Origin of the sequence: Brachybacterium sp. FME24 (assembly GCF_014897705.1) — a bacterium.
Classification (GTDB): domain Bacteria; phylum Actinomycetota; class Actinomycetes; order Actinomycetales; family Dermabacteraceae; genus Brachybacterium.
Window position 1 is genome coordinate 1 of the sequence record NZ_JABUXV010000014.1, and the last position, 56,751, is coordinate 56,751.

General features: G+C 69.0%; 55 protein-coding genes, 2 tRNA genes and 1 riboswitch (1 of these 58 only partly in view). Of the genes, 27 read left to right on the forward strand and 30 right to left on the reverse strand.

The features are described 5' to 3' along the window. Positions 1–125 precede the first annotated feature (125 nt). A complete protein-coding gene (gene soxR / locus INT51_RS15625) occupies positions 126–626 on the reverse strand; it encodes a redox-sensitive transcriptional activator SoxR (RefSeq protein WP_193106269.1) in 501 nt (166 codons plus the stop codon). Between the two features lie 79 nt (positions 627–705). Between soxR and fdxA the strand changes: the two genes are divergently transcribed. After that, complete coding sequence (fdxA, locus tag INT51_RS15630) at positions 706–1,035, forward strand: ferredoxin (RefSeq protein ID WP_193106270.1); 330 nt, start codon at positions 706–708, stop codon at positions 1,033–1,035. A 10-nt stretch (positions 1,036–1,045) separates the two neighbouring features. Here fdxA and INT51_RS15635 read toward each other — a convergent pair whose 3' ends face one another. Further along, positions 1,046–2,551, reverse strand: coding sequence for an FAD-binding oxidoreductase (locus INT51_RS15635; protein WP_226985789.1), 1,506 nt, complete (start codon positions 2,549–2,551; stop codon positions 1,046–1,048). Positions 2,552–2,763: 212 nt separating this feature from the next. On the opposite strand from INT51_RS15635, the gene INT51_RS15640 reads away from it, so the two are divergent. The 3 genes from INT51_RS15640 to INT51_RS15650 all read left to right on the forward strand — a co-directional run bounded on the left by INT51_RS15640 (position 2,764) and on the right by INT51_RS15650 (position 4,468). Beyond that, positions 2,764–3,174: a MerR family transcriptional regulator gene (locus INT51_RS15640; protein ID WP_193106271.1), complete on the forward strand. Its 411-nt coding sequence runs from the start codon at positions 2,764–2,766 to the stop codon at positions 3,172–3,174. A gap of 7 nt (positions 3,175–3,181) precedes the next feature. Then, positions 3,182–3,463, forward strand: coding sequence for a hypothetical protein (locus INT51_RS15645; RefSeq protein ID WP_193106272.1), 282 nt, complete (start codon positions 3,182–3,184; stop codon positions 3,461–3,463). Positions 3,464–3,577: 114 nt separating this feature from the next. Then, positions 3,578–4,468 (forward strand): TolB family protein, encoded by an 891-nt coding sequence (locus INT51_RS15650; RefSeq protein WP_193106273.1) that lies wholly within the window; start codon positions 3,578–3,580, stop codon positions 4,466–4,468. A gap of 1 nt (position 4,469) precedes the next feature. Here the strand turns inward: INT51_RS15650 and INT51_RS15655 are convergent, their stop codons facing one another. Continuing rightward, positions 4,470–5,168, reverse strand: coding sequence for an SDR family oxidoreductase (locus INT51_RS15655; protein WP_193106274.1), 699 nt, complete (start codon positions 5,166–5,168; stop codon positions 4,470–4,472). 62 nt (positions 5,169–5,230) lie between these two features. Between INT51_RS15655 and INT51_RS15660 the strand changes: the two genes are divergently transcribed. The 8 genes from INT51_RS15660 to INT51_RS15695 all read left to right on the forward strand — a co-directional run bounded on the left by INT51_RS15660 (position 5,231) and on the right by INT51_RS15695 (position 10,790). Continuing rightward, complete coding sequence (locus INT51_RS15660) at positions 5,231–5,578, forward strand: MerR family transcriptional regulator (protein ID WP_193106275.1); 348 nt, start codon at positions 5,231–5,233, stop codon at positions 5,576–5,578. 158 nt (positions 5,579–5,736) lie between these two features. After that, complete coding sequence (locus tag INT51_RS15665; RefSeq protein WP_193106276.1) at positions 5,737–6,075, forward strand: nuclear transport factor 2 family protein; 339 nt, start codon at positions 5,737–5,739, stop codon at positions 6,073–6,075. Between the two features lie 135 nt (positions 6,076–6,210). Continuing rightward, a complete protein-coding gene (locus tag INT51_RS15670) occupies positions 6,211–6,618 on the forward strand; it encodes a YciI family protein (RefSeq protein WP_193106277.1) in 408 nt (135 codons plus the stop codon). Further along, positions 6,615–7,757, forward strand: coding sequence for an RNA polymerase sigma factor (locus INT51_RS15675; protein WP_193106278.1), 1,143 nt, complete (start codon positions 6,615–6,617; stop codon positions 7,755–7,757). The genes INT51_RS15670 and INT51_RS15675 overlap by 4 nt, the downstream gene beginning before the upstream one ends. Before the next feature lie 88 nt (positions 7,758–7,845). Then, on the forward strand, positions 7,846–8,349 hold the full coding sequence (locus tag INT51_RS15680) for a histidine kinase (protein ID WP_193106279.1): 504 nt from the start codon (positions 7,846–7,848) through the stop codon (positions 8,347–8,349). 71 nt (positions 8,350–8,420) lie between these two features. Further along, the gene (locus INT51_RS15685) at positions 8,421–9,200 is read left to right on the forward strand and encodes a DUF4097 family beta strand repeat-containing protein (protein ID WP_193106280.1); all 780 of its coding nucleotides are present in this window, start codon (positions 8,421–8,423) and stop codon (positions 9,198–9,200) included. A 28-nt stretch (positions 9,201–9,228) separates the two neighbouring features. After that, complete coding sequence (locus tag INT51_RS15690) at positions 9,229–10,026, forward strand: ABC transporter ATP-binding protein (protein WP_193106281.1); 798 nt, start codon at positions 9,229–9,231, stop codon at positions 10,024–10,026. Continuing rightward, positions 10,023–10,790 carry an ABC transporter permease gene (locus tag INT51_RS15695; protein WP_193106282.1) on the forward strand — a complete coding sequence of 256 codons (768 nt, stop codon included), beginning with the start codon at positions 10,023–10,025 and terminating at the stop codon, positions 10,788–10,790. Before INT51_RS15690 ends, INT51_RS15695 begins: the two co-directional genes overlap by 4 nt. A 53-nt stretch (positions 10,791–10,843) precedes the next feature. On the opposite strand, the gene INT51_RS15700 is transcribed toward INT51_RS15695, so the two are convergent. The 6 genes from INT51_RS15700 to INT51_RS15725 all read right to left on the reverse strand — a co-directional run bounded on the left by INT51_RS15700 (position 10,844) and on the right by INT51_RS15725 (position 15,491). Further along, positions 10,844–12,292 carry a PepSY domain-containing protein gene (locus tag INT51_RS15700; protein WP_193106283.1) on the reverse strand — a complete coding sequence of 483 codons (1,449 nt, stop codon included), beginning with the start codon at positions 12,290–12,292 and terminating at the stop codon, positions 10,844–10,846. Between the two features lie 76 nt (positions 12,293–12,368). Beyond that, on the reverse strand, positions 12,369–13,100 hold the full coding sequence (locus tag INT51_RS15705; RefSeq protein WP_226985790.1) for a class F sortase: 732 nt from the start codon (positions 13,098–13,100) through the stop codon (positions 12,369–12,371). A 1-nt stretch (position 13,101) separates the two neighbouring features. Beyond that, a complete protein-coding gene (locus tag INT51_RS15710) occupies positions 13,102–13,881 on the reverse strand; it encodes a CHRD domain-containing protein (protein ID WP_193106284.1) in 780 nt (259 codons plus the stop codon). Between the two features lie 120 nt (positions 13,882–14,001). Beyond that, positions 14,002–14,679, reverse strand: coding sequence for a cation diffusion facilitator family transporter (locus tag INT51_RS15715; RefSeq protein WP_193106285.1), 678 nt, complete (start codon positions 14,677–14,679; stop codon positions 14,002–14,004). Then, positions 14,676–15,011 (reverse strand): helix-turn-helix transcriptional regulator, encoded by a 336-nt coding sequence (locus INT51_RS15720; RefSeq protein WP_193106286.1) that lies wholly within the window; start codon positions 15,009–15,011, stop codon positions 14,676–14,678. The genes INT51_RS15715 and INT51_RS15720 overlap by 4 nt, the downstream gene beginning before the upstream one ends. Positions 15,012–15,101: 90 nt before the next feature. Then, complete coding sequence (locus tag INT51_RS15725; RefSeq protein WP_193106287.1) at positions 15,102–15,491, reverse strand: barstar family protein; 390 nt, start codon at positions 15,489–15,491, stop codon at positions 15,102–15,104. 290 nt (positions 15,492–15,781) lie between these two features. Here INT51_RS15725 and INT51_RS15730 point away from each other — a divergent pair, with 290 nt between their 5' ends. Then, positions 15,782–16,738 (forward strand): NmrA family NAD(P)-binding protein, encoded by a 957-nt coding sequence (locus INT51_RS15730; protein WP_193106288.1) that lies wholly within the window; start codon positions 15,782–15,784, stop codon positions 16,736–16,738. A 65-nt stretch (positions 16,739–16,803) separates the two neighbouring features. Further along, the gene (locus INT51_RS15735; RefSeq protein ID WP_193106289.1) at positions 16,804–17,796 is read left to right on the forward strand and encodes an NADPH:quinone oxidoreductase family protein; all 993 of its coding nucleotides are present in this window, start codon (positions 16,804–16,806) and stop codon (positions 17,794–17,796) included. A gap of 73 nt (positions 17,797–17,869) precedes the next feature. On the opposite strand, the gene INT51_RS15740 is transcribed toward INT51_RS15735, so the two are convergent. The 3 genes from INT51_RS15740 to INT51_RS15750 form a co-directional block, all read right to left on the reverse strand. Next, positions 17,870–17,942: transfer RNA gene (locus INT51_RS15740), tRNA-Ala, on the reverse strand. A 32-nt stretch (positions 17,943–17,974) separates the two neighbouring features. After that, on the reverse strand, positions 17,975–18,160 hold the full coding sequence (locus tag INT51_RS15745; RefSeq protein WP_193106290.1) for a DLW-39 family protein: 186 nt from the start codon (positions 18,158–18,160) through the stop codon (positions 17,975–17,977). 20 nt (positions 18,161–18,180) lie between these two features. Continuing rightward, positions 18,181–18,254 (reverse strand) — tRNA-Ile (locus INT51_RS15750). 239 nt (positions 18,255–18,493) lie between these two features. Between INT51_RS15750 and INT51_RS15755 the strand changes: the two genes are divergently transcribed. The 4 genes from INT51_RS15755 to INT51_RS15770 all read left to right on the forward strand — a co-directional run bounded on the left by INT51_RS15755 (position 18,494) and on the right by INT51_RS15770 (position 22,470). After that, positions 18,494–19,201: a fasciclin domain-containing protein gene (locus INT51_RS15755; protein WP_226985791.1), complete on the forward strand. Its 708-nt coding sequence runs from the start codon at positions 18,494–18,496 to the stop codon at positions 19,199–19,201. A gap of 91 nt (positions 19,202–19,292) precedes the next feature. Then, entirely contained in the window at positions 19,293–19,925 is a 633-nt protein-coding gene (locus INT51_RS15760; RefSeq protein ID WP_193106291.1) for a sigma-70 family RNA polymerase sigma factor, read from the forward strand. Next, positions 19,922–20,848 carry an anti-sigma factor domain-containing protein gene (locus INT51_RS15765; protein ID WP_193106292.1) on the forward strand — a complete coding sequence of 309 codons (927 nt, stop codon included), beginning with the start codon at positions 19,922–19,924 and terminating at the stop codon, positions 20,846–20,848. Before INT51_RS15760 ends, INT51_RS15765 begins: the two co-directional genes overlap by 4 nt. Then, a complete protein-coding gene (locus INT51_RS15770) occupies positions 20,845–22,470 on the forward strand; it encodes a molybdopterin-dependent oxidoreductase (RefSeq protein ID WP_193106293.1) in 1,626 nt (541 codons plus the stop codon). Before INT51_RS15765 ends, INT51_RS15770 begins: the two co-directional genes overlap by 4 nt. On the opposite strand, the gene INT51_RS15775 is transcribed toward INT51_RS15770, so the two are convergent. Next, the gene (locus INT51_RS15775) at positions 22,457–23,272 is read right to left on the reverse strand and encodes a hypothetical protein (RefSeq protein WP_193106294.1); all 816 of its coding nucleotides are present in this window, start codon (positions 23,270–23,272) and stop codon (positions 22,457–22,459) included. The genes INT51_RS15770 and INT51_RS15775 overlap by 14 nt on opposite strands. A 215-nt stretch (positions 23,273–23,487) precedes the next feature. Here INT51_RS15775 and INT51_RS15780 point away from each other — a divergent pair, with 215 nt between their 5' ends. Next, positions 23,488–23,967: an aminoacyl-tRNA deacylase gene (locus tag INT51_RS15780; protein ID WP_193106295.1), complete on the forward strand. Its 480-nt coding sequence runs from the start codon at positions 23,488–23,490 to the stop codon at positions 23,965–23,967. A 132-nt stretch (positions 23,968–24,099) separates the two neighbouring features. On the opposite strand, the gene INT51_RS15785 is transcribed toward INT51_RS15780, so the two are convergent. The 11 genes from INT51_RS15785 to dnaA all read right to left on the reverse strand — a co-directional run bounded on the left by INT51_RS15785 (position 24,100) and on the right by dnaA (position 39,511). Continuing rightward, entirely contained in the window at positions 24,100–24,657 is a 558-nt protein-coding gene (locus tag INT51_RS15785) for a DUF3566 domain-containing protein (RefSeq protein WP_193106296.1), read from the reverse strand. A gap of 3 nt (positions 24,658–24,660) precedes the next feature. Then, complete coding sequence (gene gyrA, locus INT51_RS15790; protein ID WP_193106297.1) at positions 24,661–27,498, reverse strand: DNA gyrase subunit A; 2,838 nt, start codon at positions 27,496–27,498, stop codon at positions 24,661–24,663. 90 nt (positions 27,499–27,588) lie between these two features. Then, on the reverse strand, positions 27,589–29,742 hold the full coding sequence (gene gyrB / locus INT51_RS15795) for a DNA topoisomerase (ATP-hydrolyzing) subunit B (protein ID WP_193106298.1): 2,154 nt from the start codon (positions 29,740–29,742) through the stop codon (positions 27,589–27,591). 404 nt (positions 29,743–30,146) lie between these two features. Beyond that, entirely contained in the window at positions 30,147–30,647 is a 501-nt protein-coding gene (gene ribH / locus INT51_RS15800; RefSeq protein WP_193106299.1) for a 6,7-dimethyl-8-ribityllumazine synthase, read from the reverse strand. Next, positions 30,644–31,930, reverse strand: coding sequence for a 3,4-dihydroxy-2-butanone-4-phosphate synthase (gene ribB, locus INT51_RS15805; RefSeq protein ID WP_193106300.1), 1,287 nt, complete (start codon positions 31,928–31,930; stop codon positions 30,644–30,646). Before ribB ends, ribH begins: the two co-directional genes overlap by 4 nt. Next, positions 31,927–32,559, reverse strand: coding sequence for a riboflavin synthase (locus INT51_RS15810; RefSeq protein ID WP_193106301.1), 633 nt, complete (start codon positions 32,557–32,559; stop codon positions 31,927–31,929). The genes ribB and INT51_RS15810 overlap by 4 nt, the downstream gene beginning before the upstream one ends. Before the next feature lie 15 nt (positions 32,560–32,574). Then, positions 32,575–33,609: a bifunctional diaminohydroxyphosphoribosylaminopyrimidine deaminase/5-amino-6-(5-phosphoribosylamino)uracil reductase RibD gene (gene ribD / locus INT51_RS15815; protein ID WP_193106302.1), complete on the reverse strand. Its 1,035-nt coding sequence runs from the start codon at positions 33,607–33,609 to the stop codon at positions 32,575–32,577. Between the two features lie 123 nt (positions 33,610–33,732). Further along, positions 33,733–33,862, reverse strand: a riboswitch (FMN riboswitch). A gap of 151 nt (positions 33,863–34,013) precedes the next feature. Continuing rightward, entirely contained in the window at positions 34,014–34,808 is a 795-nt protein-coding gene (locus INT51_RS22740; protein WP_193106303.1) for a DUF721 domain-containing protein, read from the reverse strand. Then, positions 34,805–36,061: a DNA replication/repair protein RecF gene (gene recF, locus INT51_RS15825; protein WP_193106304.1), complete on the reverse strand. Its 1,257-nt coding sequence runs from the start codon at positions 36,059–36,061 to the stop codon at positions 34,805–34,807. The genes INT51_RS22740 and recF overlap by 4 nt, the downstream gene beginning before the upstream one ends. Positions 36,062–36,080: 19 nt before the next feature. Further along, on the reverse strand, positions 36,081–37,205 hold the full coding sequence (gene dnaN, locus INT51_RS15830) for a DNA polymerase III subunit beta (protein WP_193106305.1): 1,125 nt from the start codon (positions 37,203–37,205) through the stop codon (positions 36,081–36,083). 608 nt (positions 37,206–37,813) lie between these two features. Then, positions 37,814–39,511 (reverse strand): chromosomal replication initiator protein DnaA, encoded by a 1,698-nt coding sequence (gene dnaA, locus INT51_RS15835; protein WP_193106306.1) that lies wholly within the window; start codon positions 39,509–39,511, stop codon positions 37,814–37,816. A 463-nt stretch (positions 39,512–39,974) separates the two neighbouring features. On the opposite strand from dnaA, the gene rpmH reads away from it, so the two are divergent. From rpmH to INT51_RS15875, 8 genes are all read left to right on the forward strand, one after another. Next, positions 39,975–40,112 (forward strand): 50S ribosomal protein L34, encoded by a 138-nt coding sequence (rpmH, locus tag INT51_RS15840; protein WP_193106307.1) that lies wholly within the window; start codon positions 39,975–39,977, stop codon positions 40,110–40,112. Between the two features lie 42 nt (positions 40,113–40,154). Beyond that, on the forward strand, positions 40,155–40,538 hold the full coding sequence (rnpA, locus tag INT51_RS15845; protein ID WP_193106308.1) for a ribonuclease P protein component: 384 nt from the start codon (positions 40,155–40,157) through the stop codon (positions 40,536–40,538). A gap of 11 nt (positions 40,539–40,549) precedes the next feature. Next, positions 40,550–40,846 (forward strand): membrane protein insertion efficiency factor YidD, encoded by a 297-nt coding sequence (yidD, locus tag INT51_RS15850; protein WP_193106370.1) that lies wholly within the window; start codon positions 40,550–40,552, stop codon positions 40,844–40,846. 85 nt (positions 40,847–40,931) lie between these two features. Beyond that, complete coding sequence (gene yidC / locus INT51_RS15855; protein WP_193106309.1) at positions 40,932–42,041, forward strand: membrane protein insertase YidC; 1,110 nt, start codon at positions 40,932–40,934, stop codon at positions 42,039–42,041. A gap of 73 nt (positions 42,042–42,114) precedes the next feature. After that, positions 42,115–42,909 carry a R3H domain-containing nucleic acid-binding protein gene (locus INT51_RS22370; RefSeq protein ID WP_226985792.1) on the forward strand — a complete coding sequence of 265 codons (795 nt, stop codon included), beginning with the start codon at positions 42,115–42,117 and terminating at the stop codon, positions 42,907–42,909. Positions 42,910–42,917: 8 nt separating this feature from the next. Further along, entirely contained in the window at positions 42,918–43,583 is a 666-nt protein-coding gene (gene rsmG / locus INT51_RS15865) for a 16S rRNA (guanine(527)-N(7))-methyltransferase RsmG (protein WP_193106310.1), read from the forward strand. A 52-nt stretch (positions 43,584–43,635) separates the two neighbouring features. Next, positions 43,636–44,499 (forward strand): ParA family protein, encoded by an 864-nt coding sequence (locus tag INT51_RS15870; RefSeq protein ID WP_370540819.1) that lies wholly within the window; start codon positions 43,636–43,638, stop codon positions 44,497–44,499. 88 nt (positions 44,500–44,587) lie between these two features. Further along, positions 44,588–46,489 (forward strand): ParB/RepB/Spo0J family partition protein, encoded by a 1,902-nt coding sequence (locus INT51_RS15875; protein WP_193106312.1) that lies wholly within the window; start codon positions 44,588–44,590, stop codon positions 46,487–46,489. Positions 46,490–49,649: 3,160 nt separating this feature from the next. Here INT51_RS15875 and INT51_RS15880 read toward each other — a convergent pair. From INT51_RS15880 to INT51_RS15905, 6 genes are all read right to left on the reverse strand, one after another. Next, the gene (locus tag INT51_RS15880; protein ID WP_193106313.1) at positions 49,650–50,048 is read right to left on the reverse strand and encodes a hypothetical protein; all 399 of its coding nucleotides are present in this window, start codon (positions 50,046–50,048) and stop codon (positions 49,650–49,652) included. Between the two features lie 30 nt (positions 50,049–50,078). Continuing rightward, positions 50,079–51,176, reverse strand: coding sequence for a thioredoxin-disulfide reductase (gene trxB, locus INT51_RS15885; protein ID WP_193106314.1), 1,098 nt, complete (start codon positions 51,174–51,176; stop codon positions 50,079–50,081). Between the two features lie 158 nt (positions 51,177–51,334). Next, positions 51,335–51,844, reverse strand: coding sequence for a hypothetical protein (locus tag INT51_RS15890; RefSeq protein ID WP_193106315.1), 510 nt, complete (start codon positions 51,842–51,844; stop codon positions 51,335–51,337). A gap of 131 nt (positions 51,845–51,975) precedes the next feature. After that, on the reverse strand, positions 51,976–54,780 hold the full coding sequence (locus tag INT51_RS15895; RefSeq protein WP_193106316.1) for a hypothetical protein: 2,805 nt from the start codon (positions 54,778–54,780) through the stop codon (positions 51,976–51,978). Between the two features lie 55 nt (positions 54,781–54,835). Then, on the reverse strand, positions 54,836–56,575 hold the full coding sequence (gene murJ, locus INT51_RS15900; protein WP_193106317.1) for a murein biosynthesis integral membrane protein MurJ: 1,740 nt from the start codon (positions 56,573–56,575) through the stop codon (positions 54,836–54,838). Continuing rightward, on the reverse strand, positions 56,572–56,751 hold the end of the coding sequence (locus tag INT51_RS15905; RefSeq protein ID WP_193106318.1) for a DUF6049 family protein. The gene runs 2,262 nt beyond the window's last position; the window shows 180 of its 2,442 coding nt (coding positions 2,263–2,442); its start codon lies off the right edge, out of view — the gene reads right to left on this strand; it ends in the stop codon at positions 56,572–56,574. Before INT51_RS15905 ends, murJ begins: the two co-directional genes overlap by 4 nt.

Genomic DNA, 56,751 nt, shown 5'->3' on the forward strand with positions numbered 1-56,751 from the left:
AAGGATCCAGCGCCCCGTAGTCGTAGTCGAGATCCGGAAGCGTGTAGTCAGCCATGATCAGCCCTTTCGTCGAGTAGTTGCCACGACCCTAGAACCTCAAGCGCACTTGAAGGCAAATGCGTCCGTCATAGTTCGTCGCGGGCGGAACCCTCGCGACCGGAGTCGCTGCCGGCGATGTCCTCCAGACGGCGGGCACCGGCGCCGGTCGCAGCCAGAGCATCGTCGGGGTTGAGCAGCGCGCACGCCTTCAGCGACAGGCAGCCGCAGCCGATGCAGCCGGTGAGCTCGTGCTCGAGGCGCTCGATCCCGCGACGGCGATCCTCGAGCTGCCGCTTCCATCGTCGCGACGCCTTCTGCCAGTCCCCATGGGAGGGCGTGCGGTCCATCGGCACCTCACCGAAGGCGTCGTGCACGTCGGACAGCGGCATGGCCAGGCGCTTGGCCACCGAGATCAGCGAGACCCGGCGCAGCATGTGGCGGGCGTAGCGGCGCTGATTGCCGCTGGTGCGCACGGTGGCGATGAGGCCGATGTCCTCGTAGTACCGCAGGGCGGAGGCGGCCACGCCGGTGCGGCGGCTCATCTCGCCGATCGTCAGAAGCTCATCGGGCTCGTGCGGCGCGTTCATACTTGCTCTCCCGGCTTGACTTAAAGGGCACTTGAGATCCTACTGTCCTTGCAGGACCAAACGGGAAAGGGAGGCCTCCGTGACGTATGTGATCGCGCTGCCCTGCGTAGACGTGAAGGATCGCGGCTGCGTGGACGAATGTCCGGTGGACTGCATCTATGAAGGCGACCGGATGCTCTACATCCAACCGGACGAATGCGTGGACTGTGGCGCCTGCGAGCCGGTCTGCCCGGTCGAGGCGATCTTCTATGAGGACGACACCCCGGATGCCTGGGCGGACTTCTACGCGGCCAACGTCGAGTTCTTCGACGATCTCGGCGCCCCGGGCGGCGCGGCGAAGACCGGCGTGATCCCCAAGGACCATCCGCTCGTCGCAGCACTTCCCCCGCAGGAGAACCCGCTGGAGTGACCTGCAGCCCTCAGGCCGGCGGAATGTTGTGCGTCAGGCGGAACATGTTCCGTCCGTCGACGTGCGACTTGACCGAGGCCAGGCGCTCGTAGGTCTCGGGGATGTATGCCCGCCGCACGGCCTCCGGGCCCGCCTCGTCGCTCGACAGGAAGTTGACGTAGCTGCCTCCCGTGCTCCATGCCTCCATCGCGCCGATCAGCCGCGTCCCGTAGGCGCGGACGTCCTCGACCTGCTCGGGTGGGGCGACGCCGATGGTGAAGAAGGTGAACGCCGCCTCGCGATGCCCGACGGCGTTGCCACCGTCGGGTTCCCTCGCCAGCGCCCCTCCGAGCTGCCGCACCTCGACCAGACTCATCGGCGACTCGGACTCGGCGCCGGCGAGGTTGATGATCGCCGACAGCGCCTCGTCGGGCAGTTCGGCCAGCAGCGTGGTCCGCTCGTACGCCGGGATCGGCCCTTCCGGATCACTGTGGATCCGGTCCCACTCGGTGAAAGGGATCTCGGCGACGGAGTCCGACAGCACGGGGGCGACCTCGCGCAGCGGAGCGACGAGCCGCTCGCCCTCGTGAGCCTCCCCGTCATAGGAGACCCGCAGACTCACCACCAGCTTCCCGCGCACCGGCTCGGGCAGGGGGGCGTCCGGCGGCACCTGGACGAAGGCAGCCGACGTGGTGATCTTCTCGGGGGCCTCCGCGGCCCAGTCCCGCCACACCGGCAGCACGTCCTGCGCGGTCTCGGCGGCGAACAGGAGCGCCCCGGCGTACAGCGTCGGCACGGGGAACAGCCCGAAGTCCATCGACGTCACGATGCCGAAGTTCCCCTTTCCGCCGCGGGCGGCCCAGAAGAGGTCCTCCTCGCACTCGGGGGTCGCCTGTCGCAGCTCCCCGTCGGCGGTGACGATCTCGAACCGGTCGACGTGGTCGGCCGCGTAGCCGTGACGACGGCCGATGGCGGGGCTCAGGCCGCCGCCCAGGGTGTACCCGACGACGCCGACGCTCGGGGAGGACCCCGCCAGTCCGGCCAGACCGTGATGGGCGGCCCTCTCGGCCACCTCGCCCCAGCGCACGCCGGGCCCGACCCGCGCCGCCGAGCGGTGACGGTCGATCCGCACGCGATCCATCCCGGCGGTGTTGACGACGATGCCGCCGTCGAAAGGGACCGAGGCCTGGTGGCCCGTCGCCATCACGGCGACCGGCAGGTCCTGCCGGCCGGCGTAGCGCACGGCGTCCTGGACGTGATGGGAGTGATGGGCGAGGACCACGGCCTCGGGCCGGTGCGTGATCGATACGTTGAACCGCGCCAGCGACTCCTCGTATCCCGGATCACCGGGACGGAGCCAGTGCGCGGGCGGGCCCTCGGCGCCGGCGGGCGGGGCCTGCAGCGCAGCGGCGGCGCTGACCGAGCCGGCGACACCGAGGATCCCGCCGGCTCGCAGCAGGTTCCGTCGTCCCAGGGTCGGGGTGGTGGGGGCGGTGGGGGCAGTGGGGGCGGTGGCGTTCTGGTGCGACGTCATCATGCGGTACCTCTTCCTCGACGCGAGCGGCGATGCTCACCTGCGTGCGTCTCGGGGTCGGCCTGCACGCGGAGCCGGTGCGCTCCTACCGAGCGCAATTCGGGCGACGCTACAAGCTCTCAGCGCGGCTACCCAAGGGTCATCTGGATTCGATCCGGAGCTGACACACGTGTGAGGTTCCCACGATTCGAGGCGCAGGCTCATACACTGCGGATATGTCCATACCTGACATCGTAGTGAAGGCCGCCTCCGGGCTCCTCAGCATCGGCGGTCTCTCCGAGGTGACAGGGGCGAGCCCCCGTTCGCTGCGCTACTACGAGGAGCAGGGACTGATCACCCCGCAGCGCACAGCGGCCGGTCATCGGCGCTACGACTCCGACGCGGTGGACCAGGTGATCCTGGTCCAGCGCATGTTCTCCGCAGGCCTCTCGAGCGCCGAGATCCAACCCATCCTGCCCGGGATGATCGACGAGGAGCATCGCACCGGCCTGCTGGTCGCGGAGCTGCGCGGCTTCCGGCACCGCCTGCACCAGGACATCGCGCGTCAGCTCGACGCCATCGACATCCTCGACGAGGTGATCGAGGAATACGACGGGGGCCTGGCGGGGCCTGACGGGCAGGCATGATGGGGCGATGCGCGACAGACCGCCCTCGGGCCGCAGGCGGTACACCGCCGGGGACTACGCCCTGACCTTCGGTCTCGCCGCCGTGGCGTGCGCCCTGATCCCCGTGATCGGCGACCTGATCGCAGCCCCGGTGGCGGTGCTCGCCGTCGTGCTCGGTCTGATCGGGATCAGCCACCATGACAGCGGCCGCACTCACCGCGTGCTGCCTGCCGCGGTCGGAGCGGCCCTGGGCGCGGTCGCGCTCTTCGTCGTCCTCGTGATGTTCCTGGCCACGAGCTCGTCGGCCTGAGACGCCCGGCCAGTGCCCGACCCGCGCCACACCAGGGTTCTGGGCGCCGCGCACAAGACGTCGATGTCGTGAACGGGGGCGCCACGGATTCTCCGTCGTGCCAGACTTCCCCTCATGAGCGACAGCGTCCCCTGGCGAACCCTGCAGCCCGGCCAGCGTGCCCGGATCCGGATCTGGGACCGCGCGAGCGGGGAGGTGCGCACGGTCCACGAGTCCCGGGAGCGCCTCTACGAGGCTCCGAACTGGACGCGTGAGGGGCGCCTGCTGGTCAACGGCGAGGGCAAGCTGTGGTTCCTCCCGGCCGACGGGTCCGCCGGGCCTCAACTGTTCGACGTGCCGGGCCTGCCGCCGGTGAACAATGATCACGTGCTCACCCCGGACGGCACCGGCGTGCTCGCCTCCGCGAGCGACCGGCACATCTGGCACGTCCCCTTCGACGGCCGCCGGATTCGACGCGTCACCAGCGAGGACGGCATCATGCACTTCCTGCATGGCGTCAGTCCGGACGGCACGCAGCTGGCGTACGTGCGCCTGGACGCGCGAGGCGAGCACCCCTGGGGCAGCGCCCGTATCCACACCCTCGGCGTCGACGGCCACGGCGATCGGGCGATCACCACCGATCCCGGCCCGGCCGACGGCCCGGCATGGACCCCGGACGGGCGGTGGATCCTGCTGAACACCGAGCAGTTCTCCACCGCCCCCGGGCACGCGCAGCTGGCCCGGATCCGCCCTGACGGCACCCAGCTCGAGCAGCTGACGTTCGACGAGCGCGTGAACTGGTTCCCGCACGTCGCGCCCACCGGCGACGTGGTGGTCTACGTGAGCTTCCCGCCCGGCACCATCGGCCATCCCGAGAACAGGCCGGTCCAGCTGCGGCTCGTGGACGTGGGTGCCTGGCAGGAGCCGACCACGCTGGTCGAGCTGCACGGCGGGCAGGGCACGATGAACGTGCCCAGCTGGGCGCCGGACGGCTCGGCCTTCGCCTTCGTCGACTACCCGGAGTAGGTCACCCCAGGCCGTAGAACTCGTGCGGATCCTTGGCCAGGGATGCCTTCACGTGGCGGCTCCAGTCGTCCACGAGCACTTCGATCTGCCCGGCCTCGACGCCGTCCAGCACGGCGTCGGCGACGTCGTGCGGGGCGGCCTTCTCCCCGGGTACGGCGCGACCCATGTCCGTGTCGGCCAGCCCCAGATGGACCGAGGTCACCAGAGTGCTCTGACTCGCGAGCTCGAGTCGCAGCCCGTTGCTCGCGGCCCAGTTGGCCGCCTTGGAGACGTGGTACCCGTTGCCGCTGGTGTGGGCGAACCAGGACATCGCGGAGGCGACGTTCACGATCGCTCCCCCGCCGTGGGCGGCGAGTCCCGGGGCGAAGGCGCGGGCCATGCGCAGGGTGCCGAACAGGTTGGTGTCGAGTTCCCGCTGCAGCCCTTCGAGGTCGCCGGTGAGGAGATCGGTCCAGGACTGGATCCCGGCATTGTTGATCAGGAGGTCGACGCCGGAGGCCTGCTCGGCGACCGCAGCGATCTGGGCGGGATCCGTGATGTCGAGGCGCAGCGGCTCGACTCCCGGGAGGTCGATGGCTTCGGGATCGCGGGCGGTGGCGTAGACGGTCGTGGCACCGCGCTCGAGCAGGCGCTGGGCGAGGGCGCGGCCGAGTCCGCGGTTGGCTCCGGTGATGAGGGCTGTGGCTCCGGTGATGTGCATGTCGACAACGCTAGGACTTGACGTTAACGTCAGAGGCAAGTCGTCGTCGGAAGGGATCTCGAATGCTCCGGATCGGACAGCTCGCCGCGCAGGCGGGCGTGAGCCCGCGGGCACTGCGCTACTACGAGCAGCAGGGGCTGCTGGAGGCAGAGCGCACCGCGAGCGGACAGCGGGTCTATCCCGCGGCCGCGGTGGAGAAGGTGCGCTTCTTCCAGTTGATGTACGCCGCCGGCCTGACCAGCGACAACATCGCGACCTTGTTGCCGTGCGTCGAGTCCGGCCACACGGACGCCGCTCAGCGGGAGATGCTGCATGCCCAGCGCGACCGGGTCCGAGCGCGCCGCGACAAGCTGCAGGCGGCTCTGGATCGGCTGGAGGGTGTCATCGAGGTCACCGCCTCGCATCCCTGAGCGAGAAGGGCGGTCCGTGCCTCTCGCCAGTTCGCCGGCATCGTGCCATCCTGACTCCGACGACGGGTGGCGTGCAGCGTGGTTCCCCGATACCGCGGGCGTCGCCACCGGCCGGCATCTTTCCCGCAGGAACCGCCCGAGCATCCAGGAGTCACCTCATGGCACAACCCCACGTTCCCGAGCCCGTCGCCTCCTTCATCGAGGCCGTCAACCGACACGATGAGCAGGCCTTCCTCGATGCCTTCGGCACCGAGGGAACGGAGGGGTCCGTCGATGACTGGGGCCGGGACTTCCCCGATCGCGAGTCCATCAAGCAATGGAGCGACAAGGAGTTCATCGGCGCCCGCGGGGTCCTGACCCCGGAGGAGGTCACGGTGGACGGCACCCGCGTGACCGTCATCGGCGACTGGCGCAGCAATCACGCCAATGGCCGCAGCTCCTTCACCTTCGACGTCGACGGTGATCGGATCGCGAAGATGACCATCCGCGAAGGATGATCTGAGCAGGGGCGACGCCGGTCAGCGCGGACGGTTCGTCAGTTCGTCGTCGGCCGATGTCGAGAACCGCCCTCCGGCTCCGTCCCCTGGGTACACGCGACCCAACGGGTCGCAGACATACGAAGGAGACTCGTCATGGCCAAGTACCTGCTTCTGAAGCACTACCGAGGCGCACCCGCCGGAGTCAACGACGTCCCGATGGACCGGTGGACGCCCGCAGAGGTCGATGCGCACATGCAGTACATGAACGACTTCGCGGACCGCCTTCGCGACTCCGGGGAGTTCGTCGACGCCCAGGCGCTCTCCCCGGAAGGGATGTTCGTGCAGTACGGCGGAGAAGGGAAGCCGCCGGTCACCGACGGGCCCTTCGCCGAGACCAAGGATCTCATCGCCGGGTGGATGATCATCGACGTCGAGAGCCATCAGCGGGCCATCGACCTCGCCGGCGAGCTGTCGGCGGCACCCGGCAAGGACGGGAACCCCATCCATGAGTGGCTCGAACTGCGCCCATTCCTGGGGGAGCAGCCGCCGGCCACCGAGTGAACGAGACCCGACTGCGGGAGCACGTGCCGGCAGTCATCAGCATCCTCCGCCGCCGCGGAGCCGACTTCGCGGCAGCGGAGGATGCCGTGCAGGACGCCCTGCTCGCAGCGCTCACCACCTGGCCGCACGACCCTCCCCGGGACCCGCAGGCCTGGTTGGTCACGGTCGCCTGGCGCAAGTTCCTCGACCACGCGCGGTCCGAGGCCTCCCGGCGTCGCCGGGAGGAGTTCGACGCCCTGGACCCTGATCCCGGCCCCGTCCGGGCGGTCGACGACTCCCTGCAGCTCTACTTCCTGTGCGCGCACCCGGCGCTGACCTCGGCATCCGCGGTAGCACTGACGCTGCGGGCGGTCGGCGGGCTCACCACGCGCCAGATCGCGCAGGCGTACCTGGTGCCCGAGGCGACCATGGCCCAGCGGATCTCCCGCGCCAAGCGCACGATCGCCGGCACGCGGCTGGACGCCCCCGGGGACCTCGCCACCGTGCTGCGCGTGCTCTACCTGATCTTCAACGAGGGCTACTCCGGGGATGTGGACCTCGCGGCGGAGTCGATCCGTCTCACCCGGCAGCTGCACGCCGGGGTCGACCATCCCGAGATCGAGGGGCTGCTCTCGCTCCTGCTGCTGCACCATGCGCGACGGTCAGCGCGATTCACCACCGGCGGCGCCCTCGTGCCCCTTCCGGAGCAGGATCGCTCCCGATGGGACACGGCGCTGATCGCCGAGGGCATCGGGATCCTGCAGCACGCCCTCGCCCGGGACCGCCTCGGGCAGTTCCAGGCGCAGGCCGCGATCGCCGCCCTGCACGCCGATGCCCGACAGGCGCAGGAGACGGACTGGCCCCAGATCCTCCAGTGGTACGACGAGCTGCTCGCACTCACCGACACGCCGGTCATCCGCCTGAACCGGGCGGTCGCGCTGGGGGAGGCCGATGGGCCGCGCGCCGCACTCGCGGCTCTGGAGGACCTCGATCCTGCGCTCCCCCGGTTCGCGGCCGTCTCCGCCTACCTGCACGAGAGGGACGGGGACCAGGCCACGGCCGCACGGCTCTACGCCGAGGCCTCCGCTGCCGCCGCGACCACCGCGGAGCGGGACCATCTGATCAGGCAGGCTGCTCGACTGAACACCGAGCAGCGCTGACAGCGCCGGCTGTGCGGGACGGCAGCGCACACGAGAAGGAGACAGCACCCCCTTGCCATGACACCATGCGTGGTGTCATAGTGGCGTCATGGATTTGACCCGATACGTCGACGAGCTGCAGCGCCAGCTGTCCACCGCAGCGGCGGCGGGCGGCGAGGACGCCCGCGATCTCGCTGCCCGCCTCACCGCCCCCCTCGACGCCGCTGTCCGGCTGGTGCTGCTGGACGCACTCTCCGATGCCACCGGAGAGATCTCCGCCGAGCTCGCCCCGGGGTCCGTCGACCTGCGCCTCCGAGGCGGAAGCCCCGAGTTCGTGGTCGCCCCGGCCCAGCAGCCTGACCCCCCCTCTCCCTCGGAAAGTGCTTCTGAACTGCGCCATCAGCGGCCGGAGAGTGAAGGAGGGGCCACCTCACGCACCACCCTGCGTCTCCCCGATCACCTCAAGAACCAGGTCGAGCTCGCTGCCGCCCGCGATGGCGTCTCGGTGAACTCCTGGCTGGTGCGGGCCGTCGCGGGATCGCTCGAACAGCAGTCCAGCACCTCGGCCACCCGCTCCGGGTCGGGTCGGCGCGTCACCGGATGGGCGCGCTGACCGTACCGCGACCGGCACCCCGGACCTGCACCACATAGACACCACGACGACACCACTTGAGGAGCTCCGTCATGCCCACATTTCCTGCCGCCACCCCGATCGCCCTCGCCGTCGACGTCCCCTTCGCCTCCCTCCACGTCGTCGCCTCCGACCGGGAGGACGCGGTCGTCACCGTGCTGCCGACCGACCCGGCACGCTCCGGAAGCCGGCGCGCCGCCGAGGAGGTGCAGGTCGAGCAGCGCGGTGACTCGATCACCGTGACCTACCCCGGGTCGTGGAAGCAGTTCGTGCTCCCCTTCGCGGCCGGCACCGCGAACATCACCGTCGAGCTCCCTTCCGGCTCCGCCGTGCGCGGCAAGACCGGCTCGCTCCTGGTCGAGGGCGCGCTCGGCGCCGTCGACATGACGCTGTCCGGCGGTGATGCCCGCCTCGATGCTGTCGAGCGACTGGACCTCAAGGTCTCCGCCGGTTCCGCGGTCGTCGGCCGCATCGACGGCACCACGACGGTCGCGGTCAGCGCCGGATCCGTGCGCATCGGAGAGATCGCCGGGGACGGGACCATCCGGGCCTCCAACGGGACGACCACCGTCGAGCATCTCCGGGGAACGCTCGAGATCCTCGGGGCCCATGGCGACATCGCGGTGGGAAGCCTGCAGGGCGACCTCGTGGCGAAGTCCGCCCATGCCGGCCTCCGCGTCGGCCGTCTCGAGAGCGGCCGCGCCACCCTCACGACCTCCTTCGGCTCCGTGCGCAACCTGCTCACCCCCACCGACGGTCCCGTCCAGGACGAGGCCACCGCCCAGATCCAGGCGAGCACGCGCTATGGCGACATCGTCGTCCAACGTCCGTGACCCCCACCATCCCTCGAGGAGAAGAGCCATGACCACCGAGCAGATATCCCCGCCGGCCCTGCGGGTGCGCGGGATCGAGAAGTCCTTCCAGGACCTGCACGTCCTCCGCGGCGTCGACCTCGACGTGGCACCGGGCGCCGTCGTCGCTCTGCTCGGGTCGAACGGAGCGGGCAAGACCACCCTGGTGCGCATCCTGTCGACACTGCTCCAGGCCGATGCGGGCAGCGCGAGCGTCAACGGCTACGACGTCGCCGCGCAGTCCGGAAAGGTCCGGGAATCTCTCAGCCTCACCGGCCAGTTCGCCGCGGTCGACGGCGTCCTCACCGGCCGGGAGAACCTCCTCCTCGTCGCGCGGCTGCGACACCTCAAGAACCCCGGCTCCATCGCCGACGACCTGCTGGACCGGTTCTCGCTCGCCGCGGCGGGGAATCGACCTGCCTCGACCTACTCGGGCGGCATGCGCCGCCGGCTCGACATCGCCATGAGCCTGATCGGCGAGCCGCCGATCATCGTCCTCGACGAGCCGACCACGGGTCTGGACCCGCAGGCCCGGCTCGAGGTGTGGAGGACCATCACCTCGCTCGCCACTGGCGGCGCCACCGTGCTGCTGACCACTCAGCACCTCGAGGAGGCCGAGCAGCTCGCCGACCGCATCGCGATCCTGCACGAAGGTCGGATCATCCAGCACGGCACGCTCGCCGACCTCAAGCGGCTGCTCCCTCCCGCGGAGGTCGAGTACGTCGAGAAGCAGCCCTCGCTCGAAGAGGTGTTCCTCTCCGTCGTCGGAGCGCCCACCACCCCCACGACCTCACAGGACCTCCGATGACCACCACGCAGTTCCTGTCCGACACCCGGGTCCTCACCGGGCGCTCCCTCCGACACATCCTGCGCAGCCCCGACACCATCATCACCACCGCCGTCACGCCGATCGCGCTGCTGCTGCTGTTCGTCTACGTCATCGGCGGGGCCATCGAGACCGGTTCCGAGGGGTCCTACGTCGACTACCTCCTGCCCGGCATCCTGCTCATCACGATCGCCTCCGGCGTGGCCTACACCGCGTACCGCCTGTTCCTGGACATGCAGGGCGGCATCGTCGAACGCTTCCAGTCGATGCCCATCGCGCGGTCGAGCGTCCTGTGGGCGCACGTGCTCACGTCCGTCACCGCGAACGCGGCGTCCGTCGCGCTCGTGGTCGTCGTCGCGCTGATCATGGGCTTCCGCACCGGCGCGTCGATACTGGCCTGGCTCGCGGTCATCGGCCTTCTGACCCTCTTCATCCTCGCCCTGACCTGGATCGCCGTGATCGCCGGGCTCTCGGCGAAGACGGTCGACGGGGCGAGCGCGTTCAGCTATCCCCTGATCTTCCTGCCGTTCATCAGCTCGGCGTTCGTGCCCACCGAATCGATGCCCGCCCCGGTGGCGTGGTTCGCGCAGAACCAGCCGGTGACCTCGATCGTGAACACCCTGCGCGCGCTGTTCGCCCAGGAGAGCGTCGGCAACGACCTCTGGATCTCCCTGGCCTGGCTGCTCGGGATCCTGGTGGTGGCCTGCGCAGCGGCGACGGCGATCTACCGGCGTCGGATCCGCTGAGCCCGGCTCATCCTTCGACGGCAGCGGCATCGACTCTCACCGGATCCCGGCGCTCAGGCTGCGTCGGCCGTCCTCCGAAGTCGGCCGACCACGGTGTCGACCACCACGAACGCGGCCAGGCTCACTCCCATCAGCGGCAGCATGAGGCCGACACCCGCCGCGGCGAGCAGCACCAGGGCCACGCCCCACCACGGAGCGCGGTGCAGTGCGCCGCGGCGCGGCGGTCTCGCCGGCCCGCGCCCGCCGCCGGTGGGGCGGCGCTGCCACCACATCAGATAGCCCCACACGATCATCGCGACCAGCGTCGAGGCGATCACGAACAGCACGAGCTGGTTCACCAGGCCGAACATCGATCCCATGTGCAGATCGATGCCCCAGCGGGTGAGCTTCGCAGCGAAGTCCTGGTCGGCGAAGTCGGTACGGTCGACGACCTCGAGCGAGGCGCCGTCGATGGCCACGGCATCCACCTTCGTCGGGTAACTGCGCTGGATCTCCTCCACCACCCACGCGGTGTCGGCGTCGGCCGGAGGGCGGATCTCGATCAGGCCGGTATCGATGTTCACGGCCTGCCCCGCTGCGAGGACGTCGTCGATCGCGGACGGGCCCGGCGCAGTGGCCACCAGGGCGCCGCCCGTCTCCATCTCGTGCGCCGCGTGCTCACCATCCTCGCCTCCACCGTGCCCGGCGTGCTCGTCTCCGCCGTCTACGGCGCTCCCCGCAGCCGGCTCGGTGTTCGAGGGCACCTGCGTGCTCACGGCCTGGGTGGTGAAGCCGAAGGCTCCGCGGATCGTCCCGATATTCGCGCCGCCGTACTGCGACCACGTGATCCCGGTGGCCGAGAGGAACAGGGCACCGAGCAGCACCCACGCTCCCATGGAGGAGTGCAGGGAAAGGGTCCGACGGTAGCCGCGCGCCCGGAGGTCCGGTCGCAGCATGTCCCTCGTCCGGCGAGCACGGCGCGCCCGACGGACCCACAGCCCGAGGCCCGCCACCGCGATCACTCCGAGCCAGGAGGCGGACAGCTCGCTGTAGAGCCGACCGACCTCACCGAGGTGCAGGTTGCGGTGGAGCTGGTCGATCCAGGTGCGCACGGGGAGAGATCCGCTGGTGCCGTAGACGGTGAGGTCGCCGCGGATCTCGGCGGTCGCGGGGTCCACGAAGACCGCCCGCGTCTCGCCCTCCCCGAGGGAGTCATCGGCGTACATCACGCGGGTCGTGTCGCCCACCTCGGGCGCGGGCCGGACCGCGGCGATCGTCCCGTCCTCGCCGTGGTGGGCATCCGCTGCCGCGACCTGCTCGGCGAGCGCCAGCGGCACCCCGTCCGACGGGGTCGTCAGTTCGTCGGCGTAGATCATCTGCTCCAGGTGCGGAGTCAGCGCGTAGAGCGCACCGCTGGCCGCGGAGATCAGGATGAAGGGGGCGACGAAGATCGCGGCGTAGAAATGCAGGCGCAGCAGCAGTTGGCCGAGCCATCGCTCACGGGGACGGGTGGTGGCGGCCATGGCGAGATCCTGTCGGTGGGCGCGGCGGAGCGCGCGGCATGTGTCGCGGAGCAGTCGGCTGAGGGGCGTGCGGGGCTCAGTTCTCGACGAGCCGGGCGAAGACCACGGTGTTGTCCAGGTGATGACCGTCCGCGTCGAGGTCGCCACCGCAGGTGATCAGCCGCAGCTCCGGGCCCTCAGTGCGGCCGTAGACAGCGAGCGTGGGGAACTCGTCCTTGGGGTAGCGGGCCGAGTCGTAGACCTCGAACGTCGCCGTCGTCCCGTCCTCGCGATCGACGTCGACCCGGTCGCCGGGCTCGAGACCGCCGAGTTCGAAGAACACGGACGGGTCGCCGCCCCAGGTCACATGACCCTCGATGACCGAGGGGCCGAGCTCGCCGGGGGTCGGTGATCCCTCGAACCACGCTGCCAGGTTCGCGCGGTCGCCGCGCGGGGCGAGCAGCTCCCCGCTCTCTCCGAGACCGATCGGGAAGACCTTCTCTTCGACACCGATCGAGGAGATGGTGATCGCCGTCGGCTCCGACTCCGCGAGCGGTGACGCGGCGGGCGGCGTCTGCGCCGAGGCGTCGGGCTGTTCGGTGGGTTCGCTCGCGTCCGTGCTGGGAGCGGGAGACGGTTCGGCAGGTGTCGCGCCGTCGGCGGCGCCTCCGCCGTCCGAGGCGGAGCGCACGTCGGGCTGTGGTGGAGCGCCGACCTGGTTGGTCAGCGCGAAGATCAGGAGCGCCGCCCCGATCAGGGCGACGACGCCGAAGGCGACGGCCGTCATGCGACGACCGCCGCCCCGGCGGGGAGGTCCCTGTGGGGTCATGTCACTTCTGGAGCTGACGCGTGCGCAGCGCGATCGCACCGGCAGCCGCCGCGGCGATCAGGCCACCGCCGGCGATCATGGCGCCGGCGTTCTCGATGCCGGCAGTGGTGCCGTCACCGGTCTCGGCGCCGCCCTCGGGCATGTGCTCCATCTGGCTCACCTCGAGCTCGCCACAGGCGGCGGGATCAGTGGCCTCGGAGGGCAGATTCGGGTCGAGGTCGGACATGACGTCGCCGTCGTACTCCCCGCTGCCGTTGTGGTCGACGCCGTGGACGACGATCACGCCCTTGCCGTCGGTGATGTCGGAGGCGACCTGGTCGCTGACCTCGAAGGTGCGCTCATAGGCGTCGTCACCCACGGGGAAGCGGTCCACGGCCAGTCCGCTGTCCGGGCTGGTGTCACCCTCGGTGGTCAGCGACGACACGATCATGCCGTAGTCGTCGTGGGCATCGGAGACCTGGATGGCTCCGTTCTCGCCGCTGCCCTCCATGGTCGGGTCGGGGCACTGGTTCTTGCCGCCGACGTGGATGTGCTGGGCGTGGGGGGAACCGGACAGCAGGCCGGTGTTCTCCATCTTCACCGTCACCTCGTTGCCCTCGACGGTGACCCACGCCGTGCCGGAGGCGCCGGAGTCGTTCAGTTCGGTCAGGTGTGCCTCGAGCGTGGTGGCGCCGTGCTCTCCGCCATGCCCTTCGGCCAGAGCGGCACCGGAGGCTCCGAACATGCCGAGCATGGCCGTGGCGGCGAACAAGGGGAGGATTCGCTTCGTCGTCGTGCGCATCGTGACTCCTTCGTCGGACGCCGGACGGCTCTGCAGTCGTCGGGGGCGGCGATCCAGGTGTGGTTCGGAGCACCAGGACGATCGGATTGGACGGATCTGGAACTTTTTCTGCCGAGCTGGTCAGCAGCAGTCGCCGGGGTCGTCGTTCTCGCTGGTCAAGGAGGACAAGGGCTGTGCGCAGGCCTCGCCCCGCCAGGCTTCGAGCCCCTCCCGCACCGCGAAGACCGCGATCACCAGCGCTGCGAGCGGGTCCGCCCACGCCCAGCCCAGAAGGCTGTTGAGCACGAGGCCGACGAGGACGGCGGCGGACAGGTAGGAGCAGATCAGGGTCTGGTGGGAATCGGCGACCGCACTGGCCGAGCCGAGCTCGCGACCGGTGCGACGCTCGAACCAGGACAGGACGGGCATGATCACCACGCTCACAGCGGCCAGCGCGATACCGACCGAGGAGTGCTCCGCCGGGGAGGCCCCGAGGAGCGACCGGAGCGCATCGATGGTGACGACGGCGGCGAGCGCGAAGAACGCCACCGCGATCACCCGCAGGGCCGCTTTCTCCCGCCGGTGCGGGTCCGGCGCCGCGAACTGCCAGGCGACCGCAGCCGCGGACAGCACCTCGACGAGCGAGTCGAGACCGAAACCGATCAGGGCGGACGACGACGCAGCCCGGCCCGCCGCCAGGGCGATCACTCCTTCGAGCAGGTTGTACGTGATCGTGGCGGCCACCACCCAGCGGATCCGGCGCTGCAGGACCAGTCGCCGTGCGGGAGCCACCGTCGGTCGGGGGTCCGAGGGAGTCATGCGCACGTGCACCCGTCCCCCGTGCAGCAGTCCGGGTCGACGACGAGCGCCAGCTTCACCAGATCGCTCAGGGCCGAGGCGATGTGCGGATCGGAGAGGCGGTACCAGGTGTGGCGACCGTCCTTGACGCCCTCGACCAGCCCGCAGCCCCGAAGGCACGTCATGTGATTCGACAGCTTCTGGCGGGAGACGCCGAGCGCATCGGCCAGATCGGAGGGGAACGCCGGGGCCTCCCGCAATGTCAGCAGGATGCGGGCCCGGGTGTCATCGGACAGGGCATATCCCAGGCGGGCGAGGGATGCGGTGTGGCTGAGGGTGACGGTCTCGGGCATGGACCGATAGTACAGCTTTTTCTGTACTGACTCGAGCAGACCACCCCGCTCCGGATGCTCGCCGACCGGCCGGCGACACCGCAGGACGGCTCACTCCAGTGCGAGATCGATGCCCCGATGCGAGCGGAACACCTCGAGCACGGTGTCGAAGTAGGTCGGAGCGCCGTCGGCGTCGAGCTTCTCGAGCCGGCTGCGGAAGACCGCGACCGTGAACCGCTCCGGCTGCGCGAGCTTGTCGAGCAGGTACTCCCTGGTGGCTGCGACACCGAGGGCCCGCGCCGCCTGCGCGTGGTCGGCCCAGACGATCGTCGCCTCCGTGTGCCGACGCAGCGCCCCGTATCCGCCGTAGAGCATGTCGTCGAGCGCATCGAGGCTCGGGCCCAGCTGCCAGTCGACGTCGGCCATGAAGACGCGATTGATCTCGTCATAGAACGAGGCGATCCCGTCGATCCGCGTGCCGTCGATCCTGAGGGTCAGCATGGGCCACTCCTGATGACGATCGGGGACGTGCACTCGGGTGCCCACGATAATCACCACTGGGCCCGGGCCGGAGCACCGCGACTTCTCGAGGCCCGAGAGGCGCCGTTGGCCGCTCTCGCCGGACCCGCCGCCCCGTCCAGGCGACGGGTGCTCCGAGACGTCCTCCATGTAGTTGACACGTGAACCATTGCGCCATATGGTTCACACGTCAACTACTTCATCGGGGGCGGCTGGAGAACTCCCCCCACGAACACCCCTGATTCATCCCACTCTTCGAGAGGAAGAACGCCATGACCAGCAAGCCCATCATCCTTGTCGCCGGTGCCACCGGAGCCCAGGGCGGCGGTGCCGCCACCGCACTGCTGGCGGACCCGCAGCAGCGGTTCGCCGTCCGCGCCCTCACCCGCGACCCTCAGTCCCCGGCAGCTCAGGATCTCGCCGCCCGCGGCGCGGAGGTCGTTCGCGCTGACTTCACCGAACCGGCCACCCTCGGTCCGGCGTTCGCCGGCGCCTACGGGGCCTTCCTGGTCACCAACTTCTGGGCACACGGCTCCGCCGCCCAGGAGGCGCAGGAGATCGCGAACCTCGCCACGGCCGCCGCGAACGCGAAGCTGAAGCACGTGGTGTGGTCGACCCTCGAGGACACCCGAGACCTGCTGCCCATCACGGACCCGCGCATGCCCGTCCTGCAGGACGAGTTCAACGTGCCCCACTTCGACGCGAAGGGCGAGGGGAACAGGCTCTTCACCGATGCCGGGGTGCCCACCACGTTCCTGAACACCACCTTCTTCTACCAGGGGTTCATCGACGGGGTGCAGCCACGCCGCGGTGAGGACGGCACACTCGCCCTCACCCTCCCCTTCGAGGACGGCAAGCTCCTCGCCGGGGTGGACGCGAACGACATCGGCCGCACCGCTCTGGCGATCCTTGCCGGCGGTGACAAGTTCCTCGGACAGACGGTCAGCCTCGCCGGCGACCACCTCTCCGGTGAACAGTTCGCCGAGGTCCTGGGTGAGGTCATCGGCGAACCAGTCCGGTTCGACCCCGTTCCGTACAGCCTGTTCCGCACCTTCCCGATCCCCGCGGCCGAAGAGATCGCGAACATGTTCCAGTACTACGCCGATTTCGAGACCCAGTTCGTCGGCGCCCGCAACCTCGACGAGCTGCGCCGACTCAACCCGGCGCTGCAGGACTTCCGCACCTGGGCCGCCGTCAACCAGGACGCACTGAGGGCCGCGGTCGCCTGACAGCGCTCCCGAGACGGCCGGGCCACCCCGGTGCCGGCCGCCCATCACCGAAGAGAGGACACCTCATGAAGGCCATGCAGTTCAGTGAAGTCGGGGAGCCGGAGGTCCTGAGACCGGTGGAGGTCCCGGACCCGGTTCCCGGGGCGGGACAGGTGCTCGTGCGCGTCGAATCCGCGAGCGTGAACTTCTCCGACACGGCGCGCCGCCGCGGCGGGTGGTTTCCCGAACCGACCCCCCTTCCCTTCATCCCTGGCGGTGAGGTGGCCGGAACGGTCGTCGCACTCGGTGAGGGGGTCACCACGCCCGCGGCAGGGACACAGGTATTCGGCCTGACCAGTGCCGGGTACGCCGAGCTGGCGCTGCTGGATGCCGCGAGTACGGTTCCGGTGCCGTCGTCCCTCGGCTCCGACGCGGCGGCGGGCCTGCTGCTGGTCGGCGTGACCGCGTCGATCATGCTGCAGGGCGCCGCGCGCATCGAATCCGGTGAGACGGTCTTCGTGCCGGCTGCCAGCGGCGGGCTGGCGAACTACGCCATCCAGATCGCGAAGCTCGCCGGCGCCACCGTCATCGGAGGCGCCAGCACGCCGGCCAAACGAGACGTCGCGCTCGGGTACGGCGCCGACCACGTGGTGGACTACACCGCCGAGGGATGGATCGACGAGGTCCTGGCCCTGACCGGTGGCCACGGGGTGGACGTCGCGCTGGAGATGACAGGCCCGGCCCATGTCACCGAAACGCTGAGGATCCTGGGACCGTTCGGTCGCCTGGTGGTCTACGGCGCGGCCGCCGGACGCGACACGCACCTGGACGGGACTGCCCTCGAGTCCCTCGTCTATGACCCGGCGCCAGGTCAGGCGCTGATCGGGTTCAACGTCGGCGCCTGGTTCCAGCACCGCCTCCCGCAGACCATCGCCCTCATGGAAGAGCTGATCGGTCGAGCAGTGAGCGGGCAGATCACGCCGCCGCTGCTCACCACGTACCCGCTCGCAGAAGCTGCCGAAGCGCACCGGCTGCTGGAATCAGGTCAGTCGCGGGGGAAACTCATCCTCAACCCCTGACTGCCCGCACCGGGGACAGCACGAATCCCCGCCCCTCAAAGAGGGGGCGGGGGTTCGCGCATGCAGCACTGGGTGGAGGCTAGGAGAATCGAACTCCTGACATCTTGCTTGCAAAGCAAGTGCTCTACCAACTGAGCTAAGCCCCCTGAGCGCCGTGGCGCCGGGAAAATACTACGTGTCAGACACGAGGCGCCGGAGCGGACTCGTTCTGCTGCGACACAGGAACATCCTGATCTGCGGAGAGACGCTCGGCCTCGGTCCACAGATCATTGCGCGTCCGGTCGGACTCGACCTTCCGCCAGGTGAGGATACCGGCGACGGACGTACCGAGCAGGACGGCGGCGACCTTGATGAACTTCTTCATGAGTCCTCCGATCCTCGAAGTGGGCCTAACTGGACTTGAACCAGTGACCTCTGTCTTATCAGGACAGCGCTCTAACCGACTGAGCTATAGGCCCATGATGCCTGACTTCCGGTTCACACCGGGTGCCAACCACCGACGTGCCACGCTACCGCGTCGCCTGCCGCTCCGTCCAACCGACCCGGGCGGTTGTACGGGAGGTCACAGGATTACCCGTGGGTCCGCGCCAATCCGCTTCCCCCGTGGCTCCGAACTGATGACGTGACGACCCTTCGGGGGACGTTCGGCGTTCGACCTCTCGAACGCGATCCCGGCAGATTCACGAAGGAGATTGTCATGAAGACTCGCACACTGATTCCCAAGCTCGGAGCCCTCGCCGCATCCGTTGCCCTGATGAGTGCCTGCTCAGGCGGTATGAGCGACGACGCCTCGACCGACGAGGGCGGCAACCATCCCGCGGCCGAACAGGCCGAAGCCTCCGACGGCGGTGGCTCGATGGCGTCCGACGGCGGCGGCATGGCCATGGACGACCCGGCCGCGAATCTCGTCGGTGCGGGCTGCGCGGACTACGCGTCCATGGTTCCCGATGGCGACGGCTCCGTGGAGGGCATGGCTCAGGATCCGCTGAGCGTCGCGGCCTCCAACAATCCGCTGCTGACCACCCTCACCTCGGCCGTGTCGGGCGAACTGAACCCAGACGTGAACCTCGTCGACACCCTCGACGGCGACGAGTTCACGGTGTTCGCCCCGGTCGACGACGCCTTCGGGGCCATCCCCGAGGACGACCTGTCCGCGCTGGCCAGCGACGCCGACAGCCTCACGAACGTGCTCACGTACCACGTGGTTCCCGGCCAGATCAGCCCCGACGAGATCGCCGGCACCCACACCACGGTGCAGGGCGAGGACCTCGAGGTCACCGGCAGCGGCGACGACCTCATGGTGGGCGACTCGACCGTGATCTGCGGTGGCGTGCAGACGCAGAACGCTACTGTCTACCTGGTCGACACCGTTCTGATGCCGCCGGCGATGGCGGATGCCAGCTGAACAGCGCACACTGAAGCAACGCGATGAGCGGGCGGACGGTGAAGGCCATGGTCACCGCCGTCCGCTCACCCCGTCTTCGAAGGAGCTGCGCATGTCTCCCGACCCCACCGAGCTGGATCGGGCGCGGCCGCGGCCGCGTGAGCCCGACCTGGAAGCGACCGGCACCGAAGACAGTGCCGGGGCAGCTCTCGCGGAGCTGCTGGGTCGCGTCGCGCTCGGGGACGAGGAAGCTTTCTCCCACCTCTACGACGAGACCTCGCCCCTCTTGTTCGCGTTGATCAAGCGCGTGGTCCGAGATGTGTCGATGAGTGAGGAAGTGCTGCAGGAGGCGTTCGTGGAGATCTGGAAACAGGCCACACGGTTCGACCCCCACCGCGGCTCCCCCCACGGGTGGATCTGCACCATCGCCCACCGCCGCGCCATCGACGTCGTGCGCTCCAGTGACGCCTCTCGGCGACGCGACTCCGACGAGGGACTGCGGAACATCGAGGAGAAGGTCGTCGACGTGCAGGAAGAGGGCATCATGCGAGTCGAGTCCCAGCGCGTCCAGGTGGCGATGCGCTCTCTGACACCGCTGCAGGCCGATGCGATCCGCCTCGCGTACTTCGGCGGCTACAGCCACCGCGAGGTAGCAGGCCTTCTCGACATTCCCGTCGGGACGGCGAAGACTCGAATACGTGACGGAATGATCGTCCTGCGGGACAGGATGGGGGTGACCTCGTGAACGAGCAGGATCACACCATGACCGGCGCCTGGGCGCTCAACGCCCTGGACGCCGAGGAACGCGCCCGGATCGAGGACTACCTCGCCCAGGACGCCGACGCCGCCGCCGAGGCCCGCTCTTTCGAGGAGACAGCCGGCGAACTGGCCCGCGACCTCGAGCCGGTCGCTCCGCGCCCAGAGCTCAAGAACTCGCTGATGGCGCGAATCTCCCAGACCAGCCAGCTGCCCCCGCATCCCGCGGAGAACACCGACGACGCCGCGGCCGGCTCTCGCGACGAGGTCGCCGCCCGAGGCGAATCCTCCCCCAGGACACATCGTGCCGACTATCCGGTCGCTGATGACTCCGCGGCGGACCGCCCGACAGGTGATCCGGACACCACCGAGCACGACGCCACGGTGGTCCCTCTGGACCGGTACCGCTCGAGCGTGCAGCGCACCCGCTGGCTCGCCATCGCCGCCGCCGCCCTGATGGTCACGACGGTCACGGGGATCGGACTGTGGGGCACGGAGCGTGCCGCGCAGGAGGACTCCCAGGCGACCATCGAGGCCCTGGAGTCCCAGCAGGCAGTGTCCGACCAGGAGCGGGAGCTGATCGCGACGATCATGGCGTCCGGCGACGCCACCCAACTCACCCTCCCGTCCGAAGACGGAGGCAGTCTGAACCTCATGTACTCGAATGAGGAGGAGGCAATGATCATCCAGGCTGCCGGCCTTCCAGAGCTCCCCAGCGATAGCACTTACCAGCTATGGCTCATCGACCCGGGCGCTGACCCCGCGAGCGCGGGCCTTCTGACGGACCCGGACAAGTCCGCGTTGGTCGAGGAGTCGATGACCCCCGAGACGACTCTCGCCCTCTCGGTCGAGCCTGCGGGTGGCTCCGAGCAGCCCACCACAACTCCGATAGTGCAGGGACTGCTGTCATGACCGCATCCGCCGATCGCCCCCGGGATGCGCAGGAACCCGAGCACGGCGCCGAGCCCCGTCGTCCCGGAACGGTCGCGGGCCCGCCCCGTCCCGGCATCCCGTGGTGGTCCGTGCTCGTCGGGGTGATCGGCGGCGTCGTGCTGCTCGCGGTCGCGGAGCTCCTCTCGCTCGCCTTCAGCTCCTCCTCGGCGCCGTTCGTGGCCGTCGGCGGCGGTTTCATCGACATCATCCCGCCGTGGGTGAAGGACCTGGCCATCGGCCTGTTCGGCACCTGGGACAAGATCGTCCTGTTCGCCTCCATGGTCGCGGTCTACATCGTGCTGACGGCCCTGAACGGCGCCCTCGGTGCCCGCCGTCCCCGCACGGCCGCCGTGGTGCTCGCCGGGCTCGGGGTGTTCGCCACGATCATCGTGCTGACCCGAGCGCAGAACACCGTGCTCGACGCGGTCCCGACCCTGCTGGGAACCCTCGTCGCCGTCCCGACACTGATCGTCCTGCTGCGCGCCGTACGCGCCCCGTCGGCGCCCCTGGATGCCGACGAGGGGTGGTCCCGCCGACGCTCCCTGGTCGGTGTCGGAGCAGTCGGGGTGCTCGCCGTCATCATCGCGGCCGGCGCCCGCGGAGTGAACGCGACCCGAGAGGTGGCGCGACGGGCGGCCGAGTTCACCCTGCCCACGCCCCGCACCCGCGCCGAAGAGATCCCCGGGGACGCACAGGTGGAGGTCGAGGGCATGCCCCCGTACGTCACCCCGAACGAGGACTTCTATCGGATCGACACCGCTCTCGCGGTACCGAGGGTGGACCCCACGACCTGGGAGCTGCGGATCCACGGGCTGGTCGATCGCGAACTCACGATGACCTTCGAGGAGCTGCTCGCAGAGCCGATGATCGAGAAGCACGTGACGCTGACCTGCGTGTCCAACTCTGTCGGCGGCGACCTCGCCGGCAATGCGACCTGGCTCGGCGTACCCGTGCGCACCCTCCTCGAGCGGGTCGGCGTGAAGGGCGGCGCCGACATGGTGCTCTCCCGCTCGACCGACGGGTTCACCGCTTCCACCCCGCTCGAGGCCCTCACCGACGACCGCGACTCCCTGATCGCCGTGGGCATGAACGGGGAGCCGCTCCCGCAGGAGCACGGCTACCCGGTGCGGATGGTCGTGCCCGGCCTGTACGGGTACGTCTCGGCGACGAAGTGGCTCACCGAACTCACGGTCACCCGCTTCGCGGACGACACGGCCTACTGGACCACCCGCGGATGGTCCGAGCGCGGCCCCATCAAGATCGCCTCACGCGTGGACGTGCCCCGGTCCTTCGACGAGCTCGCACCCGACGAGAACGGCACCGTCATGCTCGGCGGCACCGCCTGGGCACAGCAGCGCGGCATCGCGACGGTCGAGGTGCGGATCGACGACGGCGACTGGCGGGAGGCCGCCCTCGGCGCCGCGGTCACCGATGACACCTGGGTCCAGTGGTCCCTGGCCTGGCAGGACGCCACCCCGGGCGACCACACCGTCTCGGTGCGAGCCACCGATGGTGAGGGCGAGCAGCAGACCGAGGAGCGGGCGAAACCGGTCCCCAACGGCGCGAGCGGGTGGCACACCATCGACTTCAGCGTGGAATGAGGCCCGGCCCCGTCGGCGATGAGCGGGCAAGGCCATCCTCGACCACCAGGCCGTGACCCCGCACCAGGGTGTTCAGGGCGTCCGGTGCTGCAGCCAGGCGCGCACAGATCTCGGCCGCATCGCCGATCAGCAGCTCGGCGCCGGTCAGACCCACCAGCTCGTCGAACATCTCCTGCTGGCGGTGGCGCAGCGGGATCGCCTGCTCCCGGGCGACGACGCCCCAGCTCGAGGCATACACATCGAAGTGCGCGGGATGCTCCCCGGTCCCCAGGGCAAGCGGGAACTCCCCGGCATCCAGGCGCACGCGCTCGTAGTTGGGCTCGGTCTCGTCGACCACGGCGAGCTGCGCGTCATCGAACCAGGTCGCCACGAGCTCCATGCGCTCCCCGTCGGCACGGTACGGGGCCGCAGGGATGTAGCCGCGCGCGGAGGTGTGCGCGCAATGACCGACGGCGAGGTTGCGCACAGTGCAGCGCACGAACGGAGTGGTGATCTGCAGGTCACGGCCGGAGCGGGTGTACTTCCTGGCAATGGTCTCCGGAGTCTGATTGGAGCCGACCGCGATCACGAGGGTGCGCTCGGCCAAGGGTGCGGCGCCCTCGGCCGCCAGGGCCTGGTCGATCGCCGCGACATCCACGACGGTGCCGCTCCGGTCCTGCGTCGGGGCCTCCACCCCACCGGGCGGATCCAGGTCCACGATCCCCTCGGCCAGCAGCAGCGCGGAGCGCACGGCCTGCCCTGTCCAGGGGTAGTCCTCCGGAGCGTCGGCGCGGGAGGAGGCGGAGATCGTCGAGGAGGACATCCTTCGACCATAGCGAGATCCACCCGGCAGCCCCAGCTCCTGGTGGCCACCACCACGCCGGACGTCGGTGCACGCCGCGCGGGGCTGCTCCGCCCGCGCCGCCGGTGCGCCCCAGCACCCAGCACCCAGCACCCAGCACCCAGCACCCAGCACCCAGCACCCAGCACCCAGCACCCAGCACCCAGCACCCAGCACCCAGTCACTATCGTGGAGCCATGAGTGAGCAACGCGCGGTCGATGCCCTGAACGCCTCGGGGCTGGAGTACGAGATCACCCGGCACGGGCGGGTCGGATCTCTGGCGGAAGCGGCCTCCGCCCGCGGTGTCGAGCCGCGGGACATCATCAAGACCCTGGTGGTGCGGCGCTCCGAGGGCGCCTACCTGTTCGTCCTGGTGCCGGGCGATCGCGAGATCTCGTGGCCGAAGCTGCGGTCGCTGCTCGGAGTGAACCGCCTGTCGATGCCGGACAAGGACGTCGCGAAGGAAGCCACCGGCTACGAGCGCGGCACCATCACCCCGTTCGGCTCCACCACTGCCTGGCCCGTCATCGCCGACCTGGACCTCGCCGGCGACCCGGCCCGGACGATCTCCCTGGGTGCCGGCGCCCACGGAGTCGCCTCGACCGTGAACGCCGAAGCGGCCCTCGCGCACCTGCGGGCCCAGGTCGCCGACATCACGGACCTGCAGAATCCCTGACCTGCCCCTCAGTCGCCGACGCTCATGGCGCACGGCGCGTTTCCGGACGCAGAACGGGCGGGCACCATGTGGTGCCCGCCCGGTCGATGTTCGGTGGCGCCGGGGCTCGAGGAACCGGCGACGCCCGCGAGGTCACTCGTCGGTGAAGGTCATCTTCAATCCGCCCAACAGCGCCGCCACCAGGTTGTAGAGGAAGGCCAGGAGCGTCCCCAGCGCGGTGATGATCACGACGTTCACCACGGCGACGATGGTGCCGTAGCTGACCATCTTGGAGAAGCCGAAGAACTCCATGAACGGCAGCGGCGTGCCCCCGTTGAGGTCGCGTCCCAACTGATCGATCTGGCTCCACAGGCCGATCGCGTCGACCAGGTTCCACATCAGGACCACAGCGACCACGGTCGCGATGCCCACCGCGATGGCCACCAGGAACGACAGCTTCATCACCGAGAACGGGTCCAGTCGGGCCAGCGTCAGACGCACCCGACGTGGGCCGCGCTTCTCGGCGTCAGCGGGGTTCGCGGAGGTCGTCATCTTCTTCGGGCTGCGGCTCGCACCCCTGGCCGCGGACCCCTTGCCGGCGCCGATGGTCTGCTCCGAGGACGACGTGTCCTCCTCGAAGGAGGGGAGCTTGCTGGTCGCCTCCGGAGACGGGGAGGTGCTGGCGGCAGTCCTCGCGTCACTCGTGCTCACGGATCACTCCTCGGTCTGGTCGTCATCGCCGGTCGGCAACTGCTCGGATGATTCAGAGCCTAGATCATCGGAGACCGGCGAACCCTGCTCAGACTCCCCGTCGGCGTCGATCTCCACAGCATCCGCGCCTTCGGTCGTGCCCTCGCCCGTCTCGGGATCGGCCAGAGCCGGTGCCTCGACGCTGTTCGCGCCGTCCACACCGTTCTCCTCCTCGTCGTCCACGTCGAGCTCGGACTCAGGGCTGGTGGTGACCAGCAGGATGCGATCGCCCTTGTCGGGCTTGGCGAACACGACACCCATCGTGGTGCGGCCCTTCGACGGCACCTCGGCGACGCGGGAGCGGACCACACGGCCCTTCTCCATGACCACGAGCAGCTCGTCGGTCTCCTCCACGGCGGCGGCGCCGACGAGGTGCCCGCGATCATCGGGCAGCTTCGCGACCCGGATGCCCAGGCCGCCGCGACCCTGCACGCGGTACTCCTCGATGCCGGTGCGCTTGGCGTAGCCGCCGTCGGTCACGGTGACCACGAACTGCTCGGGGTTGACCACGTCCATGGCCAGCAGCTCGTCGTCGTGACGGAACTTCATCCCGGTCACACCACTGGTCGCACGGCCCGTCGGCCGCAGCACGTCGTCAGCCGCCGGGAACCGCACGGACTGGCCGTTGCGGGAGACCAGCAGCAGGTTGTCGTCGGCGTCCACGGAGCGCGCTGCGATCACCCGATCCGGCTCGGGGCCGTCGGGGCCGTCGATGTCGCGCAGATTGATCGCGATGATGCCGCCGGTGCGGTTGGAGTCGAAGGCCGTCATCGGGGTCTTCTTCACCAGCCCGGACCGGGTGGCGAGAACGAGGTACTGGGCGTCCTCGTAGGTGTTGATCGCCAGCACCGAGGCGATGTGCTCGTCCGGCTGGAACGCCATCAGGTTCGCGACGTGCTGACCCTTGGCGTCCCGCGGTGCCTCCGGCAGCTCATAGCCCTTGGCGCGATAGACGCGGCCCTGGTTGGTGAAGAACAACAGCCACCGATGCGTGGTGGTGGTGAAGAAGTGCTGCACCACGTCGTCCGCGCGCAGCGAGGCTCCGCGCACACCCTTTCCGCCGCGCTTCTGGGCGCGGTACTGGTCGGCGCGGGTGCGCTTGACGTAACCACCACGGGTGATGGTGACGACCACGTCCTCCTCCGGGATGAGGTCCTCCATCGACATGTCGCCGCCGAAGGGAAGGATCTGCGTGCGGCGGTCGTCGCCGTACTTGTCGACGATCTCCTGCAGCTCCTCGGAGACGATCTCGCGCTGACGCACCGGGGAGGCCAGGATCGCCGTGTACTCCTCGATGAGTGTCTGCAGGCGGTCGTGCTCCTCGGTGATCTTCTGCCGTTCCAGGGCGGCCAGGCGACGCAGCTGCATCGCCAGGATCGCATTGGCCTGGACCTCGTCGATCTCCAGCAGCTCCATCAGGCCGGTGCGTGCACGGTCGGCGTCCGGGGAGCGGCGGATCAGCGCGATGACCTCGTCGAGCGCGTCCAGCGCCTTGAGGTAGCCGCGGTAGATGTGGATCTGCTCCTCGGCCTTGCGCAGGCGGAACGTCGTGCGGCGCACGATGACGTCGATCTGGTGCTTCGTCCACTCGCGCACGAAGGAGTCGATCGACAGGGTGCGGGGCACCCCGTTGGCGAGCGCCAGCATGTTCGCGGAGAAGTTCTCCTGCAGCTGGGTGTGCTTGTAGAGGTTGTTCAGCACCACCTTGGCCACGGCGTCACGCTTGAGCGTGATGACCAGTCGCTGCCCGGTGCGGCCCGAGGTCTCGTCGGTGATGTCGGCGATGCCCTGGATCTTGCCGAGCTTGACCATATCGGCGATCTTGCGTGCCAGGTTGTCAGGGTTGACCTGGTACGGGAGCTCGGTGACCACGAGGGACATGCGCCCGTTGATCTCCTCGGTGGAGACCACGGCGCGCTGGGAGATGGACCCGCGGCCGGTGCGGTACGCCTCTTCGATGCCCGTGGTGCCGGCGATGGTGGCACCGCTGGGGAAGTCGGGGCCCTTGATGAATCGCAGGCAGGCCTCGAGCAGCTCGGGCTTGGTGGCCTCGTGATTCGTCAGGAGCCACTGGACGGCGTCGGCGACCTCGCGCAGGTTGTGCGGAGGAATATTGGTGGCCATACCGACCGCGATGCCGGAGGAGCCGTTGACCAGCAGGTTCGGGAAGCGCGCGGGAAGAACCACGGGCTCATCAGCGGTGTTGTCGTAGTTGCCCTGCATATCGACCGTCTCCTGGTCGATATCGCGCACGAGCTCGAGCGCCAACGGAGCCATCTTGCACTCGGTGTATCGAGGAGCGGCCGCACCATCGTCGCCGGCGGAGCCGAAGTTTCCTTGGCCCAGGATCAGCGGATAGCGCATCGACCACGGCTGCACGAGACGCACCATGGCGTCGTAGATGGCGCTGTCTCCGTGGGGGTGATAGTTGCCCATCACCTCGCCGACGACCTTGGCGCACTTCGAGAACGCACGGTCGGGGCGGTAGCCGCCGTCGAACATCGCGTAGACGATGCGGCGGTGGACCGGCTTGAGGCCGTCGCGCACGTCCGGCAGGGCTCGGGAGACGATCACGCTCATCGCGTAGTCGAGGTAGGAGCGCTGCATCTCATGGTTCAGGTCCACCTGGGTGATGCGGTCGATCTCGTGCTCGTCGAGCGGGTCGACGAGGGTCACGGTGCGGTCCGCTGCCTCGGTGGTGGAGACCTCATGGGCGCCTTCGGGGGTGGCCTGACCGGCCATCCCGGCGGGCAGCTCCGGGGTCTCGTCGGGGTTCGTGGGGTCCTGCGGGGTGTCGCTCATGGCGTCGAAGGCCTTTCGGGTGGGGCCGATGGTCGTGGGCGCTCCCGGGGGCGCTCGGGCTCTGGCCCTGCGTCGCCCCGGGGGCCGGTCTCAGATGTCGAGGAAGCGGACGTCCTTGGCGTTCTCCTGGATGAAGCGACGACGGGACTCGACGTCATCGCCCATCAGGACGGAGAAGATGGTGTCCGCATCGGCGGCCTCATCGACCGTGACCTGCTTCAGCGTGCGCGAGTTGGTGTCCATCGTGGTGGTCTGGAGTTCCTTCCAGTCCATCTCGCCCAGACCCTTGTAGCGCTGGATCCCGTTGTCCTTGGGAATGCGACGGCCGGCGGCGCGGCCGGCCTCGAGACGCTCATCGCGCTCGGTGTCGCTGAACACGTACTCGTGAGGGGCGTTGGTCCACTTCAGGCGGAACAGCGGCGGCATCGCGACGAACACGTGGCCGAGCTCGATGAGGGGGCGCATGTAGCGGAACAGCAGCGTCAGCAGCAGGGTGACGATGTGCTGGCCGTCGACGTCGGCATCAGCCATCAGGACGATCTTGTGGTACCGCAGCTTGGTGGCGTCGAAGTCGTCCCCGATACCGGTGCCGAAGGCGGTGATCAGCGAACGGACCTCCTGGTTGTCCAGGGCCCGGTCCAGTCGCGCCTTCTCCACGTTCAGGATCTTGCCGCGGATGGGCAGGATCGCCTGGGTGCGAGGATCGCGGCCCTGCACGGCGGAGCCGCCGGCGGAGTCGCCCTCGACGATGAAGATCTCGGACTCTGCGGGGTTGCGGGAGGAGCAGTCACGCAGCTTGCCGGGCATGCCGCCGGTCTCCAGCGGCGACTTGCGACGGGTGGCGTCGCGGGCCTTGCGAGCCGCCTCCCGGGCGGCGGCGGCGGCCTGGCCCTTCATCACGATGGACTTCGCCTCCAGCGGGTGGGAGACGAACCAGTCCTGGAGCTGATCGGTCATGATCTTGACCATGAAGGTGCGGGCGATGGTGTTGCCCAGCTTGGTCTTGGTCTGGCCCTCGAACTGCGGCTCCCCGAGCTTCACGGACACCACGGCGGTCAGGCCCTCGCGGATGTCCTCGCCGGTGAGGTTGGCGTCCTTCTCCTTGAGCAGGCCCTGGGCGCGCCCGTACCGGTTCACGATGGAGGTCAGCGAGGAGCGGAAGCCCTCCTCGTGGGTGCCGCCCTCATGGGTGTTGATGGTGTTCGCGTAGGTGTGCACGGATTCCGAGTAGGCCCCGGTCCACTGCATGGCGACCTCGACGGAGATGGACGACTCGGTGTCCTCCGACTCGAAGGAGATGATGTCGGGGTGGATCACCTCGGCCCGCTTGGTCGTGTTGATGAACTCGACGAAGTCCTGCAGTCCGCGCTCGTACAGGTAGGTGACGGTGCGGGGGCCATCGTCCTTCCCCAAACCCTCGGCTTCGAGCTCGACGTCGACCACGTCGTCCTCGGCCTCGTCCGTCTCGGGCGCCCGCTCGTCGGTCAGCGTGATGCGCAGGCCCTTGTTGAGGAACGCCATCTGCTGGAACCGCTTGCGCAGCGTCTCGAAGTCATAGACGGTCTCGTCGAAGATCTCGTCATCGGCCCAGTAGGTGATCGTGGTGCCGGTCTCGTCGGCCTCCTCACCCTTCTCGAGCGGGGCCAGCGGGGCGCCGCGGCTGTACGCCTGGCGCCACACGTGGCCCTCGCGGCGGATCTCGACCTCCATGCGGATGGACAGGGCGTTGACCACGGAGGAACCCACACCGTGGAGGCCGCCGGAGACGGCGTACCCGCCGCCGCCGAACTTGCCACCGGCGTGAAGCACGGTCAGCACGACCTCGACGGCCGGCTTCCCCTCGGTCGGGTGCATGGCCACGGGGATGCCGCGGGCATGGTCGACGACGCGGACGCCGCCGTCGTCGAGCAGCGTCACCTCGATGGTGTCGCCGTGGCCGGCCATCGCCTCGTCCACGGAGTTGTCGACGATCTCCTGCACCATGTGGTGCAGGCCGCGCTCACCGGTGGAGCCGATGTACATGCCGGGGCGCTTGCGGACCGCTTCGAGGCCTTCGAGGACGGTGATGTCCGAGGCCTCGTAGTGCTCCGGGGCGTGCGCGGCCCGTTCGCCGGCGGACTTGACCACGGGAGCGGGATCGGGAGCTGCCGCTGCAGGCGTCACCTCGGGCATCGCGCCGGGAGACGGATCCGGGGCACCCTGGGGTGCGTCCTGGTCGGGCATGGGGCGGTCGCTGTCGCTCACCTGATGTGGCTCCTCGCAGTCCTGGAATCCCTCGGACCGGAAGAGCGCCGAGGGTGGTTCGGTCTGGCACGGGCACGATCCCCCCGACTCAGCACACATGGGGCCCACGGTGACGCGCCGCGCGCGCACGCGCGTGAGGCACCCGTAGGCCACAGTCGTCGAGCCGGTGGTCACGAAGTCCACGAGGACGTCGCAGGACGCCGGCCGAACCACCTTGATTCTAGCGGACAACGGCCACTGAACCTATTAACCTCGCCGATTCTGTGGACAACGCGACGCGGATTCCGTGTCAGACGGCCCCGGATGGCCTCAGGAAGCCGTTCCCGAGGCGCCGGACGGGGTCCCATACGCCACCAGGGGTGAGATCGCGGCACAGGGGCGCCTGGCGATCCACACCTGCCGGATCAACGACGGGGAGGCCCGGATTCGTCCACCGCGCCGAGGCCTGCCAACACCTCGACGGTGGCCAGCGCTGCCGAGGCGGCCTCGTACCCCTTGTCCTCCCGGGAGCCGGGAAGGCCCGCGCGGTCGAGCGCCTGCTCATCATCATCGCAGGTGAGGAGACCGAATCCTACCGGCACGCCGTGGTCCAGGGAGACTCGTCCGAGGCCGTCGGTCGCGGCTGCGCACACGTACTCGAAGTGGGGAGTGCCCCCGCGGATCACGACCCCGAGGGCGACGACCGCGTCGTGGTCGCGGGCAAGACGGTCGGCGAGGACCGGCAGTTCGAAGGATCCGGGCGCTCTCACCACGGTGGGCTCGAGGATCCCGGCCTCGGTGCAGGCGCGCCGGGCACCCGCGAGCAGGCCGTCCATCACCTGCTCGTGCCAGGAGGCGGCGACGATCGCGATCCGGGTGTCCGGCTGCGGGGTGATCTGCGAGGTGGGGCTTCCGTGTCCGCTCATGAGGGATCTCCATTCGGTGCGGGGGTCAGGGTTGCGGGCAGGCCGACGAGGTGGTGGCCCAGTCGGTCGCGCTTGGTGGTGAGGTAGGAGAGGTTCTCCGGGGTGACGTGCGTGCTGAGCTGCACGACCCCGGAGACCTCGACCCCTCCGGCGCGCAGGGCGTCGGCCTTCGTGGGGTTGTGGGTCAGCAACGAGATGGCCCCGACGCCGAGGTGGTCCAGGATGGGCGGGACGATCGCGAAGGAACGGTCGTCCACGGGCAGCCCGAGGTCGAGGTTGGCGTCGACGGTGTCGCGGCCCTGCTCCTGGAGGGCGTAGGCCCGCAGCTTCTCCATCAGGCCGATACCGCGCCCTTCGTGACCTCGCAGGAGGATCAGCAGGCCCCGCTCGGCCGCGTCGATCCTGACCAGGGACTCCTCGAGCTGGGGTCCGCAGTCGCACCGCCGCGAGCCGAAGACGTCCCCGGTCACGCATTCGGAGTGCACGCGGGTGAGCACGGGCTCAGGCGTGCTGAGGTCCCCGCGCATCAGGACCAGGTGCTCCGCATTCCCCTCTCGGACGGCGAACGCGCGGAAGATGCCGTGCGTCGTGGGCAGGGAGACCGGGTCGGTGACCTCGAGGCCCCTGTGTCCCGTTCGTCCTGCCTCGTCCTGCGGGGGCGCCTCCTCCGTGGCCCGACGGTGCTCGGCGAGGTCCTCGATGGAGACCATCACCAGGCCGTGCTCGTCGGCGAAATCGCGCAGGGCCGGGCCGCGCATCATGGTGCCGTCGTCGTGGATCAGCTCGACGATCATCCCCACCTCGGGCAGGCCTGCGAGGCGGGTGAGGTCCACGGCGGCCTCGGTGTGGCCGCGGCGTTCGAGCACACCCCCGGGGCGGGCGCGCAGGGGAAGCACGTGCCCGGGGCGGATCAGGTCGCGCGGGCCGGTCTGCGCGGAGGCGAGGACCTGCAGGGTGCGGGCACGGTCAGCGGCGCTGATTCCCGTGGTCACGCCGTCGCTCGCGTCGACGCTGACCGTGTACGCGGTGCGCAGCGGGTCTGCGTTGTCTCGCACCATGAGCGGCAGCTGGAGGGCGTCGGCCCGGGCCGGGCCCAGGGGTGCGCAGAGCAGTCCGCTGGAGTACCGCACCGCGAAGGCGAGCAGCTCGGGGGTCGCGGCGGAGGCGGCGAGGATCAGGTCCCCCTCGTTCTCACGGTCCTCGTCGTCCACGACCACGACCGGGCGGCCGGCGGCGATCGCGGTGATCGCCTCCGGGATGCTCTCCAGGCGCAGCGCGCTCATCGCCGGGCCTCCGTCCCGGGCACGAGGCCAGCAGTCAGCTTCTCCACGTATTTGGCCAGCACGTCCACTTCGAGGTTCACACGGTCACCGACGCCGCGCCGGCCCAGCGTGGTGCGGGCGAGGGTCTCGGGGATGAGGCCGATGGTGGCGACGTCGCCGTCGAGGGCCGCGACGGTCAGGCTCACGCCGTCCACGGCGAGTGAACCCTTGTCGACGACATAGCGTGCCAATCCTCGTGGGTCGTCGCCGCTGGCGGGAAGGGCGATGCTCAGCAGGGTCGCTCCCTCGCTCTCCTCCCGGCCGACGATCTCGCCGACGCCGTCGACGTGGCCCTGCACGATGTGCCCGTCCAGGCGGCCGTCAACCCGCACGCAGCGTTCGAGGTTCACGCGGTCGCCGGCGGCCAGATCGCCGAGGCTGGTGGCGGCGAGGGTGGTGGTGATGACGTCGGCGCTCCAGATCTCGCCCTCATGGGTGGTGACGGTGAGGCAGCAGCCGTTGACGGCGATGGAGTCGCCGAGGGCGATGCCGTCCAGGACGTGCGGGGAGCGGATGTGCACGTGGGCGCGGTCGCCCGAGAGGTCTATCGTCTCGACGGTGCCGAGCTCTTCGATGATGCCGGTGAACATGGTGGTCCTTCCAGGTCAGGTGGTGCGGGGTCGCAGGGTGAGGCGGAGGTCGGTACGGCCATCCGGGGAGGTCAGCGGGGTGACGTCGGTCAGGTCGAGGTCGAGGCGGTCGGCGATCGTGGTGATGCCGAGGTCCCCGATCCCGCCGCGGCCGCCGCCGAGCAGGGTGGGGGCCAGGTGGACGATGAGCTCGTCGACGAGCTCAGCGCGCAGGAAGACGGCGGCCAGGGTCGGCCCTCCTTCGAGCAGCACGTGTCGCAGGCCGCGGTCGAACAGCTCTGCCAGGGCGGCCGACGGGTCATGCGTGCGCAGGGGGATCGCCTCGCCGGCGCCCCCCGGCAGCGGAGGGAAGTGGCCGGTACCCATGACGGCCCGCACCGGCTGGCGGTGGTGGAGGGTGCCGTCGCCGCGGCGGGCGGTGAGCGAGGGGTGATCGGCGCGGGCGGTGCCGGCGCCGACCAGGACGGTGTCGCAGGTGGTGCGCAGCTGATGGACCTCCTCGCGGGCGGCCTGCCCGGTGATCCACTGGCTGGTGCCGTCGGCCGCGGCGGCGCGTCCGTCGAGGGTGAGGGCGATCTTGGCGGTGACCAGGGGGCGACCGTGCTGCAGCCCGTGCTCCCAGCCGCGGTTGAGTGCGGCGGCAGCGGCTGCGAGGTCGACCGGGATGTCGAGCTCGACGTCGATCCCGGCGGCGCGCAGCCGTTCGATGCCACCGGTGGCGATCGGATTCGGGTCGCGGCGGGCGATGATCACGCGGCCGACGCCGGCGGCGATCAGGGCGTCCGCGCACGGTCCGGTGCGTCCGACGTGGGTGCACGGTTCGAGGGTGACCACGGCGGTCGCCCCGATCAACGGCGGCGCCGCGCGGTTCAGGGCGTCGGCCTCGGCGTGCGCGGTGCCCGCGCCGCGGTGATGGCCTTCGGCCAGGACGCGACCGTGCGCGTCCAGGAGCACGCAGCCGACGCGGGGGTTCGGCCCCAGTGGCACGGCGGGATCCGCCGCGATCTCCAGGGCGCGGCGCAGCGCTCTGCGCTCGGCGTCGTTCAGCATGGGCTCTCCTCCGGTCCGCGATGCTCGCGGTCCGGAGAGAGGGAGGGTCACGGAGACGGCGTCACCCGGGATGCCACATAGCGGCGCACGAAGTGCGCGGCCGAGGGCTGTCCGAGGACGTCGTCGCGTGCGCTTCCCATCCGGACTTTAACCGTCGGCCCAGGAGTTCCACCTGGTCAGCCGATGGCCAGAGGCCATCGGGTCGCGGACTATCACCGCCGGCTCGGAATTTCACCGACCCCAGTGCACGCGAGCTTTCCAGCTCGTCACCGGTCACGCTAGCAGGTGGGGCGGGCAGTGGGGCGTTCATGACGGCTGATGACATCCACCTCACGATGCGGCGCACCGCTTCGGGATCGACGGGGCCGGGCCGGAGAGCGCGCCCGGCCCCGCAGCACGCCTCGCTATCCGTAGGTGTCGCGGGGGCCTCGCCAGGTGACGGTGCGGCGACCCTTCTTCCAGGTGCGCTCAGCCGCGGCGGGACCGGTCACGCGCAGTTCCGCGATCACGTGGGACCCGACGTGCTCCTCGATCGCGGTGATGAGCTGCGGGGTGAGCATCCGCAGCTGGGATGCCCAGGCGGAGGAGGAGGCGCTGACCACGAGCACCCCCTCCTCGAGGGAGACGGGGTGGCAATGGCTGCTGATCCGCTCGCCGACGATGTCCTCCCATTCCTCCAGGACCCGACCGGCGTTCATGCCGGCGTTCCATCCGAGGTTGCCGAGGACCTTGCGCAGCACGCTCTCGATGCCCTGCGGGTCACGGGGGTCGGGGCGAGATCCGGAGTACCCGGGGGCGCTCCCGGAGCGGTCTCGCACGTCTCTGGCCTGCGTCTTCGCGGAGATCGGGAACAGTCCGCGATCACGGGCGGCGGCGCGGGAGCGGTTCACGGTGCGGCGGGCGAGTTCGAAGGGGTCCTTCGGGGTGGGCAGCTCGAGAGGATCGTACTGCTGCTGGGGCTGCTCCGGTCGAACCTGGCGGGGGGCCGGCTCCCGCTCTCCGGATCGGGCCACGGGTCCGGGCGCAGGCGCGGAGGCGGGGACGCCGTCTCCGCCGGCGGCGCCCTCCGGCGGGGAGCCGTCGGCCCGACCGTTCCAGGTCGAGAGGCCGTAGGGGTTCGCGAGCTGTCCGCCGCCCGGGCCTCTCCCCGGCCCCTGCCCCTCGGGACGGGGGTCCCTTCCGGAGCGCGGCGTCCTCACCAGCTACTGCTCTCACGAGGGACCGCGTTGCCGAGACTCACATCGACCACGTGCATCTCTCCGTCGAGGGAGTCGGGGATGTCGGTGTCGTTGGCGGTGGTGATGAGCACCTGCGAGGCATTGGTGACGATGCGTCCCAGTCGCTCGCGGCGGTGCACATCCAGTTCGCTGAACACGTCGTCGAGCAGAAGGATCGGCTCGCCATCGCCGAGGTCCCCCTCCTCCAGTCGCAGCAGGTCGTAGGACGCCAGGCGCAGGGCGAGCGCGAGGGACCAGGACTCCCCGTGGCTCGCATACCCCTTGGCCGGGAAGTCGTGCAAGCGGATCTCGAGGTCATCGCGGTGCGGACCGGTGAGGGTCACGCCGCGATCGATCTCCTCGTCGTGCCGGTCCGCCAGCATCGCCAGCAGCACGTCATGGATCTCGCGGGTGGTGGGCAGGTCTCCAGGAGTCGCGCCGAGTTCGTCGAGCACTCCCGATCGATAGGCGACGTCGGCCGGAGAGTCGAGGTTCCCGCGCTGGTCAGGGGGGAGATCCAGGGATTCCTCGGCGCCCTCGTCGGTCGCGACCCGCAGGTACGAATAGCCCAGATGCGGGCGCAGCCGGTTGACCAGGTGCAGGCGGGCGCGCAGCAGCTCGGCGCCGAATCGGGCGAGCTGCTGGTCCCACACGCCGAGGGTGGAGGCGGCTGAGTCCGCCGGATCCAGTCCGCCGACGCTGCGTCCGCTGCCCCCACGGCGCATGGATCGCATCTGCTTGAGGAGGTTGCTGCGCTGCTTGAGCACGCGATCGTAGTCAGCTTTGACGGCGGCGTAGCGGGGGGCGATCTCGAACAGCAGCTCGTCCAGGAAGCGGCGTCGTCCCTCGGGATCCGCCTTCACCAGGCCCAGGTCCTCAGGGGCGAAGAGGACGGCCCGCACCTCTCCGAGCAGATCACGCAGGCGGGCGACGTTCTGCCCCTGCACCCGGGCACGGTTGGACTTGCCCGGCGTGATCTCGAGGTCGACCTGCAGGGGGCGGCCAGCGCGCAGGAAGCTCGCGCGGATGATCGCGGTCGGCTCGCCGCGCAGCACGAGGGCGGCGTCGTGGGGCACACGATGGCTGGACAGGGTCGCGAGATACCAGATGGCCTCGACGATGTTGGTCTTGCCCTGTCCGTTCTTGCCGACCATCACCGTGATGCCCGGCTGCACCGGCAGGGTGAGTCGCGAGTACGAGCGGTAGTCGGTGAGATCGAGGGCGGTCAGCTGCACGGAGGGAGCACTCCCTCCCTCAGATCCGCATCGGCATGATCAGGTACCTGTAGGAGGTGTCCGGGGCTCCTTCGAGGGAGTCCTGGCCACTCATGACCGACGGCTTGATGGAGTCGGTGAAGGTCAGTCGCGCGAACTCTGCGCCGAGGGCCCCGAGGCCGTCGAGCAGGAATCCGGAGTTGAATCCGACGACCAGGTCCTCACCGGTCAGATGAGCCTCGAGGACCTCGCTGGCCTGGGCGTCATCTCCAGCGCCGGCCTCGAGGGCGACCTGGCCCTCGGTGAAGGACAGCCGCACCGGAGTGTTGCGCTCGGCGACCAGGGAGACGCGCTTGACGGCGTCTATGAGGGCGCCGGTGGAGACGACCGCGGTGATCGCGACGGACTCGGGGAAGAGCCGACGCACGGGCGGGTACTCGCCGTCGACCAGGGTCGAGGTGGTGCGGCGACCGCCGGCCTCGAAGCCGATGAGATTCGCGGAGGAGTCCTCGGCCAGGGCGATGTCGACGCTGCCTCCGGTCGACAGGGAGCGCGCCACCTCATGGAGGGTGCGACCACGCACCAGGGCGGTCTGCTCGGTGCCGGGGGTCGACGGGTTCCAGGTCAGCTCGCGCAGCGCCAGGCGGTAGCGGTCGGTGGCCATGAGGGTCATGGTCTCGCCGGAGATCTCGACCTTCACACCGGTCAGCAGCGGGAGTGTGTCGTCCTTGGAGGCGGCGACGGTGACCTGGCCGATGGCCTCGGCGAACACGTCGGCCGCGACCGAACCGGCGACCGGGGGCATGCTCGGCAGCTGCGGGTACTCCTCGACGGGGAGGGTGGCCAGGGCGAAGCGGGCGGATCCGCACCGGACCTGGAGCTTGGTGCCCTCCAGGGCGATGGAGACGTCCTTGTTGGGCAGGGCTCGGACGATGTCGGAGAGCATGCGGCCCTGAACGAGGACCTCGCCCGGCTGCTCGATCTCGGCGTCGAGCCGGATCTGGGCGCTGACCTCGTAGTCGAATGTCGACAGCTGCAGTTCGCCGCTGGCGTCGGCCACGATCCGAACGCCCTGCAGGATCGGCATCGCCGGTCGCACGGGGAGGGTTCGGGTGGCCCAGGAGACGGCGTCGCCGAGGACGCCGCGGTCGAGGTGGAACTTCACCGTTGCCACTCCTTCGCAGTGGTCGATTACCAGAACAGGCACGGACGGAGCACAGCGTAGCGGTTTCCTCGGGGTCTCGCCGACACACCGGAGATGATCCTTGACAGCAGCTCGTCCTCGCGCCCGTTTCTTCCCCCGGATTCCGCCGCCGATCCGGGGAATCTCCCTCCTCGTCCTCAGCTCCTCGACGTCCCCCCGCACCCAGGAATCACAGGTTCTCGCCGTCCTTCCCCGGCAGTCCGCCCTCCACATCCCCGACGAGCCAAGAACTACAGTCCTCTTCTTCACGGTTGTGGATCTCGTGGATAACCACGATCCATGCAGGTCACCACGTATGACCCTCACGTGGACGGATCGTTGATCCGTCTGGAGCAGACGTGCGTCGACTGTGCACGGCTCCCCGTCACGGGCAGGTTCTTGTGATTCCTCGGTACACATCCGTCCCTGCGTGGAGTCGTGTCATTCCACATTGTCCACAGGGTTATCCACAATTGGGGAGAACTGCGTGCTGACCAGGCTTGTTCTTCTCACGAGTCGATCAGGGGCCTGGATCCCACTACCCACCGGCCTCACACCGGCCTCACAGACAGCCGCGGTCGCGGCTGCGGTCATGCCCGCGGCGCCGAGTTCGAACTCTTGATCCGAGCGGTCAGCTCTGTGACCTGGTTGAAGATCGCTCGACGCTCCTTCATGAGCTCACTGATCTTCTTGTTCGCGTGCATCACCGTGGTGTGGTCGCGGCCACCGAACTCCTCACCGATCCGGATCAGCGGCATATCGGTGAGCTCACGGCAGAGGTACATGCCGATCTGCCGGGCCGAGACCAGCCGACGGGAACGACCGGAGCCGACGATCTCCTCGACCGACAGTCCGAAGTACGTCGCGGTCTGCGCGATGATCGTCGACGCCGTGATCTGGGCGCCGTCGTCGTGGGACAGGAGATCCTTCAACACGCTCTCGGCGAGAGTGACATCCATGGGCTGGCGGGACAGGGAGTGCAGCGCCTGGACCCGGATCAGGGCACCCTCGAGCTCGCGGATGTTGGTCGCGATGTGCGAGGCGATGTACTCGAGCACGTCGTGCGGGACCTCGCCGGTGTTCTCCTGGGCGACCTTCTTGCGCAGGATCGCGATACGGGTCTCCAGGTCGGGCGGCTGAACGTCGGTCATCAGGCCCATCTCGAAGCGCGACCGCATGCGATCCTCGAAGCCGCCCAGCTCCTTCGGGGGCAGATCCGAGGTGATGACGATCTGCTTGTCGGTGTTGTACAGCGTGTTGAACGTGTGGAAGAAGGCTTCCATCGTCTCCGGTGCCCGCTGCAGGAACTGAATGTCGTCGATGAGCAGGATGTCGATGTCTCGGTAGCGGCGCTGGAACTCCTGGGCCTTGCCGAACTGACCGGACTGCACGGAGTTGATGAAGTCGTTGGTGAACTCCTCGGAGTTCACGTAGCGCACCACGACGTCCGGGTAGAGGCTCTGCGCGTAGTGCCCCACCGCGTGCAGCAGGTGCGTCTTGCCCAGCCCCGAGCCGCCGTAGATGAACAGGGGGTTGTACGCCTTCGCAGGCGTCTCCGAGACGGCCGACGCCGCAGCCTGCGCGAAGCGGTTCGAGGAGCCGATCACGAAGGTCTCGAAGGTGTATTTGCCGTTCAGGCGGGAGTCCTCGCCCAGGGTGGAGCGGTCGGTCCGAGCCGGTCGGCGTGGGGCCGGGCCAGGAGAGGGAGCTGAGGAGCCGGTGAGCGCGGAGAATCCCGCGTAGGCGCTGGGATCGTCGGCTGCGGTGCCGGTGTAGTCGCTTCCGAGGGAGAAACGATCACTGCTCGAGCTGGTCCCCGCGGAACTCGCGGACGTGTCGCGAGGCAGGACGGCACGACCGGGCTGGTCGTCCGCGGGCAGCACCGACCCCTTGTCACGACGGAACGAGGTGGTGTGGACGGCCTGCCCGGGAGTTTCCACATCTCTGTCCACACGACGTGCACCGGGGGCATCGAACTGCGAGGCCGAGGAGGGGGCTGGCGCCGGATCGTCGGCGTCCTCCCCGAAGAGGGACTCATCGACGGTCACCGCGAACCGCATCTCCTGACCGGTGGCCTCGCTGAGCGCGGCCTTCAGAGACCCTGCGATCCGGTGCTCGAACAGCTCTTTCGCCGAGGTGGACGGGGCTGCGAGCAGGGCGGTGTCCGCCACCACAGCCAACGGCTGGGACAGGGTCAGCAGAGCGATCACGCGTTGGGACACGGTGTCGTCACGGCGCAGGGTGTCCAGGGTTCGCTCCCAGATCGCGGCGACGTTCGCGTCAGACATCAGGTTTCTCCGTACGGGATGATCGGCGGTCCAGATAGTTTTCCACAATAGCCGGTGCCCTGTGGATCGACGCTGTGGACAACCGACCATGCGGTCTCTGTCTCCGTGATGCGTGACTCCTCGCGGCGGCGACCTCGGGGAAGCAGGGCGGCGGAGGCGGTTCCGCAGGCGCCTGCTGGTGACGAAACGCCGGTCCGGAGTGAGAATCGGGCCACAACCGGCCCTCCGGAGGCCTCAGCCGTTGACCCTTCGCGGCCCCGCTCCTAAGATCGTGCAGTCAGCGCTGCGCGCCGTCCCGACAGGGTTTCCGGGTCCACTACGGTCCCATCTCCGGTCTCGAAGGTGTCGGTCGGGTACTTCGGCAGCCGCCCCGCGTCAGCGGGTGCGCCCGAACAGTCCGTTCGTGCAGCAGACCACAGACCACCGCGAGGGGTACGTCCGTGCCCACGATCGAGGAGAACCGATGAGCAAGCGCACGTTCCAGCCGAACATCCGTCGTCGCGCCAAGAAGCACGGCTTCCGCGCCCGCATGCGCACCCGTGCGGGCCGCGCCATTCTGAACGCCCGCCGCGCCAAGGGCCGCTCCGAGCTCTCCGCCTGAGCCGGATCACCTACGTGACCAGGGGCATCACACCGTGACGTCGTGAACTGGTCCAGTCACCGGTTGCACACCGGCGGCGAGTTCCGTGCCGTCACTCGCGGTGGCGCGCGCAGCGCCCGATCCCACGTGGTCGTGCACCTCATCCTGCTGCCGCAGGAGGGGGAGGCACCCCGCGTGGGATTCGTCGTGTCCAAGAAGATCGGCAACGCCGTGGTGCGCAACCGTGTGACCCGTCGGCTGCGCGAGATCGTGCGGCCGCAGTTCGATGCGCTGCCTCCTGGAGCCACGATCGTGATGCGTGCCCTGCCAGGTATCGACGAGCAGCCGTTCGCCGAGCTCGAGGCCGACGTCGTCGCCGCCCTCGACTCCGCGACCCGGAAGTTCGAGCGCCGTCGCGATGCGGCACGATCAGACTCGGCATCGTGAGTCGCGGCGCGATGAGACGCGAAGGGATCCTGCGGTCGGTGCTGCGGCTCCCTGGTCGGGCTCTGGCTCTGCTGGTGCGCGGCTATCAGGTGGGAATCTCCCCGTACACCCCGCCGGCCTGCCGGTACGACCCGGTGTGCTCGCAGTACGGCATGGATGCGCTGCGAGTGCACGGCGCACTGAAGGGAGCGCTCCTCACGAGCGGACGGATCATCCGGTGCAATCCGTTCACCCATGGGGGCCTCGACCCGGTCCCTGCACCGGGCATGTGGAGGAATCCACGCCGACTGCGGCACCCAGCCCACTAGGGCCTACCCTTGTCCAAGATTCCCGACCACAGCCGACACCTCGCATGAACGTCATGCGCATTCGTGCGGCAGGAAGACCAGGCCGATGAACCCCCTGTACCCCATTGAGTGGGCCGTTGCATGGCTCATGGTGAAGTTCCACGCGGTGCTGTCCGTGTTCATGGAGCCGGACTCAGGCTTCACCTGGGTGCTCTCGATCGTGGGTCTCACCGTGGTGGTGCGAACCCTGATCATTCCGCTGTTCGTGCGTCAGATCCGGGCATCGCGCGCGATGCAGATGGTCTCGCCCGAGCTGCAGGCCGTGCAGAAGAAGTACAAGGGCAAGACCGACCAGGCCTCGAAGCAGAAGATGGCTGAAGAGACCATGGCGGTCTACAAGGAGGCCGGCGCCAGCCCGTTCTCCTCCTGCCTCCCGATGCTGCTGCAGATGCCGATCTTCTTCGGCCTGTTCCAGGTGCTGTACAACAAGCTTCCCGAGGCTGCCGAGGGCACCCGCTTCGGCCCGCTCACCCCGGAGCTCGCCCAGAGCGCCAGCCACTCGACCTTCTTCGGTGACATCACCATCGCCGACAGCTTCCTGAACGTCGGCGACGGCGGGATCACGACCCGGATCGTCGCGGGCCTCATCATCGCCTGCATGTGTGCCGTCACCTTCTTCACCCAGAAGTCGCTGACCATGAAGAACATGCCCAAGGCGGCCCTCGAGGGCCCCATGGCCAGCACCCAGAAGATGATGCTGTACATGCTCCCGTTCATCTACGTGATCACGGGCCCGGCCATGCCGATCGGTGTTCTCATCTACTGGCTGACCACGAACGTGTGGACCTTCGGGCAGCAGTACATCGTCATCCAGGCCGCCCCCACCCCGGGGTCGGACGCCGCGAAGGAGCGCCACGAGCGCATCAACGCGAAGCGGGAGAAGAAGGGCCTCGAGCCCCTCGACTTCACCCCGCCGAAGAAGATCAGCACCGAGCCGGAGCCCGAGCAGCCCCTGCGTGTGCAACCCACGAGCAAGAACCGCGGCGGCAAGAAGCTGTCTGATGAGGAGAAGCTCGAACGTGCCCGCGCCGCCCGTGAGAAGGCGGCCGAAGAACGGCGCAAGGCTCAGGAGGAGGCGGGCGAGACTCCGACCCCGCCGCCGGGCCCTTCCCCGCTGAACAAGAGCGCGAAGAAGAAGCCCAAGCGCAAGAAGTGACCTCGCACCCCGGGAGCGCCGATGCTCCCGGGGCGCACCTCTCTCATCCCGAGCATGTCCCCGGAGGATCCGAATGAACGACACCACACCTGATGCCCGTACGGCTGACGAGTCCGATGAGCAGCTGAGCGCCGTTCCCGAGCCCGGCGGCGGCGAACAGGGCCTCGCCGCATCGGATGCTCCCGCACCGACCTCCGACGAAGTCGTCGAGGCCAGCGAGGCCGACACGACGCTCGAGGGCGCTGAGACCGTCGAGACCGTCGCGCCCGACGGTGGAGACATCGCGCAGGTACCCGGCTCCGACACCGGGGCGGAGGACGCGCAGGTCACACATGCTGGTGCGGTGGAGGTCCCCGCCGAGGACAGCGCCGAGAGCGACGATCCGGCAGAGTCCACGGAAGAGCGCATGCGCCGCCTCGAGGAGGAGGGCGACATCGCCGCCGACTATCTCGAGGAACTGCTGGACATCACGGATCTCGACGGGGACATCGACATCGACGTGGACGGCGACCGCGCCTCCGTGGAGATCGCTGGCGCAGACCGGCTCGCGAAGCTCAATCGCCCCAAGGGAGAGCTGCTGGATGCGCTGCAGGAGCTCACGCGCCTCGCCGTGCAGACCCGCACCGGTAACCGCTCCCGTCTCATGCTCGACATCGGCGGCTTCCGGGCCGAGCACAAGGACAGCCTCGAGGATCTCGCCGAGAAGGCCGTCGCCGAGGCGAAGTCCGGCGACTCCCCGGTGCCGCTGCGCGCGATGAACCCCTTCGAGCGCAAGGTCGTCCACGATGTCGCCAAGCGTGAGGGCCTGCGCTCCGAGTCCGACGGTGACGGCAAGAACCGTCACGTCGTCATCTACCCGGAATCCTGAGGCGCGGCGTGCTGCCCCTGCCCGAATCCCTGCGCCCGTCGGCCGAGCGTCTGTTCGCAGACCGCCTCGACCTGGCGGAGCGCTTCGCGAGCATGCTCGCGGAGCAGGGCCCCGAGCGCGGCCTCATCGGCCCGCATGAGGTGGAGCGGCTGTGGGAGCGCCATCTGCTGAACTGCGCCCTGATGGTCGACGCGATCGACCCATCCACCGGCACCCTGGCCGATGTCGGCTCCGGCGCCGGCCTGCCGGGAGTGGTCATCGCCATCGCCCGGCCGGAGGTGAAGGTGACGCTGATCGAGACGATGCAGCGCCGCGTCACCTGGCTCGAAGAGGTCGATTCCGAGCTCGGCCTGGGACTGGAGGTGGTGCGTGCGCGCGCCGAGGATCTGCACGGACAGCGGTCCTTCGACGTGGTGACCGCCCGTGCGGTCGCGGCGCTGGACAAGCTGGCCCGTTGGACGCTGCCCCTGGTGGCCGACGGCGGAGAGCTGCTGGCCATGAAGGGCAGCTCGGCCGCTGAAGAAGTGGACAAGGCGGGCAAGGCCCTGCAGAAGCTGGGCGGGGACGATCCTCGCATTGCGCAGTACGGGGTGGGCGAGGTCGAGGTTCCCACTACAGTGGTCCAAGTGCGTCGCCGAGCACAGGCGACCAGGAAGGGAGAGACACGTGGCTGACCAGCGCGAAGATTCCTCCCGGGGGCATGGTGCGATGGAAGATACTCCGCTGATGCGTCAGCTCACCCGGGATCATGCCCGTCGCAAGCAGCTCGAGGGTGTTGATTTCGGGGCACCGGAGACGACCCGCGTGATCACGATCGCCAACCAGAAGGGCGGAGTCGGCAAGACGTCCACGACCGTGAACCTGGCGGCAGCCCTCTCGATGGGTGGGCTGCACGTGCTGGTGATCGACGCGGACCCGCAGGGGAACACCTCGACCGCGCTGAGCATCGAGCATCACGCCGAGGTCCCCAGCATGTACGAGGTGCTGGTGGAATCCGCTCCGCTGGCCGACGTCGTGCAGGACGTGCCCGACATGGAGCGGCTCTCCTGCGCTCCCGCCACGATCCACCTCTCCGGGGCCGAGATCGAGCTGGTCTCCCTGGTGGCGCGCGAGAACCGGTTGCGCAACGCGATCCGTGACTACCTCGGTCACCGTGAGGACCAGGGCCTGCCGCGCCTGGACTATGTGCTGATCGACTGCCCGCCCTCGCTGGGCCTGCTGACCGTGAATGCCCTGGTCGCGGCGCGCGAGGTCCTGATCCCGATCCAGGCCGAGTACTACGCGCTGGAGGGTCTGTCCCTGCTGCTGAACAACATCGATCTGATCCGCCAGCACCTGAACCCGGAACTGGTGGTCTCCTCGATCATGCTGACCATGTACGACGCCCGAACCCGGCTCGCCGCACAGGTCGCCCAGGACGTCCGGGACCATTTCCCGGAACAGACCCTCGCGACGACGATCCCGCGCTCGGTGCGGATCTCGGAGGCGCCGAGCTACGGCCAGACGGTGCTCACGTACGACCCGGGCTCGAGTGGTGCGCTGGCGTACCGCTCAGCTGCTCATGAACTCACCATTCGCCCCGCCCCATGACACCGACCACGGCACGCGTTCGCGATGACGCCGCGCGTGATTCAGGTTTTCCCCTCGGTGGACGACACTTTCCGGAAGGACAACGGCCATGACGCAGAAGCGAGGACTCGGTCGAGGACTCGGCGCCCTGATCCCGGGTGCAGGGTCGACCCCTGCCCCCGAGCAGGAGCTGCGCACTCGGACGCGCCCGGCGTCCGAGGACGAGGAGCCGGCGGCGAGTAACCGGCCGGTCGACATGTTCTTCTCGGGTGAGCAGGCCTCCGCCGACGATGATCGCCCCCAGCGGGAGCGCGCGCGCCGCCAGGATCTCGCCAGTGCCATGGCCCGCGATGCCGCCCAGCGGCGTGGTCGCGGAGCCCCCGCCCGCAGTACCCCGCGGGGATCGACGTCCACCTCCTCCGAGGACGCTGAGACCGCGTCGGCGAAGGACGTCGCTGCGGTCAGCACGGAGGCCCCCGAGGAACCCGTGAAGAAGACCTCGACCCGGACTCGTTCGAACCGTTCGACGACGGGGACGTCGAGCACCACGCGGAAGTCCGGGCCGGCCAAGACTTCCTCGGCCGCATCCGCTGCGGCAGCAGCCGTACCCACCGAGACTGCGTCGACGCCTGCCGATGAGGTCTCCGCCGAGAAGACCCCATCGACGAAGACCGTGAAGGCCCCGAAAGCTCCGAAGGCGGTGAATGCCTCGAAGTCCCCGTCGACGACCACACCAGCGCCCAAGGCCTCGGCCTCCAAGCCCACGGCGAGCACCGGCACCAACAGCACCTCCGCAGCGAAGCCCGAAGCGGCCCCGTCGAAGGATTCCACGTCCGTTTCCCCCGAGGCCTCGAAGAGCGCCGCCGTGACGGCTCTCGAGGATAGCCCCGTGGTCGACGTCGAGGCCGTAGAGCCGGCCCCCGCACAGTCCGATTCCGGTGAGCAGGAGAGCGCATCGGCCGAGCCGGACATCGCTATCGACTCGCAGAGCGAGGCTGCGACGGCGGCTGAGGTCGACACCGAAGCTGCGGCAGGCGCCCGGTCCGGTACTGCCGCTGACAGCGGCACGAAGAGTGATGCTGACGCGGTCGTCGCGAGCACGGAGCGCACGGAACCCTCCCTCGAGGCGGAGAGCCCCAGTGGCTACGCACGACAGGACCTGGTCAGTGTCCCCGGCGCTGAGTTCGCAGAGATCCCGATCCATGAGATTCGGGAGAACCCGCGCAACCCCCGCATGATGTTCGATGACGACGAGCTCGACGAGCTGGCGTACTCACTGCGTGAAGTGGGGGTGCTGCAGCCGGTCGTGGTCCGTCCGATTCCGGTCACGGAGGAGGGCGAGTCCTTCGAGCTCGTCATGGGCGAGCGCCGTTGGCGTGCAGCTCGCCGTGCCGAACTCACGTCGATCCCTGCGATCATCCGGGAGACCAGCGATGACGATCTCCTGCGAGATGCACTGCTGGAGAACCTTCACCGTACGCAGCTGAATCCACTGGAAGAGGCGAACGCGTACCAGCAGCTCCTGGAGGACTTCGGCTGCACGCAGGACGAGCTGGGCGAGCGCATCGGTCGCTCGCGCCCGCAGATCACCAACACACTGCGCCTGCTGCGCCTGCCTGCTCTCGTGCAACGTCGATTGGCGAGCGGGGCCCTCAGCGCCGGGCATTCGCGCGCACTCCTCTCCCTCGACGACCCCACGCTGATGGAAGAGCTTGCCCAGCGCATCGTCTCCGAGGGGCTCTCGGTCCGCGCTGTGGAACGACTCGTCGCCAGTGGTGGCCAGCAGCAGACCAACACCCGTCCGGCCCGTCGGACCACCTACGATCCCCATGTCGTGGATCTGACCAGCCGACTGTCGAATCGCTTGGAGACTCCGGTGCGCATCGACGTCGGCAAGCGAAAGGGCCGGATCACGCTCGAGTTCACGAACCTCGAGGATCTCGACCGTCTGATCGAGGGCATGGGGCTGGATGCCCCACCGGCCGAGAGCGACGGACCGTCGGAGGAGTGACTCCACGTCAGTGGTGAAGGGCCGGCGTGAGCGCTGGCCCTTCTTTGTGCTCGTCTCTCGTCGCCCACCTGTGCCCTCGTCCATGCGCCCGGGTCCGGCCGCGATGCTCCCTGGACGTCCCGCAACCCATGAGCGCGCGGTGTCTCGTAACTGGCCGCGCGTGACGGTGCGCCGTTGCGAAGCTGTCCATCGTCGATGGTGCTTGCTGGGATTCGTGCTTCTCAGGATTCAGTCCCGTGCTGTGCTTTCCGCGAGCCCGACCGATGAGGAGTTGGATCACTTCTCCCCGGCGCAGCCGGCCTAACCTCTAGAGTGTGAGGTGGCTCACACCCGACGGAAGGGATCCTGACACCTGCTCGAGGTAAGTCAGGATCTGTTCGCGGAGTCCTGCCGCGCCGCTCCCCGATGACGGGATGCTCGCCCGCAGCTCCCGACGGCGCGGTCCTCCCCACGGCAGTGGTTGCGGAGGAGGACGCCCCAGGTCACTGGGGAACTTCCGAGTTATCCACCAATGTGCACAGTGCTGTGGACAGGACAGCTAAGCGGTCACGGGGAACTAGTGATGAGTTGACGCGGGCATAGGGACCGTAGACGCCACGTCGAAGCGAAGTGGCGCGGTGGCTGACTACTCGGCGGTGTTGTGCGCTCCACGCGGTTGCTAGTTTCACGAGGAACAGGTGATGCAGCAGTTCCGTTTGCCGTGAAACATCCCGGGTTCGTGTCAGCACCCCGTCACGTCGCCGGGTGACAGGACCACCCGAGCTCAGTATTCGGTCGTCCGGATCTGATGAGCAGCCTCTTCCTGTCGAGGGACCCGGCTTGAAACAGGCCAGTTTCCACCTGGTTCCACGTGAAGCGCTGCTGATCTTACTGTCCGGTCATCGTCATGAATCTTCTTTCCGACTGCTGAATCCCGTGATCCGTACACCTTCTGAGGCCGGCCTGAGGGAGATCCCATCCGTTGCCTGCATGGTTTCCCGTGAAACGGCCCTGCCTGCTGTGCCCGGTAGTCCCTAGGCATGACGTGACGCGGGCACTTTGCTGCAGTGAACGTGTGAGTTTCACGTGGCACTGACGCTCTTGCACACGGCATTGCACGACGGTACGGAGCATCGAAGCGCAGGAAGTTCGTGATCGGAATGCCCGATCGCAGATTCGGCACATGGTTTCCCGTGAAACGTGTGAACTGTCGGGATCGGTGGATTCGCGGGGTGACTGCTACTGCGGTCAGTGCCGCTGCGTAGTCAGTGGAAGCACCTGGGGCCAGCTCCCCGCGGCGACTACGTCGACTCGGGAAGGTCGATTGCTGCGTTCCACGTGAAACGACCTTCGCGAATACCGAGCGCGGCGCTCACAGATGCGTCCGGACGCTGGTGAGATGACGTACCGGACGAGCGATCGGACCCCACGAACGGGCGACAGACCATCTCACAGGCGCGACGGTAGTCGACGGACTTGAGAATTGGGGCCGCCGCGCGTGGCGGGAGTTGTTCGTGGACCCACCTGAGTTTCACGGGAAACGCGTGCCTTTGATACTGGAGACTCAGGCCGTGCCCCGCACGGAGAGAAGGGAGTGGCGCACTTCGATGGACAGGATGCGACGTGTTGAGTCGCTGGTCGCGGTGTGCCGTGGTCGATCCGGTCCACGGGTAGAGGAAGCGGCCGGGAGACCTGACTCGATTCGCGTACAGCAGATGGGCCGGCTCGCCGGAAGAGTCTGCGTAGTACTTCAATCCTTGGAGCAGATGGTGCGAACGCTCGGAGCCCGAGAGACTTGGGAGACCGTGCTCCCTGAATGTTTCACGGGGAACATGCCTTCTAGTCGCAGTTGACGTCAGGTGACTTGCCGAGCGGCCCGACGTCGGCTGCCGTGGACGGCCGGTGAGAGGGACCGACACGACCGACGCTCTCTGCGTTGCCTCCGCCCCCTGCGCGATCTACGGCGATGACTCTTTGCGTTGGTGCCACGTGAAACTGCATGAGGCGTCATGGGCGTCGTTCCACGTGAAACAGATTCCCGTATCGACGAACCGTCGTCGTTCCCCCTGCCACGGAGTAGGCAGAGTGAGGGCGAATCATCAGCTCATGCGTGTACGACCCGATACGACGCGACGTCGACGCGGTACTCCACCGGGTTTCACGTGCAACGAGCTCGGTTCCGAACAACTGGTCGAGACACCGGTGAGGGGGTAGCTCAACACGGAAGAACCGCCAGCACAGAGGAGTTCTGCCGGTCCGATCGGTCAGGGGCTCCCGAGCTGCCTTCGCTCCCGCCCAAGCTCCCGCATAGAATCGAGAAGCAGTGTTTCACGCGAAACAAGAGCATCCTGTGAGCTCCGGGCCGGGCCCGCTGCCTAGTCCGGTGCAGCCCTGATCTGGCACGTCCGGCCTGCCTGGATCCATCCCTGGTGTCGCCTGGGTCAGCTGTGATCTGCTCATCGAGGCATTCCGCTTGGACACCGAGACGGACGCAAGCGCAGGTTTCACGAGAAACCTCGCGGAGTGACCCGAGTTGCGAGACCAGGGGATGGTGAACAGAAGGTGCACAGCCGGTGGCCTGTTAGGTGTGGCGCTGCACCTCGGCTCGCCAAGCATGCTGAACGCAGAGTCACTGAGCGAGGCTCGTTGCGGTCAGCATGGAGGCCGGCTGTTCCGACACGACAACAGACGACGGTCGAGCTGTGCACGCGAGCACGTCGTTGGCCCGCCTCAGCCTGAGGTCCACGTGGAACGCACTCGACGCAACACGCTTCGAGCGCACGGACTGGCTATGCACAGTGTGCGTAACCGTGTGGAAAACTCCGAAAGCACGGCGTGACGCGCATCACACCTTGTGTCACTCGTACAGTAACCCCCTCCGCGGGCAACGACCCCAGTATCGGACATCGATGCAGGTCAACCCGAGGGAGATGGTCCACGGTGAGACTGTTCCGGCATTCAGTGGTCCACACTCGGTTGTGGATAACTGTGTGGATAGAGCCGTGCACCCTTGTGGGTAAGACTGTGGATAACTCTGTGGACACAGTGTCCCTGCACGTCAGCATGCGGGGACCTACACAACTTGACAGGCCATCCCGTCGACCCGTGGATCCGTCGTCGAGGGAGTCAGCCGCGTTCCGTCAGATGCTTTCGGAGAGCGCGAGGAGAGCCGCTGGAGTGATCATCCGTCGGAGGGGCCGAACTCCGCCGCCACGACATGTTTGGGCAGTGCCCCGCTGCGTCGATGGGTGAGCGCCCACGGCCCCGGAAGGACGACCGCCTCTCCGGACACCGTGGCCCCTCTCAGATCCGGGACCCAGAGCCCGGAGGCCTCTCCCGGCACCTGGTCGGAGCGCCCTACGAAGCGCAGCCAGGTCGGGACGACCTCGACATCCAGCAGGTCGAGAAGGGCGTCGTCAGCATCCTGGAGGAGAACTGCGTGCACGGCCTCCCCCCAGCGCCTGCTCAGTTCCCGCAGGATGGTGGCGGCCGGTTTCGCCGGGCCAGCCCAATCAGCCGTCACCAGGACGACCGCGACCGGCCCGAGGCTCCGTGCCCCGGGGCTCGCGGACGTGTTCACCGGACGCCTCCTCGACGTGGAAGGCGTCGGTCAGTTCGCTGCCGGCTGCGCCGCGGCGGGCAGGTCGACCATCCCCGTTGCCTTGGCCTTCTCGTCGGCCAGCGCCGCCTGGTCGGTCAGCCAGCGCTCGGCATCCAGCGCCGCCTGGCAGCCGGTCCCCGCGGCGGTGATGGCCTGGCGATAGGTGTGGTCCACGACGTCCCCTGCGGCGAACACGCCGGGGACAGAGGTGTAGGTGGAACGTCCCTGGCACACGATGTAGCCCTGCTCATCGAGCTCGAGCTTGCCCCGCACCAGATCGGTGCGCGGGAGATGCCCGATCGCTTCGAAGACGGCGGTGGTCGGCATCACGCGCTCCTGTCCGGTGACGGTGTCGCGCAGGGTCACGGACTCGACCTGGTCGCTCCCGTTGATGCTCACGACCTCGCTGTTCCACGCGAACTGCAGCTTCGGATCCGCCTCGGCCCGTCGAGCCATGATCTTCGAGGCGCGCAGCGCGTCGCGGCGGTGCACGAGCGTGACGGTCTTCCCGAAGCGGGTCAGGAACGTCGCCTCTTCGACGGCGCTGTCCCCGCCCCCGACCACCACGATGTCCTGGTCCTTGAAGAAGAATCCGTCGCACGTCGCGCACCAGCTGACGCCCTTGCCCGAGAGCTGCTTCTCCCCATCGATCCCGAGTTCCCGATAGGCGGACCCGGTCGAGAGGATGAGTGTCTTCGCGCGGTACACGGTGCCGTCATCCAGGACGACGGTCTTGATCTCGCCCTCGAGCTGGAGGTCCACGGCGTCGTCGTACACGATCTCGGCGCCGAATCGCTCGGCCTGCTCCTGCATCGTGGTCATCAGCTCGGGACCCTGGATGCCCTGGGCGAAGCCCGGGAAGTTCTCCACGTCCGTGGTGGTCATCAGAGCGCCGCCGGCGTCGAGCGCCCCGGCGATCACGATCGGCTTCATCTCTGCGCGCGCGGTATAGATCGCAGCGGTGTACCCGGCCGGTCCGGAACCGACGATGACGACCTCGTGGATCGTCTCGTCCTTCGTCGCCTCGGTGGCGACGGCCGGTGCGGTGCGAGCCGCCGGAGCAGCGGTGCCGCCGAGGATGTTGAGGGCCTGGATGGGCTGCGACATGTCAGTGATGTCCTTCCGTGGATATCGTCAGGGGGTGGTAGGCAGTCAGCGGGAGGACTGCGATCAAGTATGGAGTACGCCGGAAGGCGCAGGCTGGGCGTGCAAGGGTGAGATCCGTCGAGGAGTGACGCAGGAGGCCCCACGGGCGTGAGGCCCACTCAGATGGAGCCGATCATCACCTCGCCGGACCACAGCCTGTCCCGGGCCGGGTCCGAGCTGTTCGCGCTGCCGGTCCCGCATTCGGGCGGGACCACCGTGGCCGAGACCGTGCCGCCGTTCGCGCGCAGCGTCTCGCGATCCATCGGACCGTGCACGAGCAGCCAGCCGGGCGTTTCGTCTGCGCTCCATGCAACCTCCTCCATGATCAGGATCGAATTGTCGATCCCCTGTTCCCGCAGGCACGCGTTGGCGTCGAAGCTCGTCGGCGGCTGGATCATCCCGGAGTCCACGAGCCGTTGCACCTCGGTGCCCAAGGTGGCTTCTGTGACAACGGGGAGACCGGAGGAATTCTTCCCGGCGCCCGTCGCGGAGTCGACGGACGCGGACACGGTACGGGCGCGGCTCGCGGTCGACTGCTCCAGAGCCACGGAGAGCAGCAGTCCCAGCACGGCGGCCAGGGCGAAGGTGAACAGCACCAGGGGAACCGGGATGCCCAGCACCGAGGCCACCCGGGAAGGCCCCTCACTGCGCCGACGAGACGTCCTGGCAGCGCCTGGTCGCCCACGAAGACGCGCTCGGAGTCGCTGGGGGGCTCCGCCGAGGCGGCGGAGCGCCAGCGAACGGCGAGGCACCTTGGGCGTCATTCGAGGGTGATCTCCGCGATCCGGGCCCGGAACCGGCCGGACTCATTGCTGTCCGGGGGCAGCTCAGGGATGAACAGCGCGACCTTGTCGGCATCGAGAGGCTCGTCAGGCTCCAGACGCACTTCGCCGTCACCGGCGAACTGCCCGGTCGCGAGCACGTCGCCGGGGGAACCGTCGTCGTTCACGGCACGCAGCTCGAGAGTGCCGCCGTTGTTGCGGGCCGTGGTGACCGTGACGGCCGTGACCTTCGAGGGCTCCGCGAAGTTCACGCGGATGCCGACACCGTCCTGCAGTCCGCCGTAGTCAGGGCTCGCATAGTGCCGCGTGGACCAGAAGGTCCCGGGATCACCATCGGTCAGACGATCCTGCTGATCGGTGTGGTCCGGTTCCTCGCCGCCCTGGGAGAACAGTTCGACGCCGGTCATCTCGGGCACCGGCAGCTCAGGCTCCTCCGTGGGTTCGGCAGTGGGCTCCACCGGGGCCTCCCCGGTATCGGCCTCGGTCGGCGACGGTTCCGCGGTGGCGGTATCGAGCGGATCAGCCATCCGGTCGCGCAGTCCGGAGGTCGCAGTCGTCACCGCGAACACGGCGGCGATGATCGTCAGCAGCACGGCCCCGGCGATGATCCACTGCGACTGACGGGACCGCTCCTCGGGCTGCCGGGGACCCATGGCGTACGTGCCCGGGTCGTCGGAATCCACGGCGACGCTGACCACGTCGCGCAGCAGCGAGCTGCGCGAGGAGGCGCTGGTGGTCTCCTCCGGCTGATCGCCGTAGGCGGGACGCGCCCGACCACGCACCACGATCGGACCGTCGGTCGCGATCGGAGCCACGGACTCGGTGCGGCCCGGGACGGCCACTGGGATCGGGGACGACGCAGTGGCCTCGCCCTCGGGTGGAGAGTCGGGGGTGGGAGCGGACGCCTGCGTATCGTCCGGTGCCTGCTGCGGAGTCTGCGTGCCCGGGAACTGCGCGGTGGCCGACGAGCTCTGCTGCGGTTGCTGCGGCGAGGCCCCGTGCCCTCCCGGGGCCTGGGTCGGCGCGAGCGGCCAGTGGGAGCCCGAGGTGCGTGCGGGCACCTCGGAACCTGTTGCTGGGACCGCAGGTGAGCGATCCTCGGTCCGTGCGGCACCCGTGGCTGCGGCCCCGGCGACCACGCCGCCGGCGAGGGCCCCCGCCCCGGCAACCGGGAGGACCGCGGTGCGCTCGGCGTCCTGAGCGGGCTCCTGGGCAGGAGCCCGCACCTCGACGGGCTCGTGGTGCGCGTCGACCGGGGCCTGCTCCGCGGTGTCCGGGCGGGGCGGTGGATCGATGTCGAGACGGCCGGGAAACGGGCTGGTCGCGCGCTTCTCGTCCAGGTGGAGCTCGTCCACGATCGCGCGGGCTTCGGAGGACTGCCGCGCGGATTCCTCCGAGGCGGCCGCAGCGGTCGCCTCAGCAGCAGCCTGTTCCTGGGTGGTCCCCGGGTCCGCCGTCGCAGATGCTCCCTCGGGTCCGCCGCTCGGACGGGCGTCGTGGTCCTCCTGCGGGGCCGACGTCGTCTGGGCACTGACAGCGCCGACGACGCCGACGGCACCTGCGGCACCCGCGGCACCGGTGGCCGACGGGCCCTCGGGAAGGGAGGGAGCTGGACGCGCGATCGTGTCGTCCTCCGCGCTGTGGTCCTGGCCCGAGTGATGCGCGGCATGCTGGTTCGCGGGCCGGGCGATCGTGTCCTCATCGGGGTGATCCCAGGACCCGGCGTCGACGGTCTGCTCCGGGCGCGCTGGAGGGTCGACGTTCTCCGAGGAAGCAGGGGCTGCCGGATCTGCGTCCGGACTGCTGACCGCCTCCATCATGGCCGTGCTCTCGAGCCCGTCCGAATTGGTGTCGGCGTTCGGGGGCCCTGAGCTCGGCGTGGGCTCGGCAGAGGCGGGAGATCCTGCACCTGCACCTGCAGCACCGACGACGGGCGCGGGCTCCCCGGCGGAGTGGGCGGCGCGGCGGTGGCTCGCCTGGGGGTACGCCTCGAGGGTGACCGGGATCGACTGCCAGGGCTCGAGCGCGGCGATCAGCTCACGGGTGGTCTCGGGGATGTCGTCGGCCGACTCGTTCAGGACCAGGTCGCACAGCAGATCCAGATCTTCCGGGATCTCCGTGTCGGCGATCGTCGAGGGCCGTGGGACGGTGCCCGAGGCATCATGCTGCGGGCTCTGCCCGGTGAGCGTGCGGTAGAGCAGGGCGACCAGAGCTGCCGTGTCCTGGAAGGAGGCGACCTCGCGCGAGCGGTCCAACCCCACGTGCGCGGCCGCTTCGACCCCGACGCCGAGCACGACGACCTGCCCGGAACGGGTGTCGACGAAGAGGCGGTTGGAGTCGATGAGCTGATGGCGCACGCCACGTCGACGAGCCACTTCGAGCCCGGTCGCGGCCTCGCCGATGATCGAACGAGCCGTCTCGGGGTGCAGTGGCGCCTTGCTCAACAGGGCTGCAAGGGGCGGTGCGGGCGGCAGCGGGTACTCCACCACCGTGGTCGGTCCTGGGCTCGGGGAGTCACCGGCCTCGGCGTCCCGCGGATCGTCGAGCACGACGATATCGCGCACGGGCAGCAGATGCGGGTCCTCGACCAGATAGGCGCGACGGACGGCGTCGGCGGCTTCGAGAGCGGCCTCACCTCGCACGATGAAGAGCGTGACGCTCTCACCGGTGGCCACCGTGCGGGCACGGTGCCAGACTGCGCCGTCGGCGACGCCTGCCAGGGGAATCTTCCCCTCCAGGGTCCACCGGGAACGCAGTACGTCCTGTAGTGGGATCGTGTTCACGGACCGTCCTTCTCCTCGTCCTGCGGGCGTGCGCCCGTCACGAGCGCCTTCCATGCTACGAGGTCACCGGCCGACCACGACGGGTCAGCCTAGTCACGACTCGCTGGGCGTATCCGATCAGTGTGCGCACCTCGGGGACCTTGAGCAGCCAGCCGACGATCGCGAACACCGCTGCCATGACCACCCCGATGATGCCTCCCAGCGCCACCGCCGCGGGGCGATTCGACCAGATCAGGTCTCCGGCCAGGGCGACCAGACCCGTGCCGACCGCCCAGCTCACGACCGTCGCCGCGAGCAGCTTGCCCATCGCGACCGCTCCCACGGCGATGCTCGGTGGAGTGGTGCCCAGCCTCGCCGCGTGGCGGCGCAGCTGCCACATGCCGACCGTCCAGGCCACCAGATTGCCGAGGCTCGTGGACCCGGCCGCGGCCATCGTCGCCCACCTCGGATCCACCGCGAGCAGGATGACCGGCACCGCGGCGAGGCTGATCACGGCGATCGGGATCTGGGAGATGAACGGGGTGCGGGCGTCCTCGTAGGCGTAGAAGACGCGCTTGATCAGGTACAGCGAGGCGAACGGCACCAGGCCCAGCATGTAGGCGGCCAGCACGGTGCCGTTGGCGCGGGCGCCGATCTCTCCGGTGCCGCCGCCGATGACCCACATGATCGGTCCCGCCAGGGCGATGAACACCGCAGTGCTCAGCATCATCGGCACGGCCAGCATGCGATTGGTCTCCGCGTAGCGGGCCAGGGCTCCGGCGTGGTCGCCGTCGACCGCCCGGCGCGAGAGCGCGGGGAAGACGGCCGTGACCACGGCGACGGCGATGATCCCCTGCGGGATCATGAAGACCATGTAGGCCCAGTCCATGGTGAGCAGCGCCGGGTACTGGGCCGCGAGCTCGGGTTGGTCGCGCAGCTGTTCGGTCATCCGCACTGCGCCGCCGGTGGCCCAGCGCGACGCCCAGATGCCGATCTGGCCCAGACCCAGCATTCCCAGGGTCCACAGGCCGATCTTGCTGAGCTTGCCCAGTCCCAGGCCGCGGAAGCCCCACCGCGGACGCAGCCGCAAATCGAGCTTCTTCACGTACCAGAACAGGAAGAGCACCTGTGCGGCCGAGCCGCCGACGTTGATCGCGGCCATCGCGATGATCATCGGCAGCGTCCAGTTCGCGGGTGTGCCGACGCCTCCCCAGAGGCCGAGGAACAGGCCGGCGCCGATGATGCCGACGAGGTTGTTGAGCACCGGCGCCCACTGGTACGGGCCGAAGGAGTCGTGCGCGTTCAGCAGTTGGCCGCACATGACATAGAGCGCCGAGAAGAAGACCTGCGGCATCATCCAGTAGCCCAGCTGCACCGCGAGCGCGTACGTCTCCGGGGGCAGCAGACCGCTGGTGAGCGTGAGCAGCACCGGCACTGCGATCATGCAGATGACCGTGATGGCCAGGGCCACCGTCGCGACCAGCGTCATGAGTCGGGAGATGTAGTCGCTGCCACGGTCCGGGCGTTTCACGGCCCGCACGATCGCGGGCACCAGGATGGCGTTCAGGGTGCCGCCGCCCACGAGCAGCCAGATCGTGTTGGGCAGGGTGTTCGCGGCGCTGAACGCGCTGGCCGCGGAGGACATCGAGCCGGCCAGGATGAACCCGAACATGAAGTTGCGGACGAAGCCGAGCAGGCGGGAGATCGTCGATCCCGCGGCCATCAGCACGCTGGCGCGCATCAACGTCGAGCGGCTCGAGGGGACGCCCTGGCGGCGATGGCGCGGGACGTGCTGGACCCGGAGGGTGGAGGTCATCGGGGATCCTCCTCGGGGTGGTCGTGGTCTGTGTGGTGCGGGGCGGTGGATGGGTCGTTCTGCGCGGGTGGGTCCGGCGGTGCGTCGTCAGCGCGGGCGGGTGGGTGATGATCCTCGGTCCCCGTTCCGGCCCTCACCCCTGCTCCCGTATCGGTGGTGGAGCGTCCCGTGCGGGA

Coding starts and splice junctions, on each gene's coding strand:
- soxR (WP_193106269.1), bottom strand. CDS start 626: ATGAACGCGCCGCACGAGCCCGATGAGCTTCTGACGATCGGCGAGATG.
- INT51_RS15635 (WP_226985789.1), bottom strand. CDS start 2,551: ATGATGACGTCGCACCAGAACGCCACCGCCCCCACTGCCCCCACCGCC.
- INT51_RS15640 (WP_193106271.1), top strand. CDS start 2,764: ATGTCCATACCTGACATCGTAGTGAAGGCCGCCTCCGGGCTCCTCAGC.
- INT51_RS15645 (WP_193106272.1), top strand. CDS start 3,182: ATGCGCGACAGACCGCCCTCGGGCCGCAGGCGGTACACCGCCGGGGAC.
- INT51_RS15650 (WP_193106273.1), top strand. CDS start 3,578: ATGAGCGACAGCGTCCCCTGGCGAACCCTGCAGCCCGGCCAGCGTGCC.
- INT51_RS15655 (WP_193106274.1), bottom strand. CDS start 5,168: ATGCACATCACCGGAGCCACAGCCCTCATCACCGGAGCCAACCGCGGA.
- INT51_RS15660 (WP_193106275.1), top strand. CDS start 5,231: ATGCTCCGGATCGGACAGCTCGCCGCGCAGGCGGGCGTGAGCCCGCGG.
- INT51_RS15665 (WP_193106276.1), top strand. CDS start 5,737: ATGGCACAACCCCACGTTCCCGAGCCCGTCGCCTCCTTCATCGAGGCC.
- INT51_RS15670 (WP_193106277.1), top strand. CDS start 6,211: ATGGCCAAGTACCTGCTTCTGAAGCACTACCGAGGCGCACCCGCCGGA.
- INT51_RS15680 (WP_193106279.1), top strand. CDS start 7,846: ATGGATTTGACCCGATACGTCGACGAGCTGCAGCGCCAGCTGTCCACC.
- INT51_RS15685 (WP_193106280.1), top strand. CDS start 8,421: ATGCCCACATTTCCTGCCGCCACCCCGATCGCCCTCGCCGTCGACGTC.
- INT51_RS15690 (WP_193106281.1), top strand. CDS start 9,229: ATGACCACCGAGCAGATATCCCCGCCGGCCCTGCGGGTGCGCGGGATC.
- INT51_RS15695 (WP_193106282.1), top strand. CDS start 10,023: ATGACCACCACGCAGTTCCTGTCCGACACCCGGGTCCTCACCGGGCGC.
- INT51_RS15700 (WP_193106283.1), bottom strand. CDS start 12,292: ATGGCCGCCACCACCCGTCCCCGTGAGCGATGGCTCGGCCAACTGCTG.
- INT51_RS15705 (WP_226985790.1), bottom strand. CDS start 13,100: ATGACCCCACAGGGACCTCCCCGCCGGGGCGGCGGTCGTCGCATGACG.
- INT51_RS15710 (WP_193106284.1), bottom strand. CDS start 13,881: ATGCGCACGACGACGAAGCGAATCCTCCCCTTGTTCGCCGCCACGGCC.
- INT51_RS15715 (WP_193106285.1), bottom strand. CDS start 14,679: ATGACTCCCTCGGACCCCCGACCGACGGTGGCTCCCGCACGGCGACTG.
- INT51_RS15720 (WP_193106286.1), bottom strand. CDS start 15,011: ATGCCCGAGACCGTCACCCTCAGCCACACCGCATCCCTCGCCCGCCTG.
- INT51_RS15725 (WP_193106287.1), bottom strand. CDS start 15,491: ATGCTGACCCTCAGGATCGACGGCACGCGGATCGACGGGATCGCCTCG.
- INT51_RS15730 (WP_193106288.1), top strand. CDS start 15,782: ATGACCAGCAAGCCCATCATCCTTGTCGCCGGTGCCACCGGAGCCCAG.
- INT51_RS15735 (WP_193106289.1), top strand. CDS start 16,804: ATGAAGGCCATGCAGTTCAGTGAAGTCGGGGAGCCGGAGGTCCTGAGA.
- INT51_RS15745 (WP_193106290.1), bottom strand. CDS start 18,160: ATGAAGAAGTTCATCAAGGTCGCCGCCGTCCTGCTCGGTACGTCCGTC.
- INT51_RS15755 (WP_226985791.1), top strand. CDS start 18,494: ATGAAGACTCGCACACTGATTCCCAAGCTCGGAGCCCTCGCCGCATCC.
- INT51_RS15760 (WP_193106291.1), top strand. CDS start 19,293: ATGTCTCCCGACCCCACCGAGCTGGATCGGGCGCGGCCGCGGCCGCGT.
- INT51_RS15770 (WP_193106293.1), top strand. CDS start 20,845: ATGACCGCATCCGCCGATCGCCCCCGGGATGCGCAGGAACCCGAGCAC.
- INT51_RS15775 (WP_193106294.1), bottom strand. CDS start 23,272: ATGTCCTCCTCGACGATCTCCGCCTCCTCCCGCGCCGACGCTCCGGAG.
- INT51_RS15780 (WP_193106295.1), top strand. CDS start 23,488: ATGAGTGAGCAACGCGCGGTCGATGCCCTGAACGCCTCGGGGCTGGAG.
- gyrA (WP_193106297.1), bottom strand. CDS start 27,498: ATGAGCGACACCCCGCAGGACCCCACGAACCCCGACGAGACCCCGGAG.
- ribH (WP_193106299.1), bottom strand. CDS start 30,647: ATGAGCGGACACGGAAGCCCCACCTCGCAGATCACCCCGCAGCCGGAC.
- ribB (WP_193106300.1), bottom strand. CDS start 31,930: ATGAGCGCGCTGCGCCTGGAGAGCATCCCGGAGGCGATCACCGCGATC.
- INT51_RS15810 (WP_193106301.1), bottom strand. CDS start 32,559: ATGTTCACCGGCATCATCGAAGAGCTCGGCACCGTCGAGACGATAGAC.
- ribD (WP_193106302.1), bottom strand. CDS start 33,609: ATGCTGAACGACGCCGAGCGCAGAGCGCTGCGCCGCGCCCTGGAGATC.
- dnaA (WP_193106306.1), bottom strand. CDS start 39,511: ATGTCTGACGCGAACGTCGCCGCGATCTGGGAGCGAACCCTGGACACC.
- rpmH (WP_193106307.1), top strand. CDS start 39,975: ATGAGCAAGCGCACGTTCCAGCCGAACATCCGTCGTCGCGCCAAGAAG.
- yidD (WP_193106370.1), top strand. CDS start 40,550: ATGAGACGCGAAGGGATCCTGCGGTCGGTGCTGCGGCTCCCTGGTCGG.
- yidC (WP_193106309.1), top strand. CDS start 40,932: ATGAACCCCCTGTACCCCATTGAGTGGGCCGTTGCATGGCTCATGGTG.
- INT51_RS22370 (WP_226985792.1), top strand. CDS start 42,115: ATGAACGACACCACACCTGATGCCCGTACGGCTGACGAGTCCGATGAG.
- INT51_RS15870 (WP_370540819.1), top strand. CDS start 43,636: ATGCGTCAGCTCACCCGGGATCATGCCCGTCGCAAGCAGCTCGAGGGT.
- INT51_RS15875 (WP_193106312.1), top strand. CDS start 44,588: ATGACGCAGAAGCGAGGACTCGGTCGAGGACTCGGCGCCCTGATCCCG.
- trxB (WP_193106314.1), bottom strand. CDS start 51,176: ATGTCGCAGCCCATCCAGGCCCTCAACATCCTCGGCGGCACCGCTGCT.
- murJ (WP_193106317.1), bottom strand. CDS start 56,575: ATGACCTCCACCCTCCGGGTCCAGCACGTCCCGCGCCATCGCCGCCAG.